40 protein-coding genes and 1 pseudogene are annotated in these 41,454 nt (G+C 36.6%); 37 read left to right on the plus strand and 4 right to left on the minus strand.

Annotation, left to right across the window (positions count from 1 at the left end; genetic code table 11):
- The first annotated feature begins 112 nt into the window (after positions 1 to 112).
- Positions 113 to 253 carry a hypothetical protein gene (locus tag AN161_RS29375; protein WP_158002958.1) on the plus strand — a complete coding sequence of 47 codons (141 nt, stop codon included), beginning with the start codon at positions 113 to 115 and terminating at the stop codon, positions 251 to 253.
- Positions 254 to 389: 136 nt separating this feature from the next.
- Here AN161_RS29375 and AN161_RS03060 read toward each other — a convergent pair whose 3' ends face one another.
- Positions 390 to 818, minus strand: a complete 429-nt coding sequence (locus AN161_RS03060; protein ID WP_053592914.1) for a DUF2621 domain-containing protein — start codon at positions 816 to 818, stop codon at positions 390 to 392.
- Positions 819 to 939: 121 nt separating this feature from the next.
- Here AN161_RS03060 and AN161_RS03065 point away from each other — a divergent pair, with 121 nt between their 5' ends.
- From AN161_RS03065 to AN161_RS03120, 13 genes are all read left to right on the plus strand, one after another.
- On the plus strand, positions 940 to 1,155 hold the full coding sequence (locus AN161_RS03065) for a DUF1659 domain-containing protein (protein ID WP_053592915.1): 216 nt from the start codon (positions 940 to 942) through the stop codon (positions 1,153 to 1,155).
- A gap of 12 nt (positions 1,156 to 1,167) precedes the next feature.
- Positions 1,168 to 1,392 carry a DUF2922 domain-containing protein gene (locus AN161_RS03070; RefSeq protein WP_053592916.1) on the plus strand — a complete coding sequence of 75 codons (225 nt, stop codon included), beginning with the start codon at positions 1,168 to 1,170 and terminating at the stop codon, positions 1,390 to 1,392.
- An 88-nt stretch (positions 1,393 to 1,480) separates the two neighbouring features.
- Positions 1,481 to 1,603, plus strand: coding sequence for a YvrJ family protein (locus AN161_RS27285; protein WP_075807158.1), 123 nt, complete (start codon positions 1,481 to 1,483; stop codon positions 1,601 to 1,603).
- A 104-nt stretch (positions 1,604 to 1,707) separates the two neighbouring features.
- On the plus strand, positions 1,708 to 2,316 hold the full coding sequence (locus tag AN161_RS03075; RefSeq protein WP_053592917.1) for an SCO family protein: 609 nt from the start codon (positions 1,708 to 1,710) through the stop codon (positions 2,314 to 2,316).
- A 210-nt stretch (positions 2,317 to 2,526) separates the two neighbouring features.
- Positions 2,527 to 2,796, plus strand: coding sequence for a sigma factor (locus tag AN161_RS03080; protein ID WP_241774493.1), 270 nt, complete (start codon positions 2,527 to 2,529; stop codon positions 2,794 to 2,796).
- A 198-nt stretch (positions 2,797 to 2,994) separates the two neighbouring features.
- Positions 2,995 to 3,531 carry a DUF1572 family protein gene (locus tag AN161_RS03085; RefSeq protein WP_053592918.1) on the plus strand — a complete coding sequence of 179 codons (537 nt, stop codon included), beginning with the start codon at positions 2,995 to 2,997 and terminating at the stop codon, positions 3,529 to 3,531.
- Positions 3,532 to 3,773: 242 nt separating this feature from the next.
- Positions 3,774 to 3,920, plus strand: a complete 147-nt coding sequence (locus tag AN161_RS30450; protein WP_241774482.1) for a hypothetical protein — start codon at positions 3,774 to 3,776, stop codon at positions 3,918 to 3,920.
- A gap of 836 nt (positions 3,921 to 4,756) precedes the next feature.
- Entirely contained in the window at positions 4,757 to 6,043 is a 1,287-nt protein-coding gene (locus AN161_RS03095; RefSeq protein ID WP_053592919.1) for a GTP cyclohydrolase IIa, read from the plus strand.
- A gap of 204 nt (positions 6,044 to 6,247) precedes the next feature.
- Positions 6,248 to 7,651 (plus strand): dihydroorotase family protein, encoded by a 1,404-nt coding sequence (locus tag AN161_RS03100; RefSeq protein ID WP_053592920.1) that lies wholly within the window; start codon positions 6,248 to 6,250, stop codon positions 7,649 to 7,651.
- Between the two features lie 210 nt (positions 7,652 to 7,861).
- Positions 7,862 to 8,062, plus strand: coding sequence for a DUF3311 domain-containing protein (locus AN161_RS03105; RefSeq protein WP_053592921.1), 201 nt, complete (start codon positions 7,862 to 7,864; stop codon positions 8,060 to 8,062).
- Positions 8,059 to 9,540: a sodium:solute symporter family protein gene (locus AN161_RS03110; protein ID WP_053592922.1), complete on the plus strand. Its 1,482-nt coding sequence runs from the start codon at positions 8,059 to 8,061 to the stop codon at positions 9,538 to 9,540. Before AN161_RS03105 ends, AN161_RS03110 begins: the two co-directional genes overlap by 4 nt.
- 167 nt (positions 9,541 to 9,707) lie before the next feature.
- The gene (locus AN161_RS03115; RefSeq protein ID WP_075807159.1) at positions 9,708 to 10,691 is read left to right on the plus strand and encodes an asparaginase; all 984 of its coding nucleotides are present in this window, start codon (positions 9,708 to 9,710) and stop codon (positions 10,689 to 10,691) included.
- A 54-nt stretch (positions 10,692 to 10,745) separates the two neighbouring features.
- Positions 10,746 to 12,113, plus strand: coding sequence for an aspartate aminotransferase family protein (locus AN161_RS03120; protein WP_053592923.1), 1,368 nt, complete (start codon positions 10,746 to 10,748; stop codon positions 12,111 to 12,113).
- A gap of 406 nt (positions 12,114 to 12,519) precedes the next feature.
- On the opposite strand, the gene AN161_RS03125 is transcribed toward AN161_RS03120, so the two are convergent.
- Positions 12,520 to 13,074: a hypothetical protein gene (locus tag AN161_RS03125; RefSeq protein WP_053592924.1), complete on the minus strand. Its 555-nt coding sequence runs from the start codon at positions 13,072 to 13,074 to the stop codon at positions 12,520 to 12,522.
- A gap of 701 nt (positions 13,075 to 13,775) precedes the next feature.
- Here AN161_RS03125 and AN161_RS03135 point away from each other — a divergent pair.
- Entirely contained in the window at positions 13,776 to 14,309 is a 534-nt protein-coding gene (locus AN161_RS03135; RefSeq protein ID WP_053592925.1) for a hypothetical protein, read from the plus strand.
- Between the two features lie 204 nt (positions 14,310 to 14,513).
- Here the strand turns inward: AN161_RS03135 and AN161_RS03140 are convergent.
- Positions 14,514 to 15,543: pseudogene (locus tag AN161_RS03140) on the minus strand (IS1595 family transposase).
- Positions 15,544 to 16,073: 530 nt separating this feature from the next.
- Between AN161_RS03140 and AN161_RS03145 the strand changes: the two are divergent.
- Together AN161_RS03145 and AN161_RS03150 are read left to right on the plus strand one after the other, a co-directional pair.
- Positions 16,074 to 17,753 (plus strand): methyl-accepting chemotaxis protein, encoded by a 1,680-nt coding sequence (locus AN161_RS03145; protein ID WP_053592926.1) that lies wholly within the window; start codon positions 16,074 to 16,076, stop codon positions 17,751 to 17,753.
- 295 nt (positions 17,754 to 18,048) lie between these two features.
- Complete coding sequence (locus AN161_RS03150; RefSeq protein ID WP_053592927.1) at positions 18,049 to 20,010, plus strand: methyl-accepting chemotaxis protein; 1,962 nt, start codon at positions 18,049 to 18,051, stop codon at positions 20,008 to 20,010.
- Positions 20,011 to 20,066: 56 nt separating this feature from the next.
- Here the strand turns inward: AN161_RS03150 and AN161_RS03155 are convergent, their stop codons facing one another.
- Positions 20,067 to 21,461: an alanine/glycine:cation symporter family protein gene (locus AN161_RS03155; protein ID WP_053592928.1), complete on the minus strand. Its 1,395-nt coding sequence runs from the start codon at positions 21,459 to 21,461 to the stop codon at positions 20,067 to 20,069.
- Positions 21,462 to 22,018: 557 nt separating this feature from the next.
- Between AN161_RS03155 and AN161_RS03165 the strand changes: the two genes are divergently transcribed.
- From AN161_RS03165 to AN161_RS03260, 20 genes are all read left to right on the plus strand, one after another.
- On the plus strand, positions 22,019 to 22,717 hold the full coding sequence (locus tag AN161_RS03165) for an aspartate/glutamate racemase family protein (protein WP_053592930.1): 699 nt from the start codon (positions 22,019 to 22,021) through the stop codon (positions 22,715 to 22,717).
- Between the two features lies 1 nt (position 22,718).
- On the plus strand, positions 22,719 to 23,762 hold the full coding sequence (locus AN161_RS03170) for a P1 family peptidase (RefSeq protein ID WP_053592931.1): 1,044 nt from the start codon (positions 22,719 to 22,721) through the stop codon (positions 23,760 to 23,762).
- 479 nt (positions 23,763 to 24,241) lie between these two features.
- Positions 24,242 to 24,994: a GntR family transcriptional regulator gene (locus AN161_RS03175; RefSeq protein WP_053592932.1), complete on the plus strand. Its 753-nt coding sequence runs from the start codon at positions 24,242 to 24,244 to the stop codon at positions 24,992 to 24,994.
- Between the two features lie 17 nt (positions 24,995 to 25,011).
- A complete protein-coding gene (locus AN161_RS03180) occupies positions 25,012 to 25,452 on the plus strand; it encodes a PTS sugar transporter subunit IIA (protein WP_053592933.1) in 441 nt (146 codons plus the stop codon).
- 1 nt (position 25,453) lies between these two features.
- The gene (locus tag AN161_RS03185; protein WP_053592934.1) at positions 25,454 to 25,741 is read left to right on the plus strand and encodes a PTS sugar transporter subunit IIB; all 288 of its coding nucleotides are present in this window, start codon (positions 25,454 to 25,456) and stop codon (positions 25,739 to 25,741) included.
- Positions 25,742 to 25,744: 3 nt separating this feature from the next.
- Positions 25,745 to 27,013 carry a PTS ascorbate transporter subunit IIC gene (locus tag AN161_RS03190; protein WP_053592935.1) on the plus strand — a complete coding sequence of 423 codons (1,269 nt, stop codon included), beginning with the start codon at positions 25,745 to 25,747 and terminating at the stop codon, positions 27,011 to 27,013.
- A gap of 20 nt (positions 27,014 to 27,033) precedes the next feature.
- On the plus strand, positions 27,034 to 27,951 hold the full coding sequence (locus AN161_RS03195; protein WP_053592936.1) for a phosphotriesterase-related protein: 918 nt from the start codon (positions 27,034 to 27,036) through the stop codon (positions 27,949 to 27,951).
- A gap of 10 nt (positions 27,952 to 27,961) precedes the next feature.
- The gene (locus AN161_RS03200; protein ID WP_053592937.1) at positions 27,962 to 28,612 is read left to right on the plus strand and encodes a bifunctional 4-hydroxy-2-oxoglutarate aldolase/2-dehydro-3-deoxy-phosphogluconate aldolase; all 651 of its coding nucleotides are present in this window, start codon (positions 27,962 to 27,964) and stop codon (positions 28,610 to 28,612) included.
- Complete coding sequence (locus tag AN161_RS03205; RefSeq protein WP_053592938.1) at positions 28,584 to 29,333, plus strand: creatininase family protein; 750 nt, start codon at positions 28,584 to 28,586, stop codon at positions 29,331 to 29,333. Before AN161_RS03200 ends, AN161_RS03205 begins: the two co-directional genes overlap by 29 nt.
- 761 nt (positions 29,334 to 30,094) lie before the next feature.
- Entirely contained in the window at positions 30,095 to 30,787 is a 693-nt protein-coding gene (locus tag AN161_RS03210; RefSeq protein WP_082339598.1) for a M15 family metallopeptidase, read from the plus strand.
- Complete coding sequence (locus AN161_RS03215) at positions 30,784 to 31,578, plus strand: M55 family metallopeptidase (RefSeq protein ID WP_053592939.1); 795 nt, start codon at positions 30,784 to 30,786, stop codon at positions 31,576 to 31,578. The genes AN161_RS03210 and AN161_RS03215 overlap by 4 nt, the downstream gene beginning before the upstream one ends.
- 23 nt (positions 31,579 to 31,601) lie before the next feature.
- On the plus strand, positions 31,602 to 32,666 hold the full coding sequence (locus tag AN161_RS03220; protein ID WP_053592940.1) for a dipeptide epimerase: 1,065 nt from the start codon (positions 31,602 to 31,604) through the stop codon (positions 32,664 to 32,666).
- Positions 32,667 to 32,944: 278 nt separating this feature from the next.
- Positions 32,945 to 34,768 carry a peptide ABC transporter substrate-binding protein gene (locus AN161_RS03225; protein ID WP_053593019.1) on the plus strand — a complete coding sequence of 608 codons (1,824 nt, stop codon included), beginning with the start codon at positions 32,945 to 32,947 and terminating at the stop codon, positions 34,766 to 34,768.
- Positions 34,769 to 34,890: 122 nt separating this feature from the next.
- Entirely contained in the window at positions 34,891 to 35,835 is a 945-nt protein-coding gene (locus AN161_RS03230; protein ID WP_053592941.1) for an ABC transporter permease, read from the plus strand.
- On the plus strand, positions 35,835 to 36,809 hold the full coding sequence (locus tag AN161_RS03235; protein WP_053592942.1) for an ABC transporter permease: 975 nt from the start codon (positions 35,835 to 35,837) through the stop codon (positions 36,807 to 36,809). The genes AN161_RS03230 and AN161_RS03235 overlap by 1 nt, the downstream gene beginning before the upstream one ends.
- A 6-nt stretch (positions 36,810 to 36,815) precedes the next feature.
- Positions 36,816 to 37,880: an ABC transporter ATP-binding protein gene (locus AN161_RS03240; RefSeq protein WP_158002959.1), complete on the plus strand. Its 1,065-nt coding sequence runs from the start codon at positions 36,816 to 36,818 to the stop codon at positions 37,878 to 37,880.
- Positions 37,870 to 38,817 (plus strand): ATP-binding cassette domain-containing protein, encoded by a 948-nt coding sequence (locus tag AN161_RS03245; RefSeq protein ID WP_053592944.1) that lies wholly within the window; start codon positions 37,870 to 37,872, stop codon positions 38,815 to 38,817. Before AN161_RS03240 ends, AN161_RS03245 begins: the two co-directional genes overlap by 11 nt.
- Entirely contained in the window at positions 38,814 to 39,746 is a 933-nt protein-coding gene (locus AN161_RS03250; protein WP_053592945.1) for an LD-carboxypeptidase, read from the plus strand. The genes AN161_RS03245 and AN161_RS03250 overlap by 4 nt, the downstream gene beginning before the upstream one ends.
- Before the next feature lie 9 nt (positions 39,747 to 39,755).
- A complete protein-coding gene (locus AN161_RS03255; RefSeq protein ID WP_053592946.1) occupies positions 39,756 to 40,541 on the plus strand; it encodes a serine hydrolase in 786 nt (261 codons plus the stop codon).
- Positions 40,538 to 41,353, plus strand: a complete 816-nt coding sequence (locus AN161_RS03260) for an SH3 domain-containing C40 family peptidase (RefSeq protein ID WP_053592947.1) — start codon at positions 40,538 to 40,540, stop codon at positions 41,351 to 41,353. The genes AN161_RS03255 and AN161_RS03260 overlap by 4 nt, the downstream gene beginning before the upstream one ends.
- The last annotated feature ends 101 nt before the right edge of the window (positions 41,354 to 41,454 follow it).

Consider the following 41,454-nt stretch of genomic DNA (forward strand, 5'->3'; position numbering starts at 1 on the left):
AGCGACGGAAAGAGTCGTCCAAGCGACGGAATGAAAGGCAAAAGCGACGGAAGAAAGAGTCAAAGTGAAGGATAGAAAGCAGAGTGACGGAAAGAATTAACTGAGCGACGGAATGAAAGACGAAAGCGACGGAAGAAAGAGTCAAAGTGAAGGATGGAAAGCAGAGCGACGGAAAGAATTGCTGAAGCGACGGAAAGAGTCGTCCAAGCGATGGAATGAAAGGCAAAAGCGACGGAAGAAAGAGTCAAAGTGAAGGATAGAAAGCAGAACGACGGAAAGAATTACTGAAGCGACGGAAAGAGTCCAAGACAAACCTTATTGAAAAAATACAATGATTAAACTTAACTTAGGAAGTAAAACGCTGCACAAAATCAGTGTGCAGCGTTTTTTCATTCAAACAAATGTTCATATGGAGCGATGTCAATTTGCATTTCATCTAATTTTTTGCGTAAAAACTTATGATCGCGCTTTGGCGTTGCTTGAATGTAGCCACGAATAATCAAATCGTGGTTAATAGAAGGTGCTTTTTCTTCTAAAGCAAGCTCCCCAATTTTTCCTGCAATTTTCTCCTTAGCTATTTGTCTAAATAGCTCAGGTACAGGGCTTACAAGTTCATATAAAAGCTCTTTTTCAGGTTGTCCCCATAAATGAATGGTTTTATCTAAATAATACTCTTGCCAATCTAAATCGGATTTACCGTCCTGCTTCGGTAATCGCTTTAAAAATTTGCGGAACATGAAAAATCCACCGATCGCCATAAACGAAATAAGTACAACTACCCAAAATAGGATAAACCATAAAAACCAACCACTTAACAAATCGTTCACCTCTTTGCCTTCTCTCACTCTATTATAAAAGCTTACATAAAAAAATTCATCCTAAATGTCCCTTTTTTAGTAATAAGTCAGTATATATTGTGTAAGAAAGGAGGTGACCTCCATGGCAAAAGTCAATTTCTTAGGTGCTACACTGCGCTTAAAGTATGTTGCTGGACACAATGCCCAAAACGAGCCCATGTTCACAACAAAAACGTACCGCAATTTAAACAGCTCGCATACGGCAGAGGATTTAGTAGAGGTAGCATATGCCATTGCAAGTCTATCTTCACACGCACTAGACAGCATTGTAAAACAAGAAACAACAGATTTATCCTAAGGAGGGAAAGCTATGACACAAGTTTTAGAGCTGCAATTTGAAACAGTGGCAGGGAAAACGGCAACATTTGCGATTGATGCACCGAAGCCAAAAGTAACAGCGGAAGAAATTCAAAAGGTAATGCAAACCATCATCGCTAAAAATGTTTTTGATGGACAAGCTGGCACTCTCATTGCGATGAGTGGGGCTCGCATTGTTGATCGACAAGTAACAGAATTTGATTTAAAGATCGAATAACCAAAAAAATGGTCTTTGCAGCATGTACTGCAAGGACCATTTTCAGCAATATTAGTCTTATTTATCTAGCAGTGAAGGAGGGGCCAACATGGAACAGTGGTTAAACATGATATCGGATATCGGTTTTCCTATCTTATTGTCGTTTTATTTACTGCACCGAGTAGAAGTGAAATTAGATGCAATTCATGATGCGCTTGTTTCCTTAAAGTGAAATCGATTTCACAAAGATGTACGAAAGCTGTCACTTGAGTGTCCTTGTCAATATTTACATCGTACGATAGGATGAGGATAGTGTAAGTAGGGAGCGTGTTAAAGATGAGAAATAAAATAATTGGACTTGTGCTACTTTTTGCATTAGCAGCTGTGCTTAGTGCGTGTGGAAATTCAAAGTTTAAAGCAGATTATAACTTGGAATTACCAGATTTTGACCATGTCAATCAACGCGGAGAAAAAGTTTCTTTAGAGAGTTTAAAAGGAAAACCATGGATTGGTATGTATATTTTCACGAATTGTACTTCAATTTGTCCACCAATGTCTTTTAATATGACGCAAGTTCAAGAAAAGCTGAAGAAAAAAGGTGTGGAAGATTATAATATTGTTGCGTTTTCAGTTGATCCTGACGTTGATAAACCAGAAGTATTAGCTGATTATTTGAAAAAATATAATGTTCCAGATCAATCAAAATGGAATCTACTTACTGGTTATTCACAAAAATATATCGAGCAGTTCGCTGTAAAATCAACAAAAATAATCGTCAGAAATGATCCTAATAGCGACCAAGTCGTCCATGGGAATCAATTTTTTTTAGTTGATAAAGATGGTGTAATCGTAAAAATGTATTCAGGATTTGCGGAGAATCCAGAGGATGTCCCTATTGACACAATTGCATCAGATATAGAAACATATATTGATGAAAATTTATAATGGATAGAAGGAAACCGTCTCTAATTAATGAAGAGACGGTTTTTTTTCGGTTGAAATTTAATCTTTTATAACTGTAGCCTCGTTTATAGTGTAGAAGGAGGGGAAGATTTTGTCTGATACAGAATATTTAGAGCAACTAATGGAACTACATACAGATATCTATTTCGAATCGCTTACTACTATACGAAAGATCTACAAATAGCTGAGGATATCGTTCAAGATGTGTTTATTAAATTTTATCATCATCAAAAGTATTATGAAGAAAGAGGAGAGATGAGGGCTTATTTAGCACGCATGACCATTAATAAATGTAAGGATTATTTAAAGAGCTGGGCATATCGGAAAATTTCAGTTCAACACAAGCTTTTCTCTAAGCAAAAATCCGTTATTAACGATAGGCTTATTCAATGGGATGAACAAACGATTTTAGATGAAGCTATTTTGAAATTACCGTTAAAGCAGCGAGAACCTATTGTGTGAGTAGAGATTACGAGGAATTTGAAGGCATTGACTGGTATCCAATAATTATTAAATAACAACGATGGACAGGATTATATACCACAAGGATATTACGTAAAAAATGAAGGTTCATACATCGATAAAAAGGAATCCAATATTTAATTCTTGAATATATTAATATAGACTGAAAATGATCGAAATCATAGGAGGCGTTTATGTATGAGCATTGGGGAGATTTATGTAAATGTTGTTCAAAAAAGGTTTAAAAGTGTGAAAGAGTTAGGCGATAAAACACTCTCGCAATTGGACGGTGAACAATTGCACTGGGCTTTTAATGAAGAATCCAATAGTATTGCCATTATAGTAAAGCATGTTAGCGGTAATATGATATCGAGATGGACAGACTTTTTAACGTCGGATGGTGAAAAAGCAACAAGAAATCGTGATGATGAATTTACGGATAGCCTTCAGACAAAAGAAGAAGTTATGGCAGTATGGGAAAAGGGCTGGGAAGTATTTTTAGATGCTTTACAAAAATTAACGGAAGCTGATTTACAAGGGTTTGTAACGATAAGGGGAGAACAGCATTCCGTGATAGATGCGATTGAAAGACAAATGGCCCATTATTCACAACATGTCGGTCAAATCGTTTACATCGCTAAGCAATTAAAGGGCGTTGAGTGGCAAACATTAAGTATTGCAAAGGGACAATCTCAGGCTTTCACAGAGTCTATGTTAAAAAAACATCAACAATAGAAATAGGGCAGCCGTCTCACTAGTGTGTGATGGCTTTTTTGTGTGCCGGGCAATTCCGTACCAGCTACTGACGAAGACATTTTGAATGCTGAATAAGTTGTGAATGTCAAATTTACGAGTATATTCAATTATTTTGGGGGTGCTTGTGCAGGATTTTCTATCTATTCATTTAAAAACGGAACTACATTGGGAAAAGCCACTGTAGTAGAGCTAACTCATCGGTTTAGAAAGGTGTAGAAGGTATGATTCCACAAGAATTGAAAGATGCTTATGTGGTTTCAGATGATGGCTCAGGTAATCCTGTTTTAATGAATAAAGAAGGAAAGATTTTTTTTTGCATGATTCATGGGAAGCAGAATTACTATACAACTCGCTTCAGGAAATGTTAATGAAGTATTTTCCGCAATCAGGAGATTATTACGTATAATCGGCGATAGAAATAATATTACATTGTAAAGGATAGAGTGGTAGGATGATGTATTACAGCTTAGTGGGGTTTTTTAAAATATGTAGTCAGTGGAGCCAGAAAAGATTTTGCGGATAAAATGTTTGATAAACCTAAAAAAGCTAAATAAACTTAGGAGATGATGAAATTGCGAATTTTTGGAATAAAACCTGAAGAATATACGCTAAGAAGAATATACCCAGTGTCATAGTTCTTTTTTATGTATTAGAAATGGAGTTTTTTTCATTTATTACTTTTTATCTTCGTCTGAGAAGGTATTGTGTTACAAGAAACTCAAAACGCAAGAAGCCTTGATATTTAAGCGTTTTGGTTTACTATTGGAATTGGATATTTAGAATAGTAAACGAATTAACGAGTATACAAGTCATTTATGAGAAAGGAAATATTAAATGTCCAGGATGAAATATGCTAAAAGAAATGCTAGGGATTATAGAGGAATTAGAAACTACAACCTAACAAATGCAGTATCTTTAATAAAAAAATTGAAGAAAGGTCACGAAAGGTGATTGATAAAGAGGCTTTTTTTCTAATCCAACTATAACTGAAAGATTAATAAAGATTGGGCAGAAGTATGAAGGCGATGACAAAATTGGACGAGTGAGGGAATATATACACAGGTTTGAAACAAAGCTACGAAAATTTGGGAATTGGTTAAGGTATAGGGATTATATTTTTCAATTTTTAAGAGAAGCAGTTATTACGATAATCAGAAAAGGTTATAAGAACGTTGTCGGTTAGTGAATTTTGGAGGTGAAAGGTATGAAAATTGCAATTGTTAGCCCGCAAGATTCTTTAAAACAGGCTATACCACTTTTTAATGAATATAAAATTAATTATGTGTCTCTGTTATATGATGAACACCATTCTATCATTCCAATGATAAAAGAGTATGAAGATCAGGTCGATGGATTTTTATTTACTGGAGTGGCCCCTTACCAGATTGCTATAAATTCTATAGATTTATCAGTTCCAGTTGAGTATGTACAACATGATATAACAACCCTTTATCGTACACTTTTTAACATTCGTTATGTCCATAATCTAAATATCAGCCAATTCAGTATAGACGTATTTAAAACTTCAGAGATTAAAGAGGTTTTTGAGGAATTAGAGTTGCCTTTTGAAAACATTTATATGGGTGAATTTAATCCTCTTAATTCAGATGAAGTAACGCATTATCATATGGACTTATTTCAACAAGGAAAAGTTAATTTTTGTATTACTAGTTTTTTGACTACTTACAAAAAATTAAAAATGGAAGGAATACCTTGTTTTAGAGTTGTTCCAAGCAAATTTGCACTTCGGAAAACATTAGAATTATTAATACTCGAAATCACTAGTTTAAAAAAACAAGAAGCTCAAATTAGTGTAGGTATTTTCAATGTAGATAACATACAGTCTATTATGAACAACTACTCAGAATATGAAGTACAAAGTTTGAAGTTAAAACTTTATGATCTCATTCTAAAATATGGAGCAGCATCACAATCTTCTGTAGTTTTTTCAGGAGGGGACGAATTTATTATTTATAGTACTACAGGGAGAATTTCAAAAGGTTTAAATGATGATCAATCAAATTTTTTACTTGAACAAATACGTAAAACGATACCAATGTCAGTTAGTTATGGTATTGGAGAAGGTCTAACAGCAAATGAAGCAACAAATAACGCTCGTATTGCTGTTAGGAGAGCAAAAGATGAGGGAGGGAACTGTGCTTTTATTCGTAAAATCAATGGTACCTTTATGGGACCACTACAAGAGCCAAATGAAATAGAATATATATCAGGATATAACGAGGAAATAGAATTGATTGGTAAAAAAGTAGGAATAAGTCCAGCCACACTCTCTAAAATTCAAGTGATAAATAAAAAAATTGGAAAAGAAATAATCTCTGCAAATGAGCTGTCCGAGTATTATGGTTGTTCATTAAGAAGTGCACGTAGATTACTTTCAGTATTAGAAAAGTATGATTATGCTACAATTACTAGCTTTGATCAACCCTTTTCAACAGGAAGACCGAGACGCTATTATAAGTTGAATTTTTAAATATAAATTTTTAGCTGTCGAAAAAACTTCGACAGCTATTTTTATTTTCTCAGTGCAACAAGAGATCTTAAGAGTACTAGCTATAGAGTTAAAATATTTAGAATTTTTAGAAAAATATAAATTTATAGTATAATCCAATATTCTTTTGTGATAGAATCCAATAAAGGACATGACATAAATAGGTCACAAACTAGGGGGATATTTTTGAAATTTGATCTTGTATTGAAAAATGGTACTTTGGTTGATTCAGGAAATGAGGTTAACGGCAATTTTGATGTAGGGATTAAAGAAGGAAAGATTGTGATGGTTGAAAAAGAGATTGAAAAGGGAGATAAAGTCATTGATGTTCAAGGGAAAGTAATTATCCCTGGTGTGATTGACATGCATACCCATGTAACTCGATATTTAGGCGGAGCTGTTGGCTATAAAATGATTGCAGAAACTGGTGTAACAACCACGATAGATTTCGCGGGACCAGTTCAAGATGTTTTAGATGATCTTAATACATGGGGTTCAGGATTGAATGTAGGCTCCATAGAGGCAATAATTCCTGGTCGTGGAAAGATAAACAGTCAGAATCCGTCGTCTTTTGAAATAGAAGGGTTTTTATCTTCAGCTCTAGAAAACGGATCATTAGGCTTGAAGTTGTTTGGAGGACATGCTCCTCTAACACCAGAGGCAACCGAAGAAGGAATGAGAATTGCGAATAAGCTTCAAGCGATGGTAGCATTTCACGCTGGAACCACAATGACTGCAAGTGATATGAGTGGAATGCGCGAGGCCATAGAACTCGCACGCGGTAAAAAATTACTTTTAGCACATATTAATGCGTATTGTCGTGGGCGAGAATCACACCCATTAGATGAATTGAAGGAAGCATTGACTTTATTGCGTGAAAATCGCAATGTATATGCCGATTCCCATTTAGCAGTAATGAATGGAACGAAAGGAAACTGTAAGGATGGTACCCCAGAAGATTATGTGACTCGGGTATGTCTTGAACGATACAGTTATCCATTGACGGAAAAAGGATTGGAACAAGCAATACTGGACGGTACGGTCAGCGTGATAAAAAATGGACCAACAACTAATGAGTTACTTTCGAGTAACGAAGCTCTTCTATATTGGAAAGAAAAAGAGACAAATGCATTCATCAGCTTCCCGGTAAATCTACCAACAACTGCAGTCGCTTGTGCTGTAGAAAGAGTCAAACCTGGCGGGGATTTTATTATTGGGCTAACCTCTACCGATGGAGGAGGGATTCCGCGCAACAATCTTGTCAAACGTGTCCTTTCTCTTTATCAATTGGGTTATTTATCGATAGAAGACGTAGTGACAAAAATTTCTCTGAATCCTGCCAAAATGTTTGGATTAGTAAGTAAAGGACATCTAGGAGTCGGGGCAGATGCAGATATAACAGTTCTTGATATCGATAAATCAGAAGCAGTTATGAGTTTTGTAAGAGGTAATATGAATATGAGAGACGGTATCGTTTTAGGAAGGGGTGGCCAACTTTTAACTACAGAGGCGGGGATAAAAACAGCACAGAAATCTCAATTAGACTACCAAATTGTTAATCTTGAGAAAAGTTTACTATATCAGAACTAAACCTAAGATTATTGAAAAAAGGATATTACGTATTATTAGGTGGTATAAAACCTATAAAAAAGTATTTTCAAAGAGTAGGGAGGAGAGAGAACACACAATTAATAATATGGCCCAAATGTTCTCATCTAGAACATTTGGTTTAGTTAGAAATTATTATCATTTTGTAACACTATGTTTTTGTTTTTAATATATGAAGGAGGATGACATGAGTTGAAATGGATAAAATTATTAGCGATACTTCCTTTCATCGGTTTTATAAGTGGGGCACTTTTTGCTAACAAGGTTACACCATTTGTTTTAGGGTTGCCGTTCTTTGCATTTTGGTGTTCACTTTGGGTTATTCTTACATCAGTTATTATGGCAATCGTTTACCGTTTTGATCCTGATAATAAAGAAGGTGATATGAGATGAATGTAGCACTTATTGTTATTATTGGCTCTATCATCTTGTCGTTTTATCTCGTGATAAAAGCAAAAAAGGGAAAAGATATGGATCTTGAACAATGGACAGTAGGAGGAAGGGGATTTGGGGCCATTTTTATGTTCCTACTGATAGCAGGTGAAGCCTTTACAATTACTACATTCCTTGGTTCAAGTGGCCAATCATATAGTAACGGTGGTGCTGCACTTTTTATTATGTGCTACGGTACCCTAGCCTATGTAATCTCCTATTTCATTTTGCCAAAGATTTGGCAGAATGCTAAGCAAAACAAACTTGTATCCCAGTCAGATTTTTTTGTTACTAAATATAATAGTCCTTACTTAGGAGTATTAGTCGCTATTATTGGTGTGATTGCAATGATCCCTTATTTCATTATTCAATTGAATGGGTTAGGAATCATCGTTTCACAAGCTTCATATGGTACGATTTCGCCAAATATAGCAATTTGTATCGGAGCGATTGTCATAACCGTTTATGTTCTAATTTCAGGTATTCATGGATCAGCATGGACAGCTGTTGTAAAAGATTTTTTACTGTTATTTATTGTGGTGTTTCTAGGAATCTATCTTCCGATTCATTATTATGGTGGAATTGGTGAAATGTTTGAAGCTATTCAAGAGGCTAGACCGGGTTTTCTTGCCCTACCTGAAAGTGGACAAAATCCATCATGGTTTTTAACAACCGTGTTAATCTCGTCTCTTGGTTTCTATATGTGGCCACATCTTTTTAGTGCAACTTATTCTGCTCAAAATGCAAAGGTTTTCAGAAAAAATGCCATATTGATGCCCCTTTATCAGTTGGTATTGTTATTTATCTTTTTCATTGGGTCTAGTGCGATTTTGATAATTCCAGGCCTTCAAGGAAAGGAAGTTGATCTCATCCTGCTCAAATTATCTGCACAAACGTTTGATCCATGGTTTGTGGGGTTAGTTGGGGCAGGTGGCATCTTTGCAGCTCTAGTTCCTGGATCAATGCTTTTAATGAACGCATCCACAATGCTAGCAAAAAATGTTTACAAAGTATTGAAACCTGAGACATCAGAGGAACAAATATCGAAAATAGCAAAATATTTGGTTCCCGTTATTGCAGGAGTATCACTTTATCTATCGATTTATGGCGGGAAAACCATTGTAGCCTTACTAGTAATGGGATATAGCCTTGTAACTCAATTATTCCCAGCGTTATTATTCAGTTTGTCAAAAAATAACTTTGTTACAAAACAGGGGGCTTTTGCTGGAATTTCTATCGGAGTATTAACGGTCGCATATATTTCGCTTACAAATACAACTATAGGTATGCTCTTTCCATTTCTACCACAGGTAATCAAAGATTTCAATGTTGGAATTATTGCGCTGGGGATTAATGTTTTAGTACTCGTGGTTGTCAGCCTTGTTACTCGTGGCAACTATGTTCAGAGTAAAGTAACAGAAGAAACGGAAGGAAGTTAAGTCCGTTTATGATAAGCAATAAAATACAGTCTAAATATATGAAGTTTTGTAAATTCTCGATTTAACAGGAAAATATGTAGATGGTTCATGAGATTTATGAACTAACTAATGACGTTCCAAGAAAAACAGAAGTATAGATTAAAAAACTTGTTAGGGAGGAAGGACATTTGAAAAAAATTCATATTTTTTCCCTTGGAGGAACAATTGCTTATATGGGAGATACAGATAAACCAATCGTAACTGGTGAAGATTTAGTACAGGGCCTTCCTGAAATATCGAATATAGCGAATGTGATAACAACTTCTTTTCGACAAATTGCTTCCTCATCATTATCGATTGATGATATTGTGGAACTTTCGAGAGAAATTGTGTCAGCGATTGATTCAGGTGTAGACGGGATTGTCATCACTCAAGGAACAGATACTATTGAAGAAACAGCATATTTGCTTGACTTACTTATCGAGCCTAAAGTTCCAATTGTTGTAACTGGAGCAATGAGGAATCCTAATTTACGTGGTGCAGATGGTCCAGCGAATCTACTTGCTTCTATTTTAGTTGCGGCAAGTGGAGTGACAAAAGGAATTGGTGTAGTTGTTGTTTTTAATGATGAAATTCATTGTTCAAGGTTTGTAAGAAAAGCACATACCCAAAATGTAGCAGCATTTCAATCTGAATGTGGTCCAATTGGATGGATTGCAGAAGGTATTCCTTATTTAGCAATGAGACCGAATAATGAATTAAATCGTTCATTTAAGATAGAAACAGAGGAAGTTCCTATTGCGCTTTATACAGTTTCACTAGGAGATGATGGCAGGCTTTTAACAAAAACAAAAGATCTTGGCTTTAAAGGTATAGTAATTGAAGGGCTTGGAGGAGGACATGTGCCCACTAGTATGGTGGAAACACTTGCTGATTTAGCGCAGGAAATCCCGGTCATTTTAGCTTCACGTACGGGAAGTGGTGAGGTATTAACGCAGACATATCGAGGATATCCTGGATCTGAAACATCGTTGCTTAGTAAAGGTTTAATTAGTTCAGGCTGGCTAGATGGAAGAAAATCAAGGGTATTACTTAGCTTACTTTTAATGTCTGGAAAAACACATCAAGAGATTTTTGAATATTATAAACATTTATCCAAACCAATCTTATAAGGTGCTAAAATACTAGCTTTAAAATTAAAAGCTTATAAACGAGGTGGCTTAATTATGAATAAATTAAATACAGAATTTGAGAAAAAAACACCTACATCCAAAAGGTTGATGGAAGATGCAAAAAAAGTTATGCCGGGTGGGGTCACTGCGAATATTAAATCATTTGACCCGTATCCTGTTGTTATGAAAAAAGGAAGTGGGGCGTATTTAACAGATGTAGATGACAATCAGTACATTGATTATCTTCTATCTTATGGTTCCTTAATGCTTGGGCATGGGCACCCTAATATTATTCAAGCCATACAAGAGCAATTGGAAAATAATGGAACCTTTCTGTTTGGAACTCCTCATGCGCTTGAAGTAGAAATGGGGAAAAGAATTCAAAAGTATTATCCAAGCATGGAAATGATTCGTTATACGAATTCGGGGACAGAGGCTACGTTATTAGCAATCCGAATGGCTTATGCCTATACAGAAAAATATAAAATTGCTAAATTTGAAGGCCATTATCACGGTGGCTACAATCAGGTTCTAATAAGTGTGAATCCACCCGTTGCAGAAGCTGGATCATCGGATGCACCAAAGGCGATTGTTGAATCAAAAGGTGTGGAGCCCTCTCAAGTAGAAAATACAATCATTCTTCCATTTAATAATTTAGATGCATGTGCAGATATTTTAAAGAAAAATCAGCATGAGATAGCAGCTGTGATGTTAGAACCTGTACAGGCAGGATTTATTCCTGGAGAAGAAGAATTTATGAAAGGCTTAAGGGAAATTACAGAGGATCTAGGGATTCTTCTTATATTTGATGAGGTAAAAACAGGATTCCGCATGGGAATAGGTGGCGCTCAATCGCTTTATCACATTAAACCAGATATTACAACGCTAGGTAAAGTTATTGGCGGTGGTTTTCCTATAGGGATTATAGGTGGAAAAAAAGAAATCATGATGGTGAGTGCTCCACTAACTGCCTCTGATGTATTTGACCAAAGTACAAGTGGAAAATCAAGTGCGAAAGATGTACTCTTCCATAGTGGTACATACAATGGCCACCCAACTATTTTGTCTGTAGGAATGGCAGTACTAGATGTATTAGAGCAAGAAATGGATCAAGTACTTTCTCGTACAGAACAATTAAAAGAAGGTATTTTGCAGTTATTTGCTACTCGTGGTATCTCCATGCAAACAATTGGTGTTGGAAGTATCTTTAATATTGTCATTACTGAGAAAAAACATGTTCACAATTACCGTGATTTGCAACAGTGTAATTTCAGTTTGAGAAAAGAAATAGACTTTCACCTACTTGCAGAAGGAATATATACGAAGCCGTTAAATAGATACAGCTTATCTACAGCTCATGGACAAAAAGAAATAGACTATACGCTTGAAGCGTTTGAAAGAGTACTTTTTAAGAAGATGTAAATATCACTAGGTTTTTTTAGATGGACCTCGAAAGAATCATAATAAAAAAGTTAAGTGGGATTTACTATCATTTATCAGACTCCTGAATGAAGACAAGGGATGTCTTCTTCTGTAGATAGTGAAAATGCTATTAATGTTGGATAAAGTATGTGATTTTTTCTAAGGTAATCTGCAACAGTTATACATCTTCAGTTGACATAGCACAGGTTAGAAGTAATCAAAAAATCGCTTGAATTTTTTAGAATTATAGAATTCAAGCGATTTTTTTATTCATTATTATAAACATCTTTGTTATATTTAGGTATATCATATGCGAAAAAAAAACTTTCTAGCCTAAGGGAAGATTTAAGATTCAACAAAATAAAAAATCGTAGCCAATTGTATAGCTACGATTTTTTGCTGTTTTCTATGCAAAATAAAGCTGATACATCGAAGTTTCATCGTCAATAGATTTTGCGATTTCAAAGGCTTCTTGCTGTGTGCGCTCATTAGCAATGATTTCATACATAAATCTTATGAGAAACATTAAATTCGCATGACCATCTATGTAATCATCCGGGGCCAAATAAGAGTGGCAACCGCTTTTTAAAAATGCAGTAGCTAGCTGCTTTTCACCTAAAGTACAGCCAGAGGCAATAACCTTCACATCTTTTAATTTACAATATTTTAAGATCTCTTGTGGACCGAAAAATTCACCTCTAGGTTCATCTAATTCATATACATCTTCGCCTAGTTCTGGCATGCAAAAGCGCCCTTCATCCCCATGGAAGTTTAAAATTAAATAATCCATTCGATCATCAAAATCTTCTCCAAATAAAACATCAATTAAATCATTAGGTCTTCCTATTAAATGAAGTGTTACTCGTACCCCAAATGACTCGAGTACTGACCGTAATGCAAACGATTCGATATCACAATTAGAGCCTACTACTAAACTAACATACAAATCTGGCTTACTCATTTCTCTAATTCTCTCCTTTTATTTTTATGGCTCTGTTAAATTTAATTGTTGTTTTTAAAAATATAATTTTTGAAACCTGATTTATTGTGATTTAGGTATAGTAAGAGAGATTTACAACAATAAGGAATATACACGATTTTATGCAAGATAGAGAACACACCCCTCAAGCGCAAATACAGTTGTTTCAACCATTTGAGCCATCTGTATAAAATAATGTATAAAAAATGTTCACAAGAAAAGGCACGAAACGCTGTTAAATCAACGTTCGTGCCTTTTTAAAATGTCCCCCAACTTACATTTGGGAACGTTTTTTTATTTGAAATTTATATTATATTTACTAAAAAACAGCGATATTCTATCAGCCTTCTACAGTTGGCTAGAAGAAAGGGAATAAATAAAAAAGAGTAAGAGTAGCAACTTCTAATCCATTTTAATTTTCTTATACTTTGTGAAATACATTATAGAAAAAAATATAATCCAAAAAATAATTATTAAATACACAAGAGCAGTGAGAGGTTCGGTAAACGGATTAACATTATTTTGATAATCTTTAATAATTAGAATAGCTAACACCAAAATTGAACTCCAAAACATAATCATCAAATATAATTTCATAAGATTCTAGCCTCCTTTCTATTTACATTTTTTGTTAATGATGTAAATTATGGATATGTCGTAAAAAAGGACTGGAGGAAAAGTATATGACTGTTAAAACTAGTAACTATTTAAAATTTTTAACTTCTTTCGTTACCATCTTTTTATTAAGTGTAATTTATTTTTCGGAAAATTCCAACGCTGAAGAAAATTCCTATGTTGAAGAAAATATTACTCATACAGTAATTGAAGTTGATTTGGATAATAACTTAAGTTTAAATCCTTTGAATGATACCCTTATTGAACCATTTAATGGTTACACAGTAATTGAAGTAGATAAGCCTATTAAACATCAGGGCTATTTAAGTAATAAAGTTTTAAACGATATGAAAGATAGACAAAGCTTACAGATGTCTATTCTTGATATAATTGAAGCTGCTGCAATACCTACAGGCGGGGGTGTCTCAATAGCAGTTGCCAAAGCATTTAACAGTGGGCCTACAAAACTAGCAGAAGCAGCTCTTACAGGTGACCATGCTTATGTAGTAACTGTATATGCAAGTGGTGTTGCGCCAAGTTTATCAGTAATTACTTATATTTATTACACAAAACAAACATTAAGATTTGTATATCAACCATAAAAAGAGTAGGCACATAAATTTATGTGCCTACTCTTTTTCAAGCCCTCAGCTCTTGGTACGACCGAGATATGAAGAGCACTAACTCGACATATTCTACGTTGAAGTTAATATACAAACATCCCCAAAGCGTCGTTTGGTAACTTTATTTCGTTTAACGCTGCAAATCCTCACAAACTGGTGAAAGCCCTAGTAGTCAAACGAGTATTACAGATTGAATTTCGATAAACGTAAACTTTGATAGGTTTCTGTCATTTCAAAAATAAACGATGTCAATAGAAATTCTTTAATATTATGCTTTGTACTTTCATTACTATGACTATCCACAAATAAAAACCAAGCAAGGTAATTATCAAGGTATTTAGAAGCTACCCCTTTAAAACGATGTATCCAATGTTTTAAACGTGAATGAAGTCCATTTACATTTTGGATATGATACAAACCTTTGATAACGTGGTTCCCATCGTCTGATTTAAATACGGTAGTGTTCTATCCCTTTTTCATTGGCATACGTTTTATAAGCTCTCCAAGCGTCTGTTACAAGTACATTATTAGGTGTTAGTTTAGAGCCTATCATACCGTCAACTTTAGTTTTCACAACACGCCCCATACAAGCCACTTTTGAAACGGTTGATTTAGTTCGGTCTCTTGCAACTAGAACGCAGACTTGTTCCTTGCTAATCCCTCTTAGTGTTGATTTGCCGCCTCGCTTACGTGGTTTACGTTCACTAATGCCACGTTGCCCTTTTTGAGAATACAAAAAATAAGTCTCGTCCACTTCAACGATACCATCAAATTGTTCAAAATCCATTTGTTTAAGAGCCCATAACAACTTGTGTCTCCAATAGAATAATGTAACCCAAGTAACGCCCACAATTTCTGCTGATTTACGCAAGGAATAGCCTTTAAACATACATTCAACAAAAGCAATCCATTCATTACCTTTTCGAGTTCGATAAAGAATTGTATTTGTAGTATCCATAAATGTTTTACGACAAGCCTTGCAGCGATATCGTTGACGACCATTCACTTTACCGAAGCGATTAATATGTTCTGAGGTGCAATGAGGGCATTCAAAACCTTCTTTAAAACGCACTTCTCTCATTTCATCAATTAACCGACCATCAGCAGTTGAGGAAGGCTCAACATAGCGTTTTACCCATTGAAACACTCGTTCTTTATCTGTATGAGATAATTTATCGATATGTTTTAATAAATTGCTAAAGGCTTTACTCATCGTTGAACCCTCCATTAAGAATGTTTGTTCTTATTATAACCAATTAATTGAAAGGTATCAATTTTCAACATTAATCTTTAACAGAGCCATTATTATAATAATATTATATCCAAATTTAGGAATGAAGACCAGCTTGATGACAATGATACAAGCTCACAAACCGTTGTTTTTTAAAAAAGTTTTTTCTAAAAACATCCAGGAAAGCGCCAAGCCGGAACGGAAATCAATCCTTGTTATGGAGGTGATCTTATAGTAAGAGAGGTGTCTATTCAAAAATCATACTTGGCATCGTATTAGGAATTAGACCTATACGAGCCGTAGGGACATTTTTGGCTGGATGACTTGCTATGTGTTCTTTTTTTAACTATTAAAACTGAATTTACAGAAGTCAAGACATTTGGAGATGTGTTTTAATTTTTGTAAAATTTTAGTGTTAATTCATGAGAAAAGACGCACTCTTTATAGGATAATAGGTATATCTGGTCTATAATCAAGATAGTTGATGTAAATAGTAGAATAGAGGGAATCGAATGAGATTAACGGTAGAACGAAAACTACAATTTGCTTTTGGTATAGTATTAGTATTTCTATTACTAATCACTAGTATTGCAATGTATTATTTAAATGATAATAAACACACACTTGCGGAAATCGAAAAAAACACGGAATTAATGAACTTGTATAATGATATTTCCTTCCAAACGGTTCGGGCAAATGCAGCCATTCGAGGGTATATGTTATATGGGAAAGAAGATATGCTCAACAATCATCTTGAAATACGAGATACCTTACATAAATCCATTCATCGTATTGAAGAACTTGGACATAAAAATGCAGATTTTGAACAATTTTTAAAGCAGTTAGAGGAATGGGAAAAGCCTATAGATGAACAAATTGTGCCTCTTTTTCAAAGTGGTGAAAAACAGCAAGCACAGCAGTTGGCATTACCGATTTTAGGGAAAGGCTCTCTGAAGCTCGTTGAGTTTGGGAAAACGATGGCTACAGCTCAGCAGGACGAAATGCAGGCGCGTATAGAGGCTACAAAGCAAAAAGGCGACAGAAGTGGCAAAGAAATTGCTGTATTAGCAATAGTGTCCTTACTTATAAGCATTATTATTGCGACAGTTTTTGGTCGACGAGTAGCGAAAAATATTCAACAAACTGTAGTAGAAATGGACAAATTCTCAAATGGCAATTTACAAACGCAACTGCAATTTAAAACAAAAGATGAGTTTGCACAGTTGGCAGCTTCCTTTAATTCGATGTCGGAAAAGCTTAGACATACTATGAAGCAAGTTGGTAATTCATCTGAACAGGTATCAGCAACTTCCGAGCAGCTAACGGCGAGTAGTATGGAAGTGACACAGGCAACAGAAGTTGTCACAGAATCGATTCAAGATATTGCACATGGTATCGAAAAACAGGATACATTGACAGGTGATGTACGAAACTTATCTTCGCATATTTTGAAAAAAATGAATGACATATCAACGAGTATTGATCATGTTAACGATGCAACTGTAGAAACCAAAAATATGGCTAGCACAGGGCGTTCCTCAGTTCGTAATGTCATTGAACAGATGAATGAAATTTCGGATAATACAGCAGAGCTAAGTACACGTGTTAAAGATTTAGATGAAAATACAGCGGCAATCGTTTCTGCCGTCAATGTTATTAAAAATATTGCGACCCAAACAAACCTATTGGCCATCAATGCCTCTATCGAAGCAGCACGAAGCGGTGAGCATGGCAAGGGCTTTGCCGTAGTAGCAGAAGAGGTACGGAAGCTAGCAGATGAATCGAATTTAGCTGCAGTAGATATTGAAAAGGTTGTTGCGCAAATTACTGAGAGTACAAGGGTTATCGAGGAAGACATGATTAATAGTAATGATTCAGTAATAGTTGGTCGTGAAAAAGTAAATGTGGCGAGAGATAATTTCATACAAATTGACGATGCCATTAATGACGTGCAAGCACAGACCGAATCAGTGACAGCGGCAATTCGAACGATACATTTAGATATTGAAAAACTTGTAAAAGAAATCGACTATATTAGCGAAGTATCCATGAAATCGAGTGGTAATGTTCAAAGTGTTGCGGCATCCTCTGAGGAACAAAATGCAGCGATGGAAGAAGTAGCAGCGGCCTCTACACATTTAGCAAAAATGGCGATTGACTTACAGGAATCAATTCAGACATTTAAATACTAACAACAAGAGCCCCTATGCATCATAGCTAAAGCATGATACATAGGGGTTCTATGTTTAGTTAAATGATGAAGAAGTGCATAAATAGAAGAATTTATGTTACAGAAATCAAAAAAATGAAAAATGGGGTTTGAATTTAAGTATTTCGGCCGATAAAAGCCTAGGGTGAAATTAAATCGATAAAAAAGGAGGAGGTTGTGAACCAGGAGGTGGCATTCCTTTTAGAGTCTAAAAAGAAATCACAAAATTGGACAAAACACATTTTAAGAACTAGTAAAGACAAAAGGAGAGCTGTTGCATGAAACAATTATTTGGAAGCTTTAAGGGCAAGCTTTACACGTTATTTGCTCTTATCTTGCTAATCCCGGTTATTACTGTAGGAAGTTTTTCGTATCTTTCGGCAAAAAATTCGATAAAAGAAGAAATATTATTTAGTGCAAATGAAAGTGTAGAAATTTTAAATACGCTTATTGATAAAACCATTAGTGAAAAAATAAATGAGGTCAATGTGTATAGCGAGGAAATAGATTCTTCTATGTATGAACAGAAGGAAACCGCAATATTAGCTGATTTCCAGCAATATATGAAGGTGAGTCCGGATGTTTTAAGCATTTATATTGGAACAAATGAGGGAGCATTTATTCAAGAACCAAGATTGAATAGCGCGGATTATAATCCTTTAGAAAGAGATTGGTATAAAGAGGCTACGGCATTAAAGGGCGAAACTGTAATAACGAATCCCTACATAGATGCAGGAAATGGAGATATGGTCGTAACAGTTGCTCGTCAGATAAAAGATCAATCTGGGGTAGTAGCCATTGATATAAAATTGACAGACCTTCAAAAAATTGCAGACTCAATCAATATCGGAAAAAATGGATATTCTTCTATTTTTGGCGAAAATAATATGATCATTTCACACCCTTCTTTAGAAGCGGGTGGGGAATTAAAAGAGAGCTTTCTAGATCAGATGTACAAAAGCGAATCTGGCACGTATGAATACGTCTTTGACGGTGATGATCGTATTATGTTCTTTACAACGAATAAATTGACGGGTTGGAAAATTACCGGCACAATTTTTGCAAAGGAAATTGACGAATCGGCATCATCCATTTTATATCATACGTTACTCGTGCTAATTATTGCGATTGTTATAAGTACGATTGTTTTCTATTTTGTTATGAAGGGAATCATAAAACCGATTAGATCGCTTAAGGATAGCGCAGTGACAATTAGTAATGGTGATTTAACTGAGAAAGTGACGATTACCTCTCGTGATGAGATTGGACAGCTAGGGCAAGCCTTTAACGATATGCAAGACAGTCTGAGGACACTTATTCAAAAAATAGAACAAAACGCTGAGGAGGTAGCATCGTCGGCAGAAGAGCTAACAGCCAATGCCAATCAAACGAGTATCGCAACAGAAAAGGTTGCCATTTCGATTCAAGATGTTGCTACAAGTGCAGATACGCAAACGACGAGTGCCAACAAAAATGCAGAATCGTTACATGAACTTTCTAAGGCCATTCTTCATATCGCGGAAATCTCTTCTACTGTGACGGATTTTTCACAGCACGCAACGCTACAAGCAGATGAAGGTGGTAAAGCAGTCCGAAATACAAAAGATCAAATGCATTCTATTCATTTATCGGTAACTGATTCAAATACGAAAATTCAAACATTACATGAACGCTCTCAGCAAATTACGTCCATTTTAGATGTGATTACAAGCATTGCGGATCAAACTAACTTACTTGCTCTCAATGCAGCAATTGAGGCAGCAAGAGCTGGGGAGCACGGAAAAGGCTTTGCAGTCGTTGCGGATGAAGTAAGAAAGCTGGCGGAGCAATCGCAGGAATCTGCACAACAAATTTTCGAGCTAATCCAAGGCATTCAGTTAGAAACAGAACAATCTGTAAACATCATGGCAAAAGTTACAGAAGATGTTCAAAATGGTCTACAAGTATCTGATGAAGCCATCACGAAATTCCAAGTGATAAAGGCAAGCATGGATAAAATTACTCCTAAAATGGAAGAGGTGTCTTCTGCCTCTGAACAAATGTCAGCAAGTGTACAAGAGGTGACAGCTGTTACGGAGGATTTGGCATCTTCAGCAAAAGGAAATGCAGCTGCTTCTGAGGACGTTGCGGCGTCTACAGAGGAACAATTAGCTTCGATGGAAGAAATTAATGCTTCTGCACAAGCTCTAGCGCATATGGCAGATGAGCTAAAAAAGCTAATTAGTCAATTTAAATATTAACATAATTAGACATACCAAAAAACGCCATTCCTTTGAGGAGTGGCGTTTTTGTATCATTATCGATCTTCTTCCCAACATTCTGTATTTTTCAATGTTGGAATTGATTTTGCATAAAATACAGGATTTTTGCCGGTTTTCCGTTGCATTGTAAAATCGTCTAACACGAGGAAGGCTATTTTGCCAAGTAACATGATAATCGCAATATTTATTAAAGCCATAAGTCCCATAAACAGGTCTGCTAGGTTCCAAACAAGCTGTACCTGTGCAATAGAACCAAACATCACCATACCAAGCACTAAAATACGGTAGACAAACATCCAACCTTTATGAGCATTCATAAACTCAATATTAGATTCACCGTAATAGTAATTTCCAACGATGGAACTAAAGGCAAAGAAAATAATCGCAATAGCGATAAAGTAAGGAGCCCATCCACCTACATGTACAGCTAAGGAATTTTGTGTAAGAATAATTCCATCGCTTTCACCAGTATTGTATAGACCCGCTAAAATAATGATAAACGCTGTTGCAGTACAAATCATAATTGTATCAAAAAATACTCCTAAGCTTTGCACAAGCCCTTGCTTTGCAGGATGTGAAGTATTAGCTGTAGCGGCGGCGTTAGGGACACTACCCATCCCGGCTTCATTGGAAAATAAGCCTCGGCGTACACCTTGCATAATAGCAATTCCAATCGCTCCACCAGCAGCCTCCTGAAGACCAAACGCTTGTGAGAAAATCAGCTTGAAAACCGCAGGAATTTCAGAAAAATTCGTCACGACAACAAAAAGCGCGACTATTAAATAGAAGACAGCCATAACTGGTACAAGTACTTGCGTAACTTTTACAATTCTATGTACGCCACCAAAAATAATCATGGCCGTTAACGCGACTAACAAAATGCCGATGATATAAGGCTCAATATCAAATGCTTCACCTACAGAAGTTGCAATCGTATTTGATTGTACAGCATTAAAAATAAAGCCAAAGCTTAACGTTAAAAGAATACTAAAAACGATTCCTAATTTACGTTGACCTAAAGCTTTTTCCATATAATATGCTGGTCCACCACGAAACGTATCGCCATCCTTTACTTTGTACACCTGTGCAAGTGTACTTTCAATAAAAGCAGTGGCCATTCCTAATATGGCGATAATCCACATCCAAAATACCGCTCCAGGTCCACCTACGCCGATTGCTAGTGCAACGCCTGTAATATTCCCAGTACCTACACGTGAGGCTGCGCTAATCGTAAAGGCTTGGAACGGAGAAACACCTGAATCTCCATCTCTTTTTTCAACTATTAAACGAAACATCTCAGGAAAAAGTCGAATTTGCACAAACTTTGTGCCGAATGAAAAATACAATCCTGCAACTAATAACAATACAATGAGGATATATGTCCATAAAATATTATTAGCATCATTTACAATATTCGATATCCATTCCATTTGCTTTCCTCCAATCTCAGTACGCTTTAGTCTACACTGTTTTTTTGTAATATATCCACTTTTTGAAAATACTGAATTATAGAAATGAATTTGATGTGAAAAATATTTTTACAATAGTAGAAATATCTAGTTCAAAGTCCGGTGCAGTGACGAAGATAATAGATACTTGCTAGTACTCAATACAGAAATATGTCGAAATTTTACCGAGTAATAATACCAAAGAAAAATGTATATTGAAATGAAAAGGAGGTAACGTATAGGATTTTACTTTCTTTTGAATTGGTACTTTCTGGTGATGGTTATGTTAATTAGATATTTGCAAGGATTACGAAAAGAAAAGCTGAAGAAATGGAAGAACAGTGTTAAAGCTAGTAAAAGGTTATTTTTCGAAAATTCCCTTATTTCTCCTAGGATTTTTAGTATAATAATGAAATTAAAGGCTCATCACCAAAAGTTGGGTATGAAATTTGTTAAAACTAAGTTGATTGGACGCGCCCAGTCGGAACGGAAAACTACCCAATGTTATGATGAAAAGCCAAATTAAAGGGGGAAATTGCGTGAAAACAATTGGCATGATTGGCGGAATGAGCTGGGAGTCTTCTGCAGAGTATTATCGTTTTATGAATGAAGAGGTAAAGCAACAATTAGGAGGCTTGCATTCAGCAAAATGTATTTTGTATAGTGTAGATTTTCAAGAAATCGAGAGATATCAAGCTGAGGGAGCGTGGGAGAAGGCCGGTCAAGTGCTGGGAGAAGCAGCGCAATCTTTAGAGAGTGCAGGGGCAGATTTTATTGTCATTTGTACAAATACAATGCACAAGGTCATTGATATCATTGCGGCAAAGATCACCATTCCAATTTTACATATTGCGGATGCGACAGCAAATCAAATAGAAAAAGCTAGTTTACAGAAAGTTGCCCTTCTTGGGACAAAGTACACGATGGAGCAAGATTTCTATAGAGCTAGAGTAGAGGGGTTTGGCATTGAGGTACTTGTTCCGCTTGCGAACGAGCGTACTGAGGTCAATCGTATCATTTATGAAGAATTATGCTTGGGTCGAATTGAACAAACATCGAAGGAATATTATTTACAGGTGATTGGGAACCTTGTGCAATCGGGAGCACAAGGAATTATATTAGGCTGTACAGAGATTGGATTACTTATTAAACAGGAGGATGTTAACGTACCTGTTTTTGATACAACAGTTTTACATGCACAGGCAGCTGTAAATATGGCGATTCATAAGGGGGATTAATATGCCAAAAAAAGTACGAGAAATAGGGATCGTCATTGGAACGTTACCAACTGGTGAGAAAAACTGTATTACCGATGTAGCTGGCGTACATGTAGGACATGTAACGCTTGATGAGAAAATTAATCAAGACGGAGCCTATGCATGTACAGGAGTAACTGCGATTTTACCACATGAGGGCAATTTGTTTCAGCAAAAGGTTACTGCTGCAAGCTATGTGCTAAATGGTTTTGGGAAAACGACAGGGCTCGTTCAGGTGAATGAGCTAGGGGTTATTGAATCGCCAATTATGCTCACCAATACATTTGGCGTTCCAGCTGTAACACAAGGAACGCTGCAATTTATGCTAGATACGAATAGTGAAATAGGTCATTCAACAGGAACTATTAATATCGTAGTCGGGGAATGTAACGATAGCTATTTAAATTCCATTCGAGAATGTCCTGTCACACCTGAGCATGCTGTGGAGGCGATTCGCAAGGCGTCAAATGAAATTGCAGTGGAAGGAGCAGTTGGTGCAGGAAAAGGAATGATGTGCTTTGGCTACAAAGGTGGGATTGGCTCATCTTCCCGAATCGTGACACATGAGTCAACGAACTATACGATAGGATGTATGGTCCTTAGTAATTTCGGGCAAAGCTCAGAGTTTCTAGCACACCAATATCTTGTTTCCAAAGCTCAAAGTGAATCAACATTATCTCCAACAGATGGCTCCATTATCATCGTACTTGCCACTGATGCTCCGCTTAGTAGTCGTCAACTGACACGTGTCATTAAACGCTGTGGCATTGGACTAGGACGTACAGGTAGTCATTTTTCACATGGTAGCGGGGATATTGTCATTGGATTCACAACAGCACACCATATCGCTCATCTATCAGATCAGCTTGTTGAAACACGTACACAACTACGTGAGGATCACCCTATTATGAATCAATTATTTGCAGCAGCTGCAGAAGCAACAGAGGAAGCCATTTTAAATTCACTATCACAGGCACAGACTACTATTGGTCGAAATGGTCATACAGTTGAAGCTTATCAATTTTGACTTTATGAATGATAGGATGTCATTAGATAAAATTGGAGCATATAAATTTTAGCTCTTTACTACCAGCGAGATCGTTCTGGTTTAGCTTTGATAAAAAAAGTATTCAATGTCATATTTGTTCTTCTGTAAATGAAACCTCATCTTTAGGGCACGAAATATTAATAAAAATACTATTTTGTTGGCCTGTTTAGTAGGGAAAAAGAAAAATTTACCTTCATTTTGATTAGTATCAAAATGGAGGTTTTTTTATTACCAATTAAATTTGATTCAATTAACTAAGGCTCATCTAGTAGATTTCTTTACTTATATGAATAGAAACTTACGATCTACTAGTAATCCTGAAACAACGAAATGCCTACAAACACTTTCAATAATTAATCACTCTCTTCAAACTTAAAGGTAATAACCTTTAATAAATATTTTACTTATAGGTCATGATGTTATATGATGTAATCAAGAAAAATGAAAGAGGTAACAAATTGAAAAAATTGAACAAACAATCTTCCGTACCTCTGTATATTCAATTGAAAGAAGTTCTGACAGAATATATAGAGAAAAATATGACAATTGGGGAAGTTCTTCCAACTGAAAAAGAACTAGAAAAACTTTATGGTGTTAGCAGAATGACAGTCCGAAACGCTATAGATGAGTTACAAAGAAGTGGTGTTGTTGTTAAGCAGCAAGGAAGAGGAACTTTTGTTAACAATAACAAAATGACACAAGATATTGGAACTATTTTTAGCTGGACTGAAGAAATGGGGATTAAGCAGAAAAAATCTTTAACTTTGGAAACAAGTATTCAGGAAGTAGAACCTTCAAAAAAATTGCGTGACTCTTTAAAACTGGGGCCAGACGAAAAAGTTGTATCTATTGCAAGGGTACGTGCAGTCGAAAATGAGCCAGTTGTTATAATGATAAATTATTTAAGAAACAAGTATGTCCCGAACTTGGAAAAAAACGGTCTATCTTCTGATTCTTTATATAAGGATTTAGAGGAAATATACAACATTTTTTTAGAAAGTGCTGAGGAGGTTATAACAGCTAGGTCTGCTACCTCATATGAAGCAACTAAATTAAGGGTTCCGGAAGGCACTGCCGTCTTACACGTTAGAAGAACTTCATTCATAAAGAACAAAGTTCCTGTAGAAGTAGTAGATATGGTTGTACGTGGCGATAGATATGAGTATTTTGTTGAACTAGAAGGCCGAAGAAAAAAACACATCATTCCATAAACTTAAGGAGAGATATAATGTTACCAATAAAATTTGAACAAATTGCATTAGATGTGGAGCTTACATCTCCTGAAGAAGCCATTCAATTCGCTGGAGATTTACTGCTTCAATCTAACAGTGTTGAACAAAGTTATGTAGAAGAAATGATTAATGGTTATAAAAAGTTAGGTTCCTACATTGTGTTAGCACCTAACATAGCTATTCCACACGCAAGACCAGAATTCGGAGTGAACGAACAATGTATAGCTTTTGTGAGAGTCAAAACTCCTCTATCTTTTGGACATCCACAAAATGATGACGTTAAACTTATTATTCCGATTGGGGGTGTAGACAAACAATTTCACTTAGATATGTTAAGAGATTTAAGCGCCGTCTTGATGAATGAAGAAAAAGTAACTAGGTTAAAAGAGTCAACTGACACAATGGAAATCTATAATATTTTGAGAGGAGTTAGTTAAAATGTTTATTTTGACTGTTTGTGGTATGGGGTTTGGAACGAGTTTAATGTTACTAATGGAAATTCAAGATTTAGGAAATAAAAATGGTTTTACAATTGATGGAGAAGCTACCGATTTAAGTTCTGCAAAAGGAAAAAACGCCGATTTGATAGTAGCATCAAGCGAAATAGCGCAAGAACTTGAAAATAATGATATACCTGTAGTACCCATCATTAACTTACTGGATAAAAATGAAATTGAAGAAAAAGTACTGCCATATATTACGGAATACCATACACGAGGAGGATAAAATATGCTAAGTTTTATTACTGGAGTTTTATCAACCCCTGCCTTTATTTTAGGGATAATCGCAGCTATTGGGCTTATAGCTCTCAAAAAATCTGGATCCGATATTATTAAAGGTACTTTAAAAACTATTTTTGGCTTCATCATGCTACAACAAGGGGCAAACATCATTGTAAGTAGCTTGGTTCCATTTAGTCAAATGTTTGAAAGCGCTTTCAAATTAACTGGCGTTATAGCAGAAGATAATGCTATAGCTGCTGCTGTGCAAAATGTTCTAGGAACAGAAACTTCTTTAATTCTAGTTTTTGGTTTTATCGTCAACGTTATACTAGCCAGAATAACAAAATGGAAATATATCTTCTTAACTGGCCATATGATGTTTTCTTTTGCTGCGACAATGGCAATCGTTTTTGATCAAATGGGCATTCACGGATGGAAAGCTATTCTACTAGGCTCATTAATTCAAGGGATTTCCAGTGTGCTATTTCCTGCATTAGCACAGCCTTTCGTAAGAAAAGTAACTAATAACGATAGTGTAGGATTTGGATTTTGGGGGAGTTCCCTTGTTTGGATAAGTGGTTGGATTGGTGGGAAATTGGGAAATAAAGAACACTCGGCTGAGAACATGAATGTTCCAAAGCAGTTAGATTTCTTAAAAGAAATGTCAATATTAATGGGAATTGTTATGTCTATTATTTATTTAGTCACTTCATTCTTTGTCGACACTAAACTTATGAATGAGCTTTCGGGTGGTCAAAATATTGCTCTCTTTGCAATCATGCAAGCGTTCACTTTTGTTGTCGGTATTCTTGTATTATTACAAGGAGTTAGAATGTTCCTAGGTGAGTTAGTACCTGCTTTCAAAGGAATTAGCGAAAAACTTGTTCCAGGTGCAAAACCAGCGCTAGATATCCCTATTTTCTATTCTTTTGCACCAACGGCAACGACTATAGGATTTTTATTTGCCTTAGTAGGTGGATTGGGAGCAACACTCATTTCTACTATGCTACCTGTTGTGGTCTTACCTTCCGTGATTGGTTTATTCTTTATGGGAGGAGCTGCAGGTGTATTCGGGAATGCAATGGGGGGACGTCGTGGCGCCATAATTGCTGGCGTGGTACTAGGATTTTCATTTCAAATGATAGTGGCCCTAGCTTATCCAATTATTGATTTGAGCGACTATGGCATAAGCGGATTGTGGTTTGCGTCTACAGATGCTATTATCGTCGCTTTACTTATTAGATTAATCGGTTCCCTGTTTGGTATTACAATATAAAATTTAAAGGAGTGATAAATATGACTGACAAAATTAGAACTGTTTTAGGTGATATTAGCAAAGAAGCACTAGGGTTTACTTATTCTCATGAACATTTATGGTGTTGTCCTCCTCCACAACAAAAAGATCGTGACTTTGAACTAACAAATTACGAAGCTTCCCTAGAAGAATTAAAAACATTTAAAAAAATCGGGGGTGAAACTTTGGTAGATGCTTCTACCCTCGACTATGGAAGAGATGGTAATAAACTTAAAAAAATGGCTGAGGAAAGTGGCGTTAATGTATTAGGGGTCACGGGTTTCAATAAACATATCTATTTTGATGATTGGGTTGAAACAGAAAGTATCGATCAAATTGTAGTTAGATTAGTTCATGATATACAAGTTGGAATGGATGGATCCGATGCAAAAGCTGGAATATTAAAGGCTGGATCATGGTATAACGTTATACATCCACTGGAAGAAAAGATAACACGAGCTGTCGGTAGAGCCCAAAAAATAACCGGTGCTCCTGTATGGTTACATACTGAATCTGGAACACAGGGAATAGAAATGTTAGATATTTTAGAGGATGAAGGGGTAGACTTGCATTTGGTTGCTGTAGGACATAGTGATAGAAATGCTGATCCTTATTATCACTTAAATATTTTAGAACGTGGTGCCTATATCCAATTCGATGGACCTGGGAAAGTTAAATATTATCCGGATAATATTAGAATAGATTTAATTAAAAATGTTCTGGCACATGGATATGGTCATAAGTTACTCATATCAGGAGATATGGGGCGACAAAGCTATTTACACGCTTATGGTGGTGGTCCTGGCTTTAGATATATTAAACAAAAATTCATTCCTAGAATGTTGAACGAACGAATTTCCCAACATGCTATTAATCAAATTTTCTATACAAACCCAGCTGATTGGTTAGCAAAATTTTAGGAGTGATTAAATGAAACTTGATAATTTAATGGCCATAATAAGAGATGTTTCGCCAAACGATATTGTTCCAATAGCTCAAGCCTTAATTGATGAAGGGATAACGAATTTAGAAGTCTCATTAAGTAATGAAACGTTGGGTATAGAATGTATTGAAACTTTAGCCTCTCATTTTACACCGCAACAAATTTATTTAGGAGCAGGTACTGTTCTAAATGAAGAACAGTTGTATTCAGTAAAAAATGCGGGAGTTCAGTATATTATTACTCCTGGTTGGAATAAAGAACTAGTGAAGAAAGCTTTAGAAACAGATTTAACAGTATATCCAGGAGTACTCACTCCTGGAGAAATTGCCGAAGCTTTAGAACTGAACATTGACTACCTCAAGCTATTTCCTATTAATAGTCTCAATGAGAATTATTTAAAAGCTATTAGTGGTCCGTTTCCCAAGATAAATATTATGGCTGTTGGTGGAGTTACACCGGAAAATATTGAATTCTATAAAAAATTAGGTATACATCACTTTGGGATTGGCAGTGAACTAGTTTCTAGAGGAGCAACTCAAAATGATATCCCTGTTATTAAAAGTAATGCTAAATTATTTATTAATTCAATAAAGAAAGCGAATGAAATTGATGGAAAATCAACCGAAACTAATGATTAATATGACACGAGACGAAGTTAAAAAGAGTTTAGATGAATTTCCTGTTGTAATATTACCTTTAGGAGCAACTGAACAACACGGTCACCATTTACCATTAGGTGTAGATATTTACCTCTCCGAATATTTTTCGAAGGAAGTGGCCAAAGCAACTGGTGCTCTTGTAGCACCAACACTTCCCTTTGGCTATTCATGGGTTTGGCGAGATATTCCTGGAACTATATCGCTACAACAAGATTTAGTAGAAGCCGTTATCAAAGATGTTGCTCATAGCGTATCACGTTATGGGGGAAAGATGCTTGTTTTAATAAATGGGCATGATTCTAACAACTCATCTATGAAGTATGCAGTTAGAGAGTTGGAAGATGAGCTTGATATGCCAGTCATTTACCTCTTCTATCCTCGATTGAGTGAAATAATTAAAGAAGTATGTGAGTCTCCAACTTGGAATGGTATGATTCATGCGTGCGAGTTTGAGACCTCATTAATGCTCCATGTTAATGAAACACTAGTTGATATGGACAAATCTATTAAGGAATATCCTGAGACACCAGATCTCTACGGAGCATCTACAATTTCACTTGGTGATTTAAGTAAAAGTGGTGTATTCGGAGATTCCACTCTTGCTACAAAAGACAAAGGTAAGAAAATGGCAGAAATATTTACTGATAAAATGATTAAACTAGTAAATGAAGGCTATAAAGAATTTGTTATAAGACAATAATAGTATGCATACAAAAAGACCTCTGATAAATTTCACTGAAACTGGATTTAAATCTAAACCTTACACATTAGCCATACCATCAGTAATTTAGAAGCGGAGCTAGAGCTATCTCTTATTATCCGCAATCGTCCATAATACCAGAAGCCAATAAACGAATTATATCTACATGCATAGGAACTTTCATAGCGATATAATCTGTTAAACTACTGACCTAGAGTAGCTTCAAATTGTTCGTAAAATGGTAATTTCACTATATTATATTCGACCTTGCGAAAAAATGAAAATTTCGTTAGGTCTTATTGGTGTGTGAAAAGTTTAGCTGGGAGGGGTACCCCTCCCAGCTAAACAAATTCAATTTTTCGCATAAAATTTATCTGAAATCACTGGAGGTAAGAAAGCACCCAGTCGAAACGGAAATCAACCACACGTTATGGCGAATAAGGAAATCCTCGAAGAGTCTTAAATTCGTCATTTTTTATTATATTTCGGTAATCTTCTATCCCCTCCATGAATAAAATTCCTAAATAGGTGAAAAAACATTGTCTTTCGACTTCTTGCATCAATTATTTGGCGTATGTTGTTTGAAAAGAAGAGAATAGCTATTACTCTGTAATATTGATTTTTTTAACTAGTCAATAAATTTAAGGTATGATACATTCAATAAAAACTGAATTATCTAAAAATTTTATCGAATTCTGAAAGTGGAGGTGTGTACTATACATGACGCCGTTTTTCAACCCATTGAGGCAAAGAAAACATCAATGAGGGAATCAACACCAGCAATTCGCGAAAATAACGAACCATTAATTCAAATTGGAGCAGAACATGCTAGGATTTTTATTGAGCCAATTTACTATCATCAAAAAATACCAAACAGTTTACAAGCCATTTATTTACGTCAGGGTGTGTATGAGCGATTAACACAAGCGCTATTATTATTGTCTAAAAATTATAGCCTTATTTTATATGATGGCTATCGTCCATTCCAAGTGCAACAATTTTTGTTTACGAGTTTTTCAAAGCAAATCGCACAGCGTTTTCCGCATTTTACTGAACAAGAGGTTGTTAGAGAAACACGAAAGTATATTGCGTTCCCTAGCGCTGAGCATGCTCATCTCGCACCCCATTTAACCGGTGGAGCGATTGATCTGACACTAGGAGATTTGGACGGTAATGCTTTAAATCTTGGTACAGCATTTGATGAAATCAGTGAAAAGTCTGCGACATGTTATTTCGAACAACATCCAGAGGAAGATTGGGAAGCCTGTGTTCATCGACGTCTTCTATATAACTGTATGACAATGGTTGGCTTTACGAATTATTCTGAGGAATGGTGGCATTACGATTTTAATAATGTTTCATGGGCAAGACGTGTAGATGCGCAAGAAGCTAATTATGGGGCTGTGGAAGCAATGATCCAAGACAATGAAGTAAAGGAGTTTAGATTTCTATGAAGGTATATATTAGTGCAGATATTGAAGGGATTACTGGCACAACAGCTTGGAGTGAAACGGAGTTAAATGCGCCAGATTATCAGTTTTTTCAAAAGCAAATGACAAAGGAAGTAGAAGCCGCTATAGAGGGGGCTATTCTTGGCGGAGCAACTGAAATTTTATTAAAGGATGCTCATGATTCAGCACGTAATCTTGATATTTCTAATTTACCAGTAAACTGTAAGGTCATTCGTGGCTGGACGTATGACCCGATGTGTATGGTTGCGGGACTTGATAAAAGCTTTGACCGCGCGATTTTTATTGGCTATCACAGTAAAGGTGGAAGTGAACGTAACCCTTTAGCACATACGCTTTGTGTTTTTGCTGATGTGAAAATTAATGGTGAGTATGCAAGTGAATTTTTAATTAATACTTACGCAGCTGCTTTACATGGTGTACCGGTGTCATTTGTAAGCGGGGATGTGGGGTTAATAGAAGAAATTAGCTCTATCAATGACAACATCATCACATTTGCTACAAAAGAAGGGATAGGGAATGCGACTATTAGCGTGAGCCCGCAGCTGACGATTAAGGAAACGAAACGACTTGTTGCGTCCTCCATGAAGGTGTCGCGTGAAGATTTGCAAGTGACATTGCCTGAACACTTTGTGGTGGAAATCATTTATCGTGATCATACTCGGGCATATCGAAATTCATTCTATCCTAACGCTACGTTTAAACCACATAATACAGTGGAATTCGTAACGGATGATTTTTATGAGGTGCTTCGAATTTTACAGTTCTTAACATAAGTAACGAAAAAGTAGGTGAATGGATGAAAATTAAAAATATTGTCGTGGGGAAGGTAGAGGCACCGCTTATAACACCATTTAAAACAGCCTTAAGAACAGTTCATAGCATTCACAATATTGCTGTCTATGTTCATGCGGATAATGGGCAAATAGGTATCGGTGAAGCGGCACCGACTGCGGCCATTACTGGTGAAACACTAGGGTCTATTTCGCACGCTATCGAAGAGTATATAAAGCCAGCCATTATCGGGATGGATATTGAAGAATTGACAGAAATCATGGAGCGAATCGACAGCAGTATTTATCAAAACACCAGTGCAAAAGCCGCGGTAGATATGGCGATTTATGATTTATTTGCGAAACACTATCAAACACCTCTGTATAAATTATTAGGAGGCTATCGGAAAGAATTAGTAACAGATATTACGATAAGTGTAAATGATTCAGAAGAAATGGTGAAGGATTGTATAGCCGCCGTACAGCGAGGTTTTCAAATTTTAAAGATCAAGGTTGGGAAAGATCCTGCAAGTGATGTAGAGCGAGTTGTTGCCATTCGTGATGCAGTTGGACACGCCATTACATTACGAGTTGACGCGAATCAAGGCTGGACACCGAAGCAAGCTGTACAAATTATTCGTGCACTTGAAGATGCAGGTACGAATGTTGAATTAGTTGAGCAGCCCGTGCATTGTCATGATCTCGCGGGTATGCAATTCGTAACAGCTAATACATTGACAAAGATTTTAGCGGATGAAAGTGTTTTCTCTGCAAAAGATGCCTATTCAATTATTGAAATGCGAGCTGCGGATTTGATTAATATTAAGCTCATGAAAACAGGAGGTATTTATCAAGCACAGAAAATATGTCACATTGCAGAGGCAAACGACATACCATGCATGATTGGCTGTATGCTAGAGACAAAAATTAGCGTAAGTGCAGCTGCACATTTTGCCGCATCACAGAAAAATATTACGATGATAGATTTAGACGGACCCAGCTTATGTTTGAAAGATCCTGTTCCAGGCGGTCCAATATTTGAAAATGATCGAATTAGGATGACGGATGCAGTTGGAATAGGATTTTCATAATCCATTTCGCCTTGGCGGAATTGTGTCCGGATTTTGAATTGTGCATGCACAATTCATTCCTTTCAAAATCCGTGACATCCTGTGAAAACGCTTGAGTGAGCAACATCCTGTTGCCCCGAACCAATCGGGCTTTTACGGGCAGTTGATCCTCCACTTATATTTTTTGTTTCACATAAATTTTGAAGAGAGAGTTTTGTACTTGACGCTTCGCTTTCGATACAGATAAGTTACTGCCCGTTTATGCGGGATAAAAGAGATTACTAGGGGGGTTGTTTATGATGAAAAGGTATTGGTTGCTTTTCGTGTGTCTTGTTGTAATGCTTTGTGCAGCCTGTAGTGAGGATTCTTCAGGTGACAAAAAGTCAGAGTATCGCGTTGTTTATTCGGGGGAAATAAAAACGTTAAATTACTTAAAGACCTCTGAAACGAATGAGTTTGCTGTGGCAGCGAACTTAGTCGATGGATTAATTGAGTATGATAAGTACGGTGTCGTACAACCAGGCTTAGCTAAAGATTGGTCATCAAATAACGATGCTACTGTTTGGACTTTCAAGCTTCGTGACGATGCAAAATGGGTTACTCATGACGGTAAAGAGTATGCGGATGTTGTTGCCCAAGATTTTGTCGATGGCTTACATTATGTGCTTGATGCAAAGAATGAATCATCGACAGCTTGGATTGCTACTGTCGTGAAAAATGGGGAAGCCTTCTATAACGGTGATATGACAGACTTCACGAAGGTAGGCATAAAGGCGGTAGATAAACATACAGTAGAATATACTTTAGAAACGCCTACACCTTATTTCCTGTCTATGTTGAACTATGTCTGTTTCTTCCCGGTTAATGGTAAGTTTATAGAAGAAAAAGGTGATAGCTTTGGTACAACTCGTGAAAATTTCCTTTATAACGGATCCTTTATTTTAGATAAATTTGAACCGCAAAATGAGCGGGTACTTGTGAAAAATGATAAATATTGGGATAAAGACAATGTACTGATTGATCGTATTCGCTATAAATACAATAAAGAAGCGGCTACAGTGGCACCAGAATTATTTTTACGAGGAGAAATCGATTCAGCGAGTATTCCAACGTCTATCATTGATGAATGGTTTAAAGACGAAAAGAAAAAATCACAAGTTCGTCAAACACAAAATAACTTCTATACGTATTTCTTTGCATTAAACTTCAATCCGCAATTTGATGCAGAATACGAGCCTGAAAATTGGAAAATCGCGGTCAACAATAAAGATTTCCGAAAATCACTTTTCCATGCGCTCGACCGTGTATCTGCAATGCTAACTTTAGAACCTTATAATCCAAAAGATTTGCTTAGCAACACAATCACTCCTAAAAACTTTGTGAATGTGGAGGGGGTTGACTATACACAATTAGCGCCATTAACGGATCTTTCAAATAACGACACATTTAACAAGGAGATGGCCTTACAATACAAGGAAAAAGCGAAGACAACTTTAGAAGGAAAAGTAACTTTCCCAGTAAAAGTGTTAATGCCTTATAACTCCGGTATGCCAGATTGGGCAAATCGTTCGCAAGTAGTTGAGCAGCAGATTGAAAAATTATTAGGTACTGATTATGTAGATGTAATCGTAGAGGCAGGACCATCAACAGGCTTTTTATCAGAGGTTCGTAAACCTGGTAAATTTGCATTACTCGAAGCAAACTGGGGTCCAGACTATGCCGATCCATCAACGTATACGGATCCATTCACTGCAGACGGTACTTATAATAAACCAGAGCTAGCTGAAGGCTATACAGAAGCAAACGGAAAATCAAAATATCAAAACTTAGTGGACGAAGCAAAGGCGACGATAGATACAGCAAAACGTTACGAACTGTTTGCCAAAGCGGAAGCATTCTTAATTGAAGAAGCATTTGTCATACCTTATTCGGTAGGGGGTAGCGGCTATGTTGCTTCTAAATTAAATCCATTTGAGGCTCAATACTCTCCATTTGGTGTGACTGCCGAGAAATTTAAAGGTCAGCGAATATTAGAAAAACCAATGAGTAACGAGGAGTTTAAAGAAGCTTTAGAGAAGTGGGAGCAGGAGCGTGCAGATGCGTTAGCTAAAGCAGCACAATAAAAACATTTAGTTTCATTGCTACATTTAAGATAAACGTTCAAAAACGGTTTTATTAATGAAGGAGATACCGAATAAGAAAAGTCGGCATCTCCTTTAATCTTTCTGGAAAAGGAGGATGTTGTATGCTGTGGTATATAGGAAAACGATTATTGCAATCAATTTTAACACTTTTTATTATTATCACGATTGTCTTCTCATTATTACGTTTAATGCCAGAAGAAGGTTATTTAGGGGCAGCAGCAGATAAGATGTCACCTGCTCAACAAGAGATATATTTAACGAATTTAGGTTTACGTGACCCGTTACTTGTACAATTAGGAAATTTTTACGCTAATCTGTTTCAAGGTGATTTAGGTAAATCCGTTACATATCGGACAGATGTACCAGTCGTCACGATTATTGCAGATAAGATCATGTATTCCTTGCTATTTGGCTTAGGTGCTGTTGCGTTATCTCTTCTAATTGGGGTTCCGCTCGGAATATTGATGGCCCAGATGAAGGGGCGCTGGCTGGATCGCTTAGGGACTGGCTATATTGTCATTGTTGTTGCAGTACCAGCTGCCGTTTATTATTTAGTCATTCAAATGTATATTACAGAAATTTTTCATTTACCAATGCTTTTTGATGAGTATAAACCCATTACTTGGATTTTACCACTCACTTCAATGGCGTTAGCACCGACTGCCTCTTATGCTATGTGGATGCGGCGTTACATGGTGGATGAACTAAACAAGGATTATATCAAGCTAGCAAGAGCAAAAGGGGTTAAAGAGCGTACCTTAATGTTTAAACATGTACTACGAAACGCCTTTATTCCGATGGCACAATATTTACCCGCAACCATTCTTTTTACTATTACAGGCTCCATCTATATTGAATCCTTATATTCCATTCCTGGGATGGGGGGGCTACTCGTAGATGCCATACAGCGACAGGATAATACGATTGTACAAGGCTTAGTACTTGTTTTCTCTTCACTTGGAATTATCGGACTAATTTTAGGTGATATTGCAATGGCCCTTGTTGATCCACGGATTAAATTAGGGAAAGGGGAGAGTATACGCTAATGGGTATGTATTCAGAGGAAATTAACAATATATCCGATAAATCACGTGAAACATTGTTCGAGTTTGCGGAAGTAGATGAGCGTCAAGCTGAAGAAACAGCCTATTCTAATTATTCCTATTGGCGTTCCACATGGAAATCCTTTTTGAAAAATCGCATCGCTGTCTTCTTATTAGTTGGTGTTCTTATTATCGTAACCTTTACCATATTACAGCCGTATTTCCCAGCGCAAAAATCACCGACTGAAATATATTTAGATGAACAGACAGGTCTCCAAGCACGTAATATTGCTCCGAACGCTGAGTTTTGGTTTGGGACAAACTCCATTGGACAGGATTTATGGTCACGGATTTGGGCAGGTACAAGGACCTCATTATTTATAGGCTGTGTCGTTGCTTTTGTAGAGGCTATCGTTGGTATTACAATTGGTACGCTTTGGGGCTTTTCGCGTAAATTAGAGTTGCCCATCACACAGCTTTACAACGTCGTTGATAACATACCGACGACCATTGTACTTATTTTAATGTCCTATATTTTGCGGCCGAGTATTTCGACGATTATTATTGCCATGTGTATTACTGGCTGGGTAGAAATGGCAAGATTTATACGCAATCAAATTGTTATTTTACGTGATCGTGAATATAACTTAGCCTCAAAATGCTTAGGAACACCTGATTACCGCATTATTTTAAAAAATCTATTACCTTATCTTATTTCCGTGATTATGTTACGAATGAGTCTAGCCATACCATTTGCAATAGGCTCAGAAGTTTTTTTAACATACATCGGATTAGGCCTACCGATTAGTGAACCGTCTTTAGGAAATTTAATCAATGAAGGACGGGTACTAATGATGTCACCAGATTTAAGATATCAGCTTATTTTTCCGAGTATTGTATTAAGTGTCATTACGATTGCATTTTATATTATAGGAAATTCATTTGCAGATGCAGCAGATCCGAAAAATCACGTATAAAGGGGGATGATGGAAGTGACACAAACTAAATCACCTATTTTAACCATCCATAACCTAGTCATAAAATTTACGCTTCGTGGCAGGGTGCTAACTGCTATTCGTAATATTTCCCTTGATTTGTACAAAGGTGAAAGCCTTGCAATCGTTGGCGAATCTGGTTCAGGAAAATCAGTACTGATGAAATCAATCATGGGCTTACTCGATAAAAATGGCTACATTGATCAGGGGCAAATCATTTACAATGACCGGGATTTAGCACAGTTTAAAACCGAGCAGGAGTGGCTAAGCATTCGTGGAAAAGAAGTGGCAATGGTTACCCAGGACCCAATGACATCATTAAATCCACTGAAAACAATTGGCAAGCAAATTGAGGAATGTGTTATTTTACATCAGAATTTAAAGGGCAAGGTAGCATACGAAGAAACTTTGAAATTGTTAAAAGATGTTGGCATTTACGATGTGGAAAAACGCTATAAGCAATATCCTCACGAATTTTCGGGTGGTATGCGTCAACGAATTGTAATAGCTATTGCGCTAGCATGTAAGCCTAAAATCTTAATTTGCGATGAGCCAACAACTGCCTTAGACGTAACAATCCAAGCACAAATTTTGCAGCTTTTAAAAGATCTTCAGCAAAAATATGGACTAACAACTGTTTATATAACGCATGATTTAGGAGTTGTGGCAAAGGTAGCTGACCGTATTGCAGTTATGTATGCGGGGGATGTCATCGAAATAGGCAAAACACATGAAATTTTCTTTAATGGCAAGCATCCCTATACATGGGCACTTCTTTCTTCATTACCGCAACTAGGCTCAAAAGGGGAGCAACTTTATTCCATCAAAGGTACTCCACCTAATCTTTTTCAAGAAATTAAAGGAGATGCCTTTGCACCTCGCAATCAATATGCGTTAAAGATTGATTTTGTGGAACGTCCTCCATTTTTTCAGGTGAGTGACACACATTATGCTCGCACATGGCTATTAGATCCACTCGCTCCGAAAGTAGAGCCTCCTGAAGCGTTACAAGCATTTTTCGAGGAAGGGAGACGATACGCGCATGAGTCATAAAGAAGTGTTAGTTGAGGTGAAAAATTTAAAGGTTGTTTTTGGTAAAGGCAAAAATAAATTTATAGCTATTGATGATGTCAGCTTCGAGATTTTTAAAGGTGAAACATTTGGTTTAGTAGGGGAATCAGGCTCTGGAAAAACAACAATCGGCCGAGCTATTATGCGTATCAATGAAGTCACTGAAGGACAAATACTGTATCACGGCAAGAAACTAAATGGCAAAATATCGAAAGAGTGGGATCGAGAAATTACTCAGAAAATCCAAATGATTTTTCAAGATCCAATGGCATCTCTAAATGAACGCGCAAAGGTTGACTATATTATTTCTGAGGGGCTTATTAATACAAAAAATTTCAAAAATGAGGCTGACCGTCAACAGAAGGTGCGCAATGCATTATTAAATGTAGGATTATTACCGGAGTTTTCTAGTCGCTTCCCGCATGAATTTTCAGGAGGACAGCGCCAGCGTATCGGCATTGCACGCGCATTAGTAATGGAGCCAGAGTTTATAATTGCGGATGAACCGATTTCAGCATTAGATGTTTCCATTCGTGCGCAAGTATTAAATTTATTAGCAAACCTACAGCAGCAAAATGATTTAACTTATTTATTCATTGCACATGACTTATCTGTCGTCCGTTTTATTACTGACCGAACTGCTGTTATTTATAAAGGTAAAATTGTTGAGCTAGCTGAGACAGAAAAGCTATTTACTAATCCCATTCATCCATATACAAGGGCATTATTATCTGCAGTACCTGAGCCGAATCCTTATAAGGAGCGTGACAAAGTCGTAGAAATCTACGATCCATCACAGCACAGCTATGACATTCAGCCACCGTCATTTATCGAAATGGAGGAAGGTCATTTTGTATTGGCAAATGAAGAGGAATTAGAAAGATACCGAACTTCACTTAAAATGGAGGTAAGCAAATGATTCGTCCAAAGGCATTGAAAAAAGGTGATACAATTGGTCTTATAAGTGCTTCGGGTGCAACGCCGCCTGAAAAATTTGTTCCTGCCGTAGAAAGTATCGAGAAGCTAGGGTTTAAAGTCGTCGCTGGGGAGACATGTCGAGCAAGGCATGGCTACTTAGCAGGCTCTGATGAATTACGTGCCTCTGAAGTTAATCAAATGTTTAGGGATTCAAATATTGACGGCATCTTTTGTATACGTGGAGGTTACGGAGCGACGAAAATTTTACCGCTTCTTGATTTCGATATGATAAAAGCTAATCCAAAAGTATTTGCTGGTTATAGCGATGTGACAGCACTACATATCGCCTTTAACCAAAAATGTGGCTTTGTCACGTATCATACACCAATGCCCTCTACAGAATTTATTCGGCCGGAGATGGATCACTACACATGGAATTCTTTTATCGAAAATGTGACCGCAACAGAGCGTAGTGACTACTACCTTGAAAATCCACCTGGACGTCCAATGACAACGCTTGCAGCTGGAAAGGCAACAGGGCAGCTTATTGGTGGGAACTTAACATTAGTTACAGCATCTCTTGGGACACCATATGAAATTGATACAAAAGGCAAAATATTATTTTTAGAAGATGTAGACGAGAATGAGCAGCGTGTTGATCGGATGCTTACGCAGCTAAAATTAGCAGGGAAACTAGATGAAGTGGCAGGTATATTATTAGGAGCATGGACTAATTGCGGTCCTGAAAATCCAAAACATCCAGAGCATAGCCTATCACTACAAACCATTTTTCAGGAAATTTTAGGTCCACTCCACAAACCTATCATAAAGGACATAGCTTGCGGTCACACCTTACCAACGATGTCCCTGCCACTTGGTAGAACAATAACAATGGACGCGGAGAATCAGATGATAAAAGTTATAGAGTAGGTGTGAAATATGAAGCAAACGATAACAGAGATTCTTCAAAATGCACCTTATAAAGTGCATATGTTTGTGAAAGATTGTAAGACTGAGCAATTTTTTATTAGTGAAAAGCTAGAAGACGCGTTTTCTAGTGCTAGCTTAATTAAAGTGCCTATACTGCTTGCTGTTCTGAATTATTTAGAAAGTAACAACAAATCCATAGAGCAAGAGATTAAGATTGCACCAGAAGAATGGGGCGATTTTAGTGTTATTAGTGAACAGCACCTAGAGCAATGTACCATCTATGAGCTTTTAGTATGGATGATTATTAAGAGTGATAATACAGCAACAAATGTACTAATCGATTTTCTAGGGATGGAGGCACTCAATCAATATTTTCGTCAAATTGGGCTTCTGCAAACAACAATTCAACGTAAGATGATGGATTTTGAAAGGCTTGCAAAAGACTTAGATAATACTACGTCGGCACGTGATATGGCACTGCTATTTTCGCGAATTTATCGCAAGGACTTGTTATCATCAGCATTTAGTGAGCTAACGTTAGATATTTTAAGTCGTCAACGTGTACACGAATCACTAAAGCGTTATTTAGTAGATGATGTGAAACTTGCTCATAAAACAGGTGGTCTTGATACGGTAGATCATGATGTTGGGATTGTGTACAACAATTCAAGGGATTATCTTATTGGCGTTTTCGTCACGGAGGTTACTAATAATGACGATGCAAGACAGCTAATTGGTCGTCTTTCCAAAGTTGTTTACGATTACTTGGTGAAGCGGAAGGAGATGATAGAATGAATGCCATTGTGACGTCAATGATTGCGAATTTACACGCGAAGCCAGATAAAGCCTCAGAATTAGTGGATGAGATACTATACGGAATGACGGTTCGAATTATGGAAGACATTGATGAGGGTTGGATACGCATACAAACTGCTTATCGCTATGAAGGTTATTGCCAGAAGGATAACTTAATGTTCCATGAAGTAAAAACGGATACTTGGCTACAAGGAGCAAAGCATTTTATTAATCAAAGCTTCGCCGATGTTTTGCAGCAACCCCGAATTCAAAGCACGAAAATGATGACTCTCGTTAAAGGCTCAATCATCTGTTCGATGGCTATTGACGAGAAAGATCCTGAATGGGCAACAGTGCAATTAGTGTCAGGTGAGATTGGTTACGTACGTAGGGAATGGCTACGAGAAAAAATTCCAGAAAACAGCTTGTCCGAGCAACAATTACGAGAAAATGTTGTCCAAACAGCTCTTAGCTATTTAGCAGCACCCTATCGCTGGGGAGGAAAATCGCCGCTAGGTATTGATTGCTCAGGCCTTTGTTCAATGGCATATATGCTAAATGGGGTATATATCTATCGCGATGCCAAAATCGTTGAAGGTTTTCCTATCAAGGAAATATCACTAGAACACATACAAAAGGGAGATTTATTGTACTTCCCAGGTCATATTGCTTTATATATAGGAGATAACCTTTATGTACATTCTTCGCTTGGCGGGAATGAGGTTACTATTAATAGTCTAGACGACCAGCACCAGCACTATCGAAAGGATTTGGCAACATCTATTACCGCTGTTGGTAGTTTATTTAAATAAAAAGTTTAGAGAAGCTTGACTAAGGGCACTGAAAAACTAAAGAAATTCATTTTTTTATATTATAAATCTGTCTTTTGTTGGATTTAGAAACTCAAAAAAGT

The sequence above is a fragment of the Lysinibacillus sp. FJAT-14222 genome (genome assembly GCF_001278875.1).
GTDB classification, from domain to species: domain Bacteria; phylum Bacillota; class Bacilli; order Bacillales_A; family Planococcaceae; genus Lysinibacillus; species Lysinibacillus agricola.

Coding starts and splice junctions, on each gene's coding strand:
- AN161_RS03070 (WP_053592916.1), top strand. CDS start 1,168: ATGACACAAGTTTTAGAGCTGCAATTTGAAACAGTGGCAGGGAAAACG.
- AN161_RS03210 (WP_082339598.1), top strand. CDS start 30,095: ATGAGGGAATCAACACCAGCAATTCGCGAAAATAACGAACCATTAATT.
- AN161_RS03110 (WP_053592922.1), top strand. CDS start 8,059: ATGAATGTAGCACTTATTGTTATTATTGGCTCTATCATCTTGTCGTTT.
- AN161_RS03065 (WP_053592915.1), top strand. CDS start 940: ATGGCAAAAGTCAATTTCTTAGGTGCTACACTGCGCTTAAAGTATGTT.
- AN161_RS03085 (WP_053592918.1), top strand. CDS start 2,995: ATGAGCATTGGGGAGATTTATGTAAATGTTGTTCAAAAAAGGTTTAAA.
- AN161_RS03260 (WP_053592947.1), top strand. CDS start 40,538: ATGAATGCCATTGTGACGTCAATGATTGCGAATTTACACGCGAAGCCA.
- AN161_RS03205 (WP_053592938.1), top strand. CDS start 28,584: ATGGAAAATCAACCGAAACTAATGATTAATATGACACGAGACGAAGTT.
- AN161_RS03195 (WP_053592936.1), top strand. CDS start 27,034: ATGACTGACAAAATTAGAACTGTTTTAGGTGATATTAGCAAAGAAGCA.
- AN161_RS03235 (WP_053592942.1), top strand. CDS start 35,835: ATGGGTATGTATTCAGAGGAAATTAACAATATATCCGATAAATCACGT.
- AN161_RS29375 (WP_158002958.1), top strand. CDS start 113: ATGAAAGACGAAAGCGACGGAAGAAAGAGTCAAAGTGAAGGATGGAAA.
- AN161_RS03075 (WP_053592917.1), top strand. CDS start 1,708: ATGAGAAATAAAATAATTGGACTTGTGCTACTTTTTGCATTAGCAGCT.
- AN161_RS03095 (WP_053592919.1), top strand. CDS start 4,757: ATGAAAATTGCAATTGTTAGCCCGCAAGATTCTTTAAAACAGGCTATA.
- AN161_RS27285 (WP_075807158.1), top strand. CDS start 1,481: ATGGAACAGTGGTTAAACATGATATCGGATATCGGTTTTCCTATCTTA.
- AN161_RS03135 (WP_053592925.1), top strand. CDS start 13,776: ATGACTGTTAAAACTAGTAACTATTTAAAATTTTTAACTTCTTTCGTT.
- AN161_RS03220 (WP_053592940.1), top strand. CDS start 31,602: ATGAAAATTAAAAATATTGTCGTGGGGAAGGTAGAGGCACCGCTTATA.
- AN161_RS03180 (WP_053592933.1), top strand. CDS start 25,012: ATGTTACCAATAAAATTTGAACAAATTGCATTAGATGTGGAGCTTACA.
- AN161_RS30450 (WP_241774482.1), top strand. CDS start 3,774: ATGATTCCACAAGAATTGAAAGATGCTTATGTGGTTTCAGATGATGGC.
- AN161_RS03150 (WP_053592927.1), top strand. CDS start 18,049: ATGAAACAATTATTTGGAAGCTTTAAGGGCAAGCTTTACACGTTATTT.
- AN161_RS03250 (WP_053592945.1), top strand. CDS start 38,814: ATGATTCGTCCAAAGGCATTGAAAAAAGGTGATACAATTGGTCTTATA.
- AN161_RS03215 (WP_053592939.1), top strand. CDS start 30,784: ATGAAGGTATATATTAGTGCAGATATTGAAGGGATTACTGGCACAACA.
- AN161_RS03170 (WP_053592931.1), top strand. CDS start 22,719: ATGCCAAAAAAAGTACGAGAAATAGGGATCGTCATTGGAACGTTACCA.
- AN161_RS03155 (WP_053592928.1), bottom strand. CDS start 21,461: ATGGAATGGATATCGAATATTGTAAATGATGCTAATAATATTTTATGG.
- AN161_RS03145 (WP_053592926.1), top strand. CDS start 16,074: ATGAGATTAACGGTAGAACGAAAACTACAATTTGCTTTTGGTATAGTA.
- AN161_RS03185 (WP_053592934.1), top strand. CDS start 25,454: ATGTTTATTTTGACTGTTTGTGGTATGGGGTTTGGAACGAGTTTAATG.
- AN161_RS03255 (WP_053592946.1), top strand. CDS start 39,756: ATGAAGCAAACGATAACAGAGATTCTTCAAAATGCACCTTATAAAGTG.
- AN161_RS03120 (WP_053592923.1), top strand. CDS start 10,746: ATGAATAAATTAAATACAGAATTTGAGAAAAAAACACCTACATCCAAA.
- AN161_RS03225 (WP_053593019.1), top strand. CDS start 32,945: ATGAAAAGGTATTGGTTGCTTTTCGTGTGTCTTGTTGTAATGCTTTGT.
- AN161_RS03190 (WP_053592935.1), top strand. CDS start 25,745: ATGCTAAGTTTTATTACTGGAGTTTTATCAACCCCTGCCTTTATTTTA.
- AN161_RS03125 (WP_053592924.1), bottom strand. CDS start 13,074: ATGAGTAAGCCAGATTTGTATGTTAGTTTAGTAGTAGGCTCTAATTGT.
- AN161_RS03230 (WP_053592941.1), top strand. CDS start 34,891: ATGCTGTGGTATATAGGAAAACGATTATTGCAATCAATTTTAACACTT.
- AN161_RS03200 (WP_053592937.1), top strand. CDS start 27,962: ATGAAACTTGATAATTTAATGGCCATAATAAGAGATGTTTCGCCAAAC.
- AN161_RS03240 (WP_158002959.1), top strand. CDS start 36,816: ATGATGGAAGTGACACAAACTAAATCACCTATTTTAACCATCCATAAC.
- AN161_RS03245 (WP_053592944.1), top strand. CDS start 37,870: ATGAGTCATAAAGAAGTGTTAGTTGAGGTGAAAAATTTAAAGGTTGTT.